At 60.2% G+C, this 57,671-nt stretch carries 58 protein-coding genes, 1 pseudogene and 1 riboswitch (2 of these 60 only partly in view); of the genes and pseudogenes, 55 read left to right on the top strand and 4 right to left on the bottom strand.

Annotated features, from left to right (window positions below):
* The 4 genes in view from KP001_RS19550 to KP001_RS19565 are tightly spaced (at most 37 nt apart) and all read left to right on the top strand, a layout consistent with a single transcriptional unit that may run on beyond the window.
* Positions 1-568: the final stretch of a B12-binding domain-containing radical SAM protein gene (locus KP001_RS19550; RefSeq protein WP_217287196.1), read on the top strand. The gene continues 956 nt to the left of window position 1, outside the view; the window shows 568 of its 1,524 coding nt (coding positions 957-1,524); its start codon lies off the left edge, out of view; the stop codon is at positions 566-568.
* 18 nt (positions 569-586) lie between these two features.
* The gene (locus tag KP001_RS19555) at positions 587-940 is read left to right on the top strand and encodes a hypothetical protein (protein WP_217287197.1); all 354 of its coding nucleotides are present in this window, start codon (positions 587-589) and stop codon (positions 938-940) included.
* Between the two features lie 37 nt (positions 941-977).
* Positions 978-1,655 carry a response regulator gene (locus KP001_RS19560; protein ID WP_217287198.1) on the top strand — a complete coding sequence of 226 codons (678 nt, stop codon included), beginning with the start codon at positions 978-980 and terminating at the stop codon, positions 1,653-1,655.
* Positions 1,648-3,102 (top strand): heavy metal sensor histidine kinase, encoded by a 1,455-nt coding sequence (locus tag KP001_RS19565; protein ID WP_217287199.1) that lies wholly within the window; start codon positions 1,648-1,650, stop codon positions 3,100-3,102. Before KP001_RS19560 ends, KP001_RS19565 begins: the two co-directional genes overlap by 8 nt.
* Positions 3,103-3,623: 521 nt before the next feature.
* Here the strand turns inward: KP001_RS19565 and thiC are convergent.
* Entirely contained in the window at positions 3,624-4,937 is a 1,314-nt protein-coding gene (gene thiC / locus KP001_RS19570; RefSeq protein ID WP_217287200.1) for a phosphomethylpyrimidine synthase ThiC, read from the bottom strand.
* Positions 4,938-5,126: 189 nt separating this feature from the next.
* A complete protein-coding gene (gene thiD, locus KP001_RS19575) occupies positions 5,127-6,581 on the bottom strand; it encodes a bifunctional hydroxymethylpyrimidine kinase/phosphomethylpyrimidine kinase (protein WP_217287201.1) in 1,455 nt (484 codons plus the stop codon).
* Positions 6,582-6,915: 334 nt separating this feature from the next.
* A riboswitch (TPP riboswitch) is annotated at positions 6,916-7,017 on the bottom strand.
* A 151-nt stretch (positions 7,018-7,168) separates the two neighbouring features.
* Here thiD and alr point away from each other — a divergent pair.
* The 38 genes and pseudogenes from alr (at position 7,169) to KP001_RS19765 (ending at position 48,392) form a co-directional block, all read left to right on the top strand.
* The gene (gene alr, locus KP001_RS19580; RefSeq protein ID WP_217287202.1) at positions 7,169-8,308 is read left to right on the top strand and encodes an alanine racemase; all 1,140 of its coding nucleotides are present in this window, start codon (positions 7,169-7,171) and stop codon (positions 8,306-8,308) included.
* Between the two features lie 244 nt (positions 8,309-8,552).
* The gene (selD, locus tag KP001_RS19585; protein ID WP_217287203.1) at positions 8,553-9,584 is read left to right on the top strand and encodes a selenide, water dikinase SelD; all 1,032 of its coding nucleotides are present in this window, start codon (positions 8,553-8,555) and stop codon (positions 9,582-9,584) included.
* Positions 9,571-10,824, top strand: coding sequence for an ASKHA domain-containing protein (locus KP001_RS19590; RefSeq protein ID WP_217287204.1), 1,254 nt, complete (start codon positions 9,571-9,573; stop codon positions 10,822-10,824). The genes selD and KP001_RS19590 overlap by 14 nt, the downstream gene beginning before the upstream one ends.
* Positions 10,825-10,944: 120 nt before the next feature.
* Positions 10,945-12,507, top strand: a complete 1,563-nt coding sequence (gene purH, locus KP001_RS19595; protein WP_217287205.1) for a bifunctional phosphoribosylaminoimidazolecarboxamide formyltransferase/IMP cyclohydrolase — start codon at positions 10,945-10,947, stop codon at positions 12,505-12,507.
* 134 nt (positions 12,508-12,641) lie between these two features.
* Positions 12,642-13,908, top strand: a pseudogene (gene purD / locus KP001_RS19600) (phosphoribosylamine--glycine ligase).
* 249 nt (positions 13,909-14,157) lie between these two features.
* A complete protein-coding gene (gene purE / locus KP001_RS19605; RefSeq protein ID WP_217287206.1) occupies positions 14,158-14,664 on the top strand; it encodes a 5-(carboxyamino)imidazole ribonucleotide mutase in 507 nt (168 codons plus the stop codon).
* Between the two features lie 92 nt (positions 14,665-14,756).
* Complete coding sequence (locus KP001_RS19610) at positions 14,757-15,026, top strand: cytochrome c3 family protein (RefSeq protein ID WP_217287207.1); 270 nt, start codon at positions 14,757-14,759, stop codon at positions 15,024-15,026.
* 167 nt (positions 15,027-15,193) lie between these two features.
* A complete protein-coding gene (resB, locus tag KP001_RS19615) occupies positions 15,194-16,555 on the top strand; it encodes a cytochrome c biogenesis protein ResB (RefSeq protein WP_217287208.1) in 1,362 nt (453 codons plus the stop codon).
* A 69-nt stretch (positions 16,556-16,624) separates the two neighbouring features.
* On the top strand, positions 16,625-17,473 hold the full coding sequence (ccsB, locus tag KP001_RS19620; protein WP_217287209.1) for a c-type cytochrome biogenesis protein CcsB: 849 nt from the start codon (positions 16,625-16,627) through the stop codon (positions 17,471-17,473).
* 52 nt (positions 17,474-17,525) lie between these two features.
* Positions 17,526-18,500, top strand: a complete 975-nt coding sequence (locus KP001_RS19625) for a cytochrome c3 family protein (RefSeq protein WP_224963363.1) — start codon at positions 17,526-17,528, stop codon at positions 18,498-18,500.
* A 63-nt stretch (positions 18,501-18,563) separates the two neighbouring features.
* Positions 18,564-19,547: a glycosyltransferase family 2 protein gene (locus KP001_RS19630; protein ID WP_217287211.1), complete on the top strand. Its 984-nt coding sequence runs from the start codon at positions 18,564-18,566 to the stop codon at positions 19,545-19,547.
* Positions 19,548-19,744: 197 nt separating this feature from the next.
* Positions 19,745-20,689: a glycosyltransferase family 2 protein gene (locus KP001_RS19635; RefSeq protein WP_217287212.1), complete on the top strand. Its 945-nt coding sequence runs from the start codon at positions 19,745-19,747 to the stop codon at positions 20,687-20,689.
* Positions 20,682-21,857, top strand: a complete 1,176-nt coding sequence (locus KP001_RS19640; RefSeq protein WP_217287213.1) for a glycosyltransferase family 4 protein — start codon at positions 20,682-20,684, stop codon at positions 21,855-21,857. Before KP001_RS19635 ends, KP001_RS19640 begins: the two co-directional genes overlap by 8 nt.
* A 460-nt stretch (positions 21,858-22,317) precedes the next feature.
* A complete protein-coding gene (locus KP001_RS19645) occupies positions 22,318-22,686 on the top strand; it encodes a GxxExxY protein (RefSeq protein WP_217287214.1) in 369 nt (122 codons plus the stop codon).
* Positions 22,687-22,793: 107 nt separating this feature from the next.
* Complete coding sequence (locus KP001_RS19650) at positions 22,794-23,399, top strand: winged helix-turn-helix transcriptional regulator (protein ID WP_217287215.1); 606 nt, start codon at positions 22,794-22,796, stop codon at positions 23,397-23,399.
* A 1-nt stretch (position 23,400) separates the two neighbouring features.
* Positions 23,401-24,507: a UDP-2,4-diacetamido-2,4,6-trideoxy-beta-L-altropyranose hydrolase gene (pseG, locus tag KP001_RS19655; RefSeq protein WP_217287216.1), complete on the top strand. Its 1,107-nt coding sequence runs from the start codon at positions 23,401-23,403 to the stop codon at positions 24,505-24,507.
* A 75-nt stretch (positions 24,508-24,582) separates the two neighbouring features.
* Entirely contained in the window at positions 24,583-25,584 is a 1,002-nt protein-coding gene (locus tag KP001_RS19660) for an NAD-dependent 4,6-dehydratase LegB (protein WP_217287217.1), read from the top strand.
* A gap of 8 nt (positions 25,585-25,592) precedes the next feature.
* Positions 25,593-26,765, top strand: a complete 1,173-nt coding sequence (locus KP001_RS19665; protein WP_239027836.1) for a LegC family aminotransferase — start codon at positions 25,593-25,595, stop codon at positions 26,763-26,765.
* Positions 26,752-27,909 carry a UDP-N-acetylglucosamine 2-epimerase gene (gene neuC, locus KP001_RS19670; protein WP_217287219.1) on the top strand — a complete coding sequence of 386 codons (1,158 nt, stop codon included), beginning with the start codon at positions 26,752-26,754 and terminating at the stop codon, positions 27,907-27,909. The genes KP001_RS19665 and neuC overlap by 14 nt, the downstream gene beginning before the upstream one ends.
* Positions 27,906-28,991: an N-acetylneuraminate synthase gene (gene neuB / locus KP001_RS19675; protein ID WP_302466977.1), complete on the top strand. Its 1,086-nt coding sequence runs from the start codon at positions 27,906-27,908 to the stop codon at positions 28,989-28,991. The genes neuC and neuB overlap by 4 nt, the downstream gene beginning before the upstream one ends.
* On the top strand, positions 28,988-29,626 hold the full coding sequence (locus tag KP001_RS19680) for an acetyltransferase (RefSeq protein WP_217287220.1): 639 nt from the start codon (positions 28,988-28,990) through the stop codon (positions 29,624-29,626). Before neuB ends, KP001_RS19680 begins: the two co-directional genes overlap by 4 nt.
* On the top strand, positions 29,623-30,672 hold the full coding sequence (locus tag KP001_RS19685; RefSeq protein WP_217287221.1) for a nucleotidyltransferase family protein: 1,050 nt from the start codon (positions 29,623-29,625) through the stop codon (positions 30,670-30,672). The genes KP001_RS19680 and KP001_RS19685 overlap by 4 nt, the downstream gene beginning before the upstream one ends.
* Positions 30,669-31,580 (top strand): Gfo/Idh/MocA family protein, encoded by a 912-nt coding sequence (locus KP001_RS19690; protein WP_217287222.1) that lies wholly within the window; start codon positions 30,669-30,671, stop codon positions 31,578-31,580. The genes KP001_RS19685 and KP001_RS19690 overlap by 4 nt, the downstream gene beginning before the upstream one ends.
* Positions 31,571-32,278, top strand: a complete 708-nt coding sequence (locus KP001_RS19695) for an acylneuraminate cytidylyltransferase family protein (RefSeq protein WP_217287223.1) — start codon at positions 31,571-31,573, stop codon at positions 32,276-32,278. The genes KP001_RS19690 and KP001_RS19695 overlap by 10 nt, the downstream gene beginning before the upstream one ends.
* A 3-nt stretch (positions 32,279-32,281) precedes the next feature.
* Positions 32,282-32,845, top strand: a complete 564-nt coding sequence (locus tag KP001_RS19700) for an acyltransferase (protein ID WP_217287224.1) — start codon at positions 32,282-32,284, stop codon at positions 32,843-32,845.
* Entirely contained in the window at positions 32,842-33,915 is a 1,074-nt protein-coding gene (locus tag KP001_RS19705) for an acyltransferase family protein (protein ID WP_217287225.1), read from the top strand. The genes KP001_RS19700 and KP001_RS19705 overlap by 4 nt, the downstream gene beginning before the upstream one ends.
* Positions 33,916-33,942: 27 nt before the next feature.
* Positions 33,943-34,719, top strand: a complete 777-nt coding sequence (locus KP001_RS19710) for an oxidoreductase (protein WP_217287226.1) — start codon at positions 33,943-33,945, stop codon at positions 34,717-34,719.
* The gene (locus KP001_RS19715) at positions 34,716-35,855 is read left to right on the top strand and encodes a hypothetical protein (RefSeq protein ID WP_217287227.1); all 1,140 of its coding nucleotides are present in this window, start codon (positions 34,716-34,718) and stop codon (positions 35,853-35,855) included. The genes KP001_RS19710 and KP001_RS19715 overlap by 4 nt, the downstream gene beginning before the upstream one ends.
* 22 nt (positions 35,856-35,877) lie before the next feature.
* The gene (locus KP001_RS19720) at positions 35,878-37,458 is read left to right on the top strand and encodes a lipopolysaccharide biosynthesis protein (protein WP_239027994.1); all 1,581 of its coding nucleotides are present in this window, start codon (positions 35,878-35,880) and stop codon (positions 37,456-37,458) included.
* Between the two features lie 16 nt (positions 37,459-37,474).
* The gene (locus KP001_RS19725; protein WP_217287229.1) at positions 37,475-38,689 is read left to right on the top strand and encodes a glycosyltransferase family 4 protein; all 1,215 of its coding nucleotides are present in this window, start codon (positions 37,475-37,477) and stop codon (positions 38,687-38,689) included.
* On the top strand, positions 38,670-39,614 hold the full coding sequence (locus KP001_RS19730; protein ID WP_217287230.1) for a glycosyltransferase family 2 protein: 945 nt from the start codon (positions 38,670-38,672) through the stop codon (positions 39,612-39,614). Before KP001_RS19725 ends, KP001_RS19730 begins: the two co-directional genes overlap by 20 nt.
* Positions 39,611-40,630, top strand: coding sequence for a polysaccharide deacetylase family protein (locus tag KP001_RS19735; protein ID WP_217287231.1), 1,020 nt, complete (start codon positions 39,611-39,613; stop codon positions 40,628-40,630). Before KP001_RS19730 ends, KP001_RS19735 begins: the two co-directional genes overlap by 4 nt.
* Positions 40,627-41,706 carry a DegT/DnrJ/EryC1/StrS family aminotransferase gene (locus KP001_RS19740; protein WP_217287232.1) on the top strand — a complete coding sequence of 360 codons (1,080 nt, stop codon included), beginning with the start codon at positions 40,627-40,629 and terminating at the stop codon, positions 41,704-41,706. Before KP001_RS19735 ends, KP001_RS19740 begins: the two co-directional genes overlap by 4 nt.
* Positions 41,696-42,781 carry a GNAT family N-acetyltransferase gene (locus KP001_RS19745; protein WP_217287233.1) on the top strand — a complete coding sequence of 362 codons (1,086 nt, stop codon included), beginning with the start codon at positions 41,696-41,698 and terminating at the stop codon, positions 42,779-42,781. Before KP001_RS19740 ends, KP001_RS19745 begins: the two co-directional genes overlap by 11 nt.
* Entirely contained in the window at positions 42,778-43,752 is a 975-nt protein-coding gene (locus tag KP001_RS19750) for a glycosyltransferase family 2 protein (RefSeq protein ID WP_217287234.1), read from the top strand. The genes KP001_RS19745 and KP001_RS19750 overlap by 4 nt, the downstream gene beginning before the upstream one ends.
* A complete protein-coding gene (locus tag KP001_RS19755; RefSeq protein WP_217287235.1) occupies positions 43,749-44,942 on the top strand; it encodes a glycosyltransferase family 4 protein in 1,194 nt (397 codons plus the stop codon). Before KP001_RS19750 ends, KP001_RS19755 begins: the two co-directional genes overlap by 4 nt.
* Positions 44,943-45,067: 125 nt before the next feature.
* Positions 45,068-47,524 carry a YfhO family protein gene (locus KP001_RS19760; RefSeq protein WP_217287236.1) on the top strand — a complete coding sequence of 819 codons (2,457 nt, stop codon included), beginning with the start codon at positions 45,068-45,070 and terminating at the stop codon, positions 47,522-47,524.
* Between the two features lie 109 nt (positions 47,525-47,633).
* Complete coding sequence (locus KP001_RS19765; protein WP_217287237.1) at positions 47,634-48,392, top strand: tRNA1(Val) (adenine(37)-N6)-methyltransferase; 759 nt, start codon at positions 47,634-47,636, stop codon at positions 48,390-48,392.
* A 132-nt stretch (positions 48,393-48,524) separates the two neighbouring features.
* Here KP001_RS19765 and KP001_RS19770 read toward each other — a convergent pair whose 3' ends face one another.
* Positions 48,525-49,001 (bottom strand): DciA family protein, encoded by a 477-nt coding sequence (locus KP001_RS19770; RefSeq protein ID WP_224963343.1) that lies wholly within the window; start codon positions 48,999-49,001, stop codon positions 48,525-48,527.
* Entirely contained in the window at positions 48,988-49,251 is a 264-nt protein-coding gene (locus KP001_RS19775) for a hypothetical protein (protein ID WP_217287238.1), read from the bottom strand. Before KP001_RS19775 ends, KP001_RS19770 begins: the two co-directional genes overlap by 14 nt.
* 90 nt (positions 49,252-49,341) lie before the next feature.
* Between KP001_RS19775 and KP001_RS19780 the strand changes: the two genes are divergently transcribed.
* The 13 genes from KP001_RS19780 to KP001_RS19840 form a co-directional block, all read left to right on the top strand.
* Positions 49,342-49,605: a putative Se/S carrier protein gene (locus KP001_RS19780; protein ID WP_217287239.1), complete on the top strand. Its 264-nt coding sequence runs from the start codon at positions 49,342-49,344 to the stop codon at positions 49,603-49,605.
* Positions 49,602-50,192, top strand: coding sequence for a sulfurtransferase-like selenium metabolism protein YedF (yedF, locus tag KP001_RS19785; protein WP_217287240.1), 591 nt, complete (start codon positions 49,602-49,604; stop codon positions 50,190-50,192). The genes KP001_RS19780 and yedF overlap by 4 nt, the downstream gene beginning before the upstream one ends.
* Positions 50,193-50,482: 290 nt before the next feature.
* On the top strand, positions 50,483-51,844 hold the full coding sequence (gene ffh, locus KP001_RS19790) for a signal recognition particle protein (protein WP_217287241.1): 1,362 nt from the start codon (positions 50,483-50,485) through the stop codon (positions 51,842-51,844).
* 108 nt (positions 51,845-51,952) lie between these two features.
* Entirely contained in the window at positions 51,953-52,219 is a 267-nt protein-coding gene (gene rpsP / locus KP001_RS19795; RefSeq protein WP_135869506.1) for a 30S ribosomal protein S16, read from the top strand.
* A 50-nt stretch (positions 52,220-52,269) separates the two neighbouring features.
* Complete coding sequence (locus KP001_RS19800; RefSeq protein ID WP_129124527.1) at positions 52,270-52,500, top strand: KH domain-containing protein; 231 nt, start codon at positions 52,270-52,272, stop codon at positions 52,498-52,500.
* Between the two features lie 3 nt (positions 52,501-52,503).
* Positions 52,504-53,022: a ribosome maturation factor RimM gene (gene rimM, locus KP001_RS19805; RefSeq protein WP_217287242.1), complete on the top strand. Its 519-nt coding sequence runs from the start codon at positions 52,504-52,506 to the stop codon at positions 53,020-53,022.
* Positions 53,019-53,816, top strand: a complete 798-nt coding sequence (trmD, locus tag KP001_RS19810; protein WP_217287243.1) for a tRNA (guanosine(37)-N1)-methyltransferase TrmD — start codon at positions 53,019-53,021, stop codon at positions 53,814-53,816. The genes rimM and trmD overlap by 4 nt, the downstream gene beginning before the upstream one ends.
* Positions 53,817-53,920: 104 nt before the next feature.
* Positions 53,921-54,466, top strand: a complete 546-nt coding sequence (locus KP001_RS19815; protein ID WP_217289664.1) for an RNA methyltransferase — start codon at positions 53,921-53,923, stop codon at positions 54,464-54,466.
* A gap of 93 nt (positions 54,467-54,559) precedes the next feature.
* Positions 54,560-54,916, top strand: coding sequence for a 50S ribosomal protein L19 (gene rplS, locus KP001_RS19820; RefSeq protein ID WP_129124523.1), 357 nt, complete (start codon positions 54,560-54,562; stop codon positions 54,914-54,916).
* Positions 54,917-55,125: 209 nt separating this feature from the next.
* On the top strand, positions 55,126-55,815 hold the full coding sequence (gene rnhB / locus KP001_RS19825; protein WP_217287244.1) for a ribonuclease HII: 690 nt from the start codon (positions 55,126-55,128) through the stop codon (positions 55,813-55,815).
* A 97-nt stretch (positions 55,816-55,912) separates the two neighbouring features.
* The gene (locus KP001_RS19830) at positions 55,913-56,290 is read left to right on the top strand and encodes a YraN family protein (protein WP_217287245.1); all 378 of its coding nucleotides are present in this window, start codon (positions 55,913-55,915) and stop codon (positions 56,288-56,290) included.
* Between the two features lie 431 nt (positions 56,291-56,721).
* On the top strand, positions 56,722-57,162 hold the full coding sequence (locus tag KP001_RS19835; RefSeq protein WP_217287246.1) for a DUF4149 domain-containing protein: 441 nt from the start codon (positions 56,722-56,724) through the stop codon (positions 57,160-57,162).
* A gap of 144 nt (positions 57,163-57,306) precedes the next feature.
* Positions 57,307-57,671 carry the start of a nitrilase-related carbon-nitrogen hydrolase gene (locus tag KP001_RS19840; RefSeq protein ID WP_217287247.1) on the top strand. 487 nt of this gene lie beyond the right edge of the window, so the window shows 365 of its 852 coding nt (coding positions 1-365); its start codon is at positions 57,307-57,309; its stop codon lies beyond the right edge, outside the window.

Consider the following 57,671-nt stretch of genomic DNA (forward strand, 5'->3'; position numbering starts at 1 on the left):
CAAGAACACCAAGGTGGAGCAGTCCAAGGCCGCCATCGACATCATCAACAACGCGGACATCGTCTCGGAGACCTCGTTCGTCCTGGGGATGCCGGACGACACGCCGGAGAGCATCGCGAGGACCATCGAACTCGCCAAGCACTACAACCCGGACATGGCCTTCTTCCTCGCCATCGCCCCCTGGCCCTACGCCGAGCTCTACCCCGAGCTTGAGCAGTACGTGGCGACCACCGACTACCGCAAGTACAACCTGGTCGAGCCGGTGATCAAGCCCAAGAACATGACGTTGGAGGCGCTGGAGCGCGAGCTGGGCAAGGCAAGCCAGAAGTTCTTCATGCACAAGTTCCAGAACCTGCACCAGCTCTCGCCGTGGAAGCAGGAGTTCATGCTGGCGGTGTTCGACATCCTGATCAACAACTCGTACCTGGCCGGCCAGATGCGGGCGATGATGAAGCAGGGTGGGGAGATGCCGCCCGAGGTGCAGGCGCTGGTCAGGAGCGTGAAGGGGATGCAGCACGGACAGGATGACGCGCAGTCGCACCCTCACACCTTCGCGCCGATCCCCTGACGCGGCCGGAGGAGCTACATGGAGAAAGTTAAAAAGGTCGCCGTGGTATTAAACGGCTTCATCCACGATTTCATGACGGGGTACTGGCTCTCCGCCCTGATCGCCATCCACCTGTTGCACGGCTTCAGGCTAGAGGCGCAGCAACTCGCCGGGACGCTCAACCAGATTGAGCGGTTTTTCTTTTGGAACAGCATCGGGGCGGCGGTGGTCATCTTCGCCACCGGCGGGGTCCGCAGCTTCACCTACGTGGACAACTTCTACGGCGCCGAGACCGAGCGGACCAGGCGCAAGATGCTGGTGATAAAGCACGTGGTCCTCTTCGCGGTCATAGGCGGGGGGAGCTATTGGGGGTACCGCACGGCGTTTAGTTGAGCGCCCGGCCGGTTAACCTCAGGAAAGGGTGTTTTTTATGAATTTCCTGATCGTTGAAGATTCGGAAAAAACCGCGGAACAGCTGCGGAAAGGGCTGGCTGAGGTCAGCATCAACTCCGACGTAGCCGCGGATGGCCTGCGCGGGCTCGCCATGGCCAAGGAGAAGGATTACGACCTGATGATCCTCGACCTCATGCTCCCGGGGATCGACGGGTTTGAGGTTGTTAAGAGGTTGCGCCAAGCGGGCAAGAGCACGCCCGTGATCATGCTCACCGCGCGCGACGAGGTGCACGACCGGATCTGCGGCCTGCAGTCCGGGGCCGACGACTACCTGGTCAAGCCGTTCTCCTTCGGCGAACTCTGTGCCCGGATCCAGGCGCTTTTGCGCCGGGGGCAGGTGCTGCAGCAGGACGAGGTGCAGGTGGCGGACCTGACGGTGAACTTCTTCGCGCGCAAGGCGACCCGTGCCGGGAAGCACCTGGAGCTGACCCCCAAGGAATTCGCGCTCCTCTCCATGCTGAGCCGCCGCGCCGGAGAGGTGCAGACGCGCCTGCGCATCGCGGAAGCGGTCTGGAACCTCGGTTTGGACGCCAACCTGAAGATCGTGGACGTGAAGCTGGCAGGGTTGCGGGCCAAGGTGGACGGTCCCTTCGAGAAGAAGCTGATCCACACGGTGCGCGGGGTCGGTTACGTGCTCGAGGACCGCTATGAGTGACACTCCCTCCTCCCCGGAGGAAACCGCGGGGCGCCGGGTCCGGTCGATTGCCCACAACCTGGCCGTTTTGTACATCGTTTCCATCGTGATCGGCTTCACGATGTGCGCCCTGCTCCTGTACTTCAAGCTGGTCCAGCATATCCACGATTCCGGTGGCGAGCAGTTGCAGGCGGAGATAACCTCGGTCCGCGCGCTGGTTGGAAGCCCTGCAGGTCTCAACGCCCTCAAACAGATGATGGATGCGGAAGAGCGGGGGGAGGATGCCGGCACCAACTGCATCCTGATGCGCATCGTGGACCGGAACGGGAAAGTCGTCGTGGATTGCCCCACCATGAGAGCCGTGCTGCCTGGCTCTATCTTTCCCTCCCCGGGCGACACCAGGGCAAAGAGATACAGTCACAACGGCGGCAACTATCTGCTAAGGAGCGTGAAGCTTACCGATCCCATATCCGAGGCCGGGGGATGGCGTCTGCAGATAGGGATAGACCTGACCGAACATGACCAGCTGATCAGAGTCTACCGGACCTATCTCGTTCTCTTTGGTTTCGGCGCCTTCCTCTTCGCGATCCCCAGTTCCTATGTCGTGGTCAGACGCGGGCTCAAGCCCCTGGATGAGATCAGCGGCTCGATCAAGACCATCACCGGCAGCCGGCTCAACACCAGGCTTGACGCGGCCGGCTTCCCCGTTGAGATGCACCCCGTCATAGAGTCGGTGAACGGCATGATGGCCCGGCTGGAGGATTCCTTCCAGAGGCTTTCGCACTACTCCGGCAACCTCGCCCACGAACTGCGCACCCCGATCAACAACCTGATGCTGTCGGCCGAAATCGCCCTTGCTCATGAGCGGAGCCCGCAGGAGTACCAGGAGATCATCTCCTCCAGCCTCACCGAGTACGAGCGGCTGGCGGCGGTGATCGACAAGCTGCTCTTTCTGGCACGGGCAGACAACGAGAAGAACGACCTGCTGTTCGAGAAACTGGACGCGAGAACCGAGGTCGAGGAGGTGATCGACTACTTCTTGGAAGAAGCGCGTGCAGCGGGGGTTTCCCTTGTACACCGCGTCGACGCCACCTTTTGGGGGGACCGGACCCTGTTCCGTCGCGCCCTCAGCAACCTGATCAGCAACGCCCTCACCTACACCCCGGCCGGAGGGGAGGTTACCATTTCCGCCTCCAGCGGAGGCAACGGGGAGGTCGACATCGCCGTGGCCGACACCGGCTGTGGCATCTACTCCGAGCATCTCCCCTTTCTTTTTGACCGGTTTTACCGCGTGAAGTCGGGCTCGCATCACAGTGGCACCGGCCTTGGCCTCGCCATAGTGAAAGCGATCATGGAGATGCACAACGGCGACGTCTCCGCCTGGAGCCGGCCCGGGCACGGGACCACCATCACCTTGCATTTCCCGCAGCACCCCTCCTTGAAATCCGCGCCCGCGGCGGAAGGGTGATTCGCCTGGCGCCGCGCCGCGACCCTGCCGAAGCCAATCGTCTCAGGTTAGTTTGCGTCAAATTTTTTAGTGCTAAGACATTGCCATTTTGCGTGTAATCGCCGAAAAGCTCCGCCGTTTGACTTGGGTGGCGAAAAGCTTTTTTTAACGCAAAGACGCAAGGCCGCAAAGGAAACCGGAACCATAATGGAAAACCGGAACCATAATGGAAAACCGGAACCAGTAATGGTTTTGTTATCCCCCACTTGTTGTTCTTAACTTTGCGCCTTTGCGGCTTTGCGTTAACAACGGCCTTTAAAGGCAGAGCCGCGAAGCCGCAAAGAACAGCAGGGATTTTGTCCCCCCTGATTCTTTGTGTGTTTCTCTCTCTCTCTCTCTCTCTCTCTCTCTCTTCGCCTTTGCGTTGAAGGTTTTCAAAAACAAAAGCCGCTGTCCCTTTCGAGGGGGCAGCGGCTTTGTCGTGGAATGAGGGGGGCGAATGATTATTCGCCCCTACAGGTGGTTCGACAGTCCTGGCGTTGCTACGCGCAGGCGGAGGCGTTGGCGCGCTCGCGCTCGGTGGCGTCGTCCATGACCTTGTAGGCGCAGAACTCACCACACATGGTGCAGGCGCCGTGATCGGCGACGCCGGACTCGTCGCGCAGGCGACGGGCCTTGACCGGGTCGATGGCCAGGGCGAACTGCCCTTCCCAGTCCAGTTTCTTCCTGCAGCGCGCCATCTGGTTGTCCTTCTCGATGGCCCCCTTCACACCCTTGACGATGTCGGCGGCATGGGCGGCGATGCGCGAGGCCATGACCCCTTCACGGACGTCCTCGACGCTTGGGAGCTTCAGGTGCTCGGAGGGGGTCACGTAGCAGAGGAAGTCGGCGCCGGCGGCGGCGGCAATGGTTCCGCCGATGGCGGAGGTGATGTGGTCGTAGCCCGGGGCGATGTCGGTGACCAGCGGCCCCAGCACGTAGAAGGGAGCGCCATGGCAAAGCCTCTTCTGCAAGAGGATGTTGGCCTCGATCTGGTTCAGCGGCATATGACCGGGACCTTCGATCATCACCTGCACGCCGTACTCCTGCGCGCGCTGGGTGAGCTCGCCCAGGATGATCAACTCGTGGATCTGGGCCCGGTCGGTGGCGTCGGCCAGGCAGCCGGGGCGGAAACCGTCGCCAAGCGACAGGGTCATGTCGTAGGCCTTGGTGATCTCGAGCAGACGGTCGAAGTGCTCATAAAGCGGGTTGTCCGCGTTGTTATGCGCCATCCACTCGATGGTGAAGGCGCCGCCGCGGGATACCACGTCCATGATGCGCCCTTCCTTGCGCATCCGCTCCACGGTGGCACGGGTCACCCCGCAGTGGACCGTGATGAAGTCGACGCCGTCCTCGGCGTGCTTGATCACCCCCTGGAAGATGTCTTCCACGGTCATCTCGACGATCGCCTTATTGTGTTTTCTCACCGCGTCGAGCGCGGCCTGGTACAGCGGCACGGTGCCGATGCAGGCCGGTGTCTCGGCGATCACGGCGCGGCGGATCTCGTCGACCGGACCGCCGGTGGAGAGGTCCATGATGGCGTCGGCGCCGCTGGCGACGGCAACGCGCGCCTTCTCCAGCTCCTTGTCGATGTTGAGGTCGTCGGCGGAGCTGCCGATGTTGGCGTTCACCTTGGTCCTCAACCCCTTCCCCACGGCAAGGGGGGTGCCGTTCACGTGCTTGTTGTTATGGCAGATGATGATGTTCCCGGCGGCGATCCCGGCGCGGATGAACTCGGGGTCGACCCCCTCGGCGAGTGCCGCCGTCTTCATCTTGTCGGTGATGATCCCCTTGCGGGCGTATTCCAGCTGGGTCATGGTTGCTCCTTTTATGGCCGGTTCCTGCGCGATGAAATATTTGAATCGAGGGCAAATGATTATTTGCCCCTACAAACGAACCTACCGTAGGGGCGAATAATCATTCGCCCGCCTTTTTGCTGTGTCTGCCGTGCCTTTCGGAAGAGGGTAGCCCAAGGCCGGGTGGGGGTGGCGCCGGCAGCCGGTTGGCTATTCTCCCTGCTCCCGTGCCGCCAGGAAATGGTTAACCGGGCCGTGCCCCCTCCCCAGCGGCTGGGAAAACTTGATGGCGCGGGTAACGAACAGCTTCGCCCTCAGTATGGCGCTCGGCAGCGGCTCCCCTTGGGCAAGGTAGCTCGCGATGGCGGAGGCCAGGGTGCAGCCGGTGCCGTGGGTGTTGCGGGTGAGGACGCGGGGAGCACTGAAACGGGTGAAGCCGCTGCCGTCGAACAGGATGTCGGTCACCACCCCTTCGGTCAGGTGTCCCCCCTTGACCAGCACGTGCCTTGCGCCCATGAGGTGCAGCGCGCGGGCGGCCAGTTCCATCCCGGCACTGTCGGTGATGGTGAGACCGGTGAGCGCCTCGGCCTCGGGAATGTTGGGGGTGACCAGGTAACTGGACGGCACCAGCCTCTTCTTCAGCACGGAGAGAGCCTCGTCCTCGAGGAGCGCGACGCCCCCCTTGGCGCTCATCACCGGGTCGAGCACGACCATCCTCATCTCGTAAGCGGTCAGCTTGTCCGCCACGATCTCCGCGTTCTCCGGCGAGCAGAGCATTCCGATCTTCACGACGTCAATGGGGATGTCCGACAGTACCGCGTCGATCTGTTCCGCGAGGAAAGCCGGGGGGGATGGGTGGATGCCGGTGACGCCCCGGGTGTTCTGGGCGGTGAGGGCGGTGATCGCCGAGGCCCCGTAGCTTCCGAGGAGGGTGATGGTCTTCAGGTCCGCCTGGATGCCGGCTCCGCCGCCGGAGTCGCTGCCGGCGATGGTCAGCACCGAGCCGCGCGGTTGCATCATGCCGCGGTTGAACAAGAGGGAGAGCTCCGTCGCCGCGAGGCCGGGAGAGCGGGATGAGAGGACGGCGGAAATGACCGCTATGGCGTCCGCGCCGGCGTCGATGACAGGGCAGGCGTTGTCCCTGGTGATGCCCCCGATGGCGACGATGGGAATCTGCACCTTTTCCCTCACAAGGGCCAGCGCCTCAGGGCTCTGGAGGTGTTCGACATTCTTGCTTTCGGTGGGGTAGAGGGAGCCGAAACCGATGTAGTCGGCGCCGGCCTCCTGGGCCGCCAGCGCCTCTTCGAGCGAGTGGGTCGAGATGCCGATCAGCTTCTTGGGGCCAAGTGCGGCGCGGGCCGCCGCGGCGTCCCCGTCCTCCTGCCCGAGGTGCAGCCCGTCGGCGTCAAGGGCGAGCGCGAGTTCCAGGTCGTCGTTGACGATGAACTGGACCTGGAATTCGGCGCAGAGGTGTTTCAGGTCGCTTCCCAGCGCGAGGCGCTCCTCGAAAGTGCGCAGCTTGTCGCGGTACTGCAGCAGGGCGACCCCGCCGCTCCCGAGCGCCTCCCGCACCCTCGGCACCAGGCGTTCGCCCTGGTCCGTGATCAGGTACAGTCCCGCTACGCGCCGCTCTTTCCCGCTATGGTCCACCACGAGTTTCAACACGTCTCACCCCTTTACAGCCAAACCGTAAAAACAAAACCATCAGCCACGGAGAAAATCTGAGAACTTCTGAGAAAACCAGGAAAACTTTTCGGGTACCACAAGCCAAACCGTAACAACAAAACCATTAGCCACGGAGAAAATCTGAGAACTTCTGAGAAAACCAAGAAGACTTTTCAGGGACCACAAGCCAAATCGTTGGGCAAAGGCACGTCTTGTTGTTACATCAAAGATGTGCCGTTCTCAGATTTCCTCAGATTTTCTCCGTGGCTAATGGTTTTTTAGGTTTTAAAAAGTAAAAGCCGCGACGAGAGGTCACGGCTCCTGGATAAAAAGGTCGGAGTACGCGCCGCTTCCCTACGCCGGTACGACCCGGATCAGGTTCAAAGGGTTCAGGATCGACCTGTCTCAGTTCTGGCGAACTCCCCTAGCTGGCTTTTGCTGAGGCCGTAAACATAATGGAATCCTCTTGCAAAGTCAACCGCTTTCGGGTTTTTGCCTTTACACTCCTGGGCTAAAGTGGTAGAAAAATCTGTGGCCGGGACGTCCCGGCCTGATTTCATTCAGATATACCGATACGGGATTTAGAGATGGACAGTCGTCCTACGGTTGTTGAGATAGATCTCGCCGCACTCAGGCACAACTTCGGTCTGGTGAAGAAGACTGTGCCCGAAGGATGCGGCATTCTTGCCGTGGTCAAGGCCGACGCCTACGGCCATGGTTTCCAGTACGTCTCCGAGGAACTGGAGAAGCTCGGGGTGGACGCCTTCGCCGTTGCCTTCCTCGCGGAGGGGGTGCAACTGCGCATGAGCGGCATCTATCGCCCGGTGCTGATCCTGGGGGGCATTTATCCCGGCGAGGAGCGGCGCTGCATCGGCCTCAACATCTCCACTGCGCTCTACTCGCTGGAACAGGCCGCGGCGCTCGACCGGGCCGCCCTGGAGATCAAGTGCTACCGCAAGGCGAAGATCCACCTGAAGGTGGACACCGGCATGGGGCGCCTGGGCGTCACTTGGGACAAGGTGCCCGAATTCCTCGAGCAGTTGAAGCAGTTCAAGAACCTCGAAATGGAAGGGATCTTCTCCCACTTCGCCAGCGCCGACGAACTCGACCCGGACGGCCTCGCCTTCACCAAACTGCAGGCCCAACGCTTCAACGCCGCCGTCACCGAGGCCCGCCGCCAGGGGTTCAATCCCGCCTACGTCCATGTCGCCAACAGCGCCGCCATCCTCGCGGCCGATCTACCCTTTTGCAACCTGGTGCGGCCGGGGATTATCCTCTACGGCGCCGCCCCTTCCCGGGATTTCGCGGACGAGCAGGCTTCTTTGCCCGTCATGAAACTGAAGAGCCGGGTGGCGATGCTCAAGTGGGTGGAACCGGGGACCAGCATCAGCTACGGCAGGCGCTACATCGCCGACAAGCGCGCGCTCATCGCCAGCGTTCCCGTGGGGTATGCCGACGGTTATTGCCGCAGTCTCACCAACAAGGGGGAGGCCTTGATCCGCGGCAAGCGGGCCCGGGTCGCCGGCACCGTCTGCATGGACTGGATCATGCTGGACGTGACCGACATCGAGGGCGTTGCCGTGGGGGACGACGTGACCCTCCTGGGCCCCGACCCCATGGGTGACCGCATCAGCGCCGAGGAGTTGGCCGAGAAAGCCGGCACCATCCCCTACGAGATCATGTGCGGCATCGCCACCCGCCGCGTACGCAGGGTGTACATCGGGTAGAACACGAGCAGCTGAAGCTGAAACCATTGGCCACGGAGAAAATCTGAGAACATCTGAGAAAACCAACAAGCTTTTGGTTTACCCCTAAAGTTTTTGGTTCTCTCTTGAAGTGCAGTTCTCAGATGTCCTCAGATTGTCTCCTTGTGAAAGGCTTTAGTATTTGCACTCGGTTTTGCCTTTCTCAGATTTCCTCAGATTTTCTCCGTGGCTAAAGGGTTTTGAATTTCAGGTTTTAGGGGTCTTTATGTCTGATAAAGTACGGCTCACGACGATGGTGCAGGCGGCGGGTTGAGCTGCCAAGCTGGGCCCGGCGGGCCTGGAGGATGCCATCCGCGACATAACCCGCTCGGACGACCCCAACCTCATCGTGGGTGTTGAGGGCGCCGAGGATGCGGGGATCTACCGCATAGGGGAGAGCCTCGCCCTCGTGGAGACCACCGACATCATCACGCCGCTGGTCGACGACCCGTTCACCTTCGGCCGTATCGCCGCGGCCAACGCCCTCTCCGACGTTTACGCCATGGGCGGAAAACCGGTGACGGCGATGAACCTCGCCTTCTTCCCGGCCTGTTCGCTTCCCACCGCTGTGCTCGCCGCCATCCTCGCCGGCGGTGCCGACGCTTTGAAGGAGGCGGGTGCCTGCCTGGTCGGGGGACACACGGTCGAGGACGACGAGCTGAAGTTCGGCATGGCGGTGACCGGCCTCATCGATCCCTCCCGCATCGTGAGAAACTGCACCGCCCGCCCCGGCGACATCCTTGTTCTTACCAAGCCGCTCGGGACCGGCATCGTCTCGACCGCCATCAAGGCCGAGATGATCGACGACGCCCTGGCGACGGAAGCAACCGGCTGGATGACGACCCTCAACGCCAAAGCCTGCGAGTTGATGGTCGCCTGCGACGCCACTGCCGCCACCGATGTCACCGGCTTTGGTTTCATCGGCCACGCCTGCGAGATGGCGCTTGGCGCCAGGGTCACCTTCCGCATCGAGCTTGCCCGCGTTCCGGTCATGGCCGGCGTCCCCGCGCTCATCCACGACGGCATGGTCCCGGCCGGCTGCTATCGCAACCGCCACCATTACGAATCCCACGTGACCGGCTCCGGCGGCGAGGCCTTGCTGCCGCTCTTCGACCCGCAGACCTCCGGCGGTCTCCTCATCTCTTTCGCCCCCGACAACGCCCGTGAATTCCTTGCCCGCGCCGGTCAGTCCGGCCTCTTCGCCGTAGCGATCGGCGAGGTCGAAGCCGTTGGGGGAAGCGCCCTTGTCTTCGTCTAAGGGGCTCGCGGCCGCTTTCGACCTCGGTACCACCACCATAGCCGCGTCGCTTGTCGAACCGGCCACCGGAACGCGCCTGGCCGTGACCGGCGCCATGAACCCCCAGCGTCGCTGGGGATCCGACGTACTGGCCCGCCTCACCGCCGGGGGGGATCCCGAAACCTTACGCGCCATGCAGGCCGCCCTGTCCGCCGAGATGGAACGCATGACCGGCGAGCTGTTGGACCGGGCAGGGGCGTCGCCGGCGGATCTCGCGCAGGTGGCGATCGCCGGCAACCCGTCCATGGAAACCATCGCCCTGGCCCTGCCGGTCGAGTCGCTGGCCCATCCCCCGTTTCGTCCCCTCTTTTCCGCAGGAAAAGTAACAACCACCCTTGATCTAGGCTGGAGCCGTGCGTATCCTTGCTACCTCTTGCCGCTTCCGGGCGGTTTCGTCGGCGGCGACCTGCTCGCCTTTCTCTTCGGCATGACAGAGACGCCCACAGCCGGGACCCTCTTTCTGGACGTCGGGACCAACGCCGAGATCGCCCTTTTTGACGGCGAGCGTTACCTCGCCACCTCGGCCGCCGCCGGTCCCGCCTTCGAAGGGGGCAACCTTAAGTGCGGCATGGCCGCTCTCCCCGGTGCCGTGAGCGCCGTCCAAATAAAAGGGGACAGGCTACTTTTAACCACCATCGCCGGCGCCCCGCCGCGCGGCATCTGCGGGTCGGGTGTCCTGGAAACGGTGGCCGCCCTCCTGGAAGAAGGGATCGTCGAGCCGACCGGTCGCCTCGTTCCCGCTGTAGAGATCGATTCCAACCTGGGGACCCGGGTGCAGGAGGTGAACGGAGTCCCCGCCTTCGTGCTGCACCGGGACGCGAAAGGCCTCGTCTACCTCGACCAGGAGGACATCCGGGCGCTGCAACTCGCCAAGGGGGCGATGCGCGGTGGCATGGAGATCCTGCTGGAGAAGGCGAACCTCACGCAGGACGATGTTGCACGGGTGGTGCTGACCGGTTCCTTCGGGGCCGTGCTGTCGCCGGATGTGCTAAAAAAGGTTGGAATTTTCAACGAAAAAATGGTAAGAATCACCGGATTTATCAAGGAGGGGGCGTTGGCCGGCGTGGAGCGTGTACTGCTCACCGAGGACGGCCGCGAACAGATGGAGGCCCTGGCCCAACAGGTCCGTGTCATCCCCCTTTCCGGCACACCGCTCTTCGAAAAGCACTTCCTGGCGCATATAGATTTCCCGAAACCCTAACACTTTAGCCACGGAGAAAATCTGAGGACATCTGAGCAAGCCTGAACCGCTTCTGAAGGTTTACTCGGACTTCCTCCGATTTTCTCCGTGGTAATTTTGGTTCTAAAAAAGGAGCGAGCAATGGCAAAGATTGGGCGCGCGCTGGTAAGCGTGTCGGAGAAGACTGGAGTGGTGGAATTTTCGCGGACGTTGGCTGGCTACGGCGTGGAGATCCTCTCCACCGGCGGCACCGCGAAGCTGCTGCGTGAGGCAGGCATCCCGGTGAAGGACGTCTCCGAGTTCACCGGTTTCCCCGAGATGCTGGACGGCAGGGTCAAGACGCTGCACCCGAAGGTGCACGGCGGCATCCTCGGCATGAGGGAGAACCCGGCGCACGTGGCCAAGATGCAGGAGCACGGCATCGAGCCGATCGACATGGTGGTGGTCAACCTCTACCCGTTCGAGGCGACCGTGGCCAAGGAAGACTGCACCATGGAAGACGCCATCGAGAACATCGACATCGGCGGCCCGACCATGCTCCGCTCCGCCGCCAAGAACAACCGCGACGTAACCGTCATCGTCGACCACGTCGACTACCAGCTGGTGCTGGACGAGATGAAGGCCAGCGGCGGCAGCGTCTCCCGTGAGACCAACTTCCGCCTCGCCGTCAAGGTGTACCAGCATACCGCGGCTTACGACGGCGCCATCTCCAACTGGCTGGGCGCCCGCACCGGCGAAGGCGTCGCCAAGTACCCGGACACCCTGACGCTGCAGTACCAGCTGGCCCAGGGGATGCGCTACGGCGAGAACCCGCACCAGTCCGGCGCATTTTACGTCGAGAAGGGGGGCAAGGAGGCATCCATCTCCACCGCCCGCCAGATCCAGGGGAAGGAGCTCTCCTACAACAACATCGGCGACACCGACGCGGCACTCGAGTGCGTGAAGCAGTTCGACCAGCCCGCCTGCGTCATCGTGAAGCACGCCAATCCCTGCGGCGTCGCGGTTGCCGGCAACATCATGGAAGCCTACGACCTCGCCTACAAGACCGACCCCGAGTCCGCCTTCGGGGGGATCATCGCCTTTAACCGCGAGCTCGACGAGTCCACCGCGCGCGCCATCGTTGAGCGCCAGTTCGTCGAGGTGATCATCGCTCCCAAGGTCACCGAGGCCGCCAGCGAGATCGTCGCCGCCAAGAAGAACGTCCGCCTCATGGAGTGCGGCTTCTGGCCCGAGCAGCCCGCGGCGCGCTATGACTTCAAACGCGTGAACGGCGGCATGCTGGTGCAGGACGCCGACCTCGAGCTCTTCAGCGAACTCAAGGTGGTGACCAAACGCGCACCGACCGACCAGGAAATGGAGGACCTCCTCTTCACCTGGCGCGTCGCCAAGTTCGTGAAATCCAACGCCATCGTCTACGGCCGCAGCAACTCCACCGTCGGCGTAGGCGCCGGCCAGATGAGCCGCGTCAACTCGGCCCGCATCGCCGCCATCAAGGCCGAGCACGCCGGGATCCCGGTCCAGGGCGCCGTCATGGCCTCCGACGCCTTCTTCCCGTTCCGTGACGGTCTGGACAACGCCGCCAGCGTCGGCGTCACCGCCGTGATCCAGCCGGGCGGCTCCATGCGCGACGCCGAAGTTATCGCCGCCGCCGACGAACACAACATCGCCATGGTCTTCACCGGGATGAGGCACTTCAGGCACTAAAAAACGAACCGTTAGCCACGGAGAAAATCGGAGCACGTCTGAGAGAACCAAAGCTTTAGGTTTAAAACCAAAAGAAGTGGTTTTCTCAGATTTTCTCAGAAGTTCTCCGTGGCTAATTGTTTAAGGAGATTTGTATGAAGGTATTGGTAGTAGGCAGCGGCGGGCGCGAGCACGCGCTGGTCTGGAAGATCGCCCAGTCCCCGCTGGTCACCAAGGTGTTCTGCGCACCGGGCAACCCGGGTACGGCGGCGCTGGTGAAAACGTGGACCCGTGGACAACCTCCAGGGGCTCCTCGATTTCGCCAGGAAGGAAGGGGTGGAGCTGACCGTGGTCGGCCCGGAACTCCCACTTTCCCTGGGGCTCGTCGACCTCTTCGAGGAGAACGGCCTGAAGGCCTTCGGCGCCCGCAAAAACGCCGCCATCATCGAGGCGTCGAAAGCGTTCTCGAAGGACCTGATGCAGAAGTACAACGTCCCGACTGCGGCGTACGGCGTCTTTACCGAGGTGCCGGCCGCCATCGACTTCATCGATAAGACCGGGATTCCCATCGTGATCAAGGCCGACGGCCTGGCCGCGGGCAAAGGGGTGATCATCGCCCAGACCCGTGACGAGGCGGTGGCCGCCGTCACCGACATGCTTTCCGGCAACGCCTTCGGCGCCGCGGGTTCCCGCGTGGTCATCGAAGAGTTCCTGAAAGGGGAGGAGGCATCCTTCCTCGCCTTCACCGACGGCGAGCGCATCATCCCGCTTGCCTCCGCCCAGGATCACAAGGCCGTGTACGACGGCGACAAGGGCCCCAACACCGGCGGCATGGGTGCCTACTCTCCGGCCCCGGTGGTCACCCCCCCGATCCACGAAAAGGCCATGGCGGAAGTGATGCGCCGCACAGTGGACGGCATGAGGGCGGAAGGGCGCCGGTACCAGGGTGTTCTCTACGCGGGCCTCATGATCGACGGCGATTCCGTGAAGACCCTCGAGTTCAACGCGCGCTTCGGTGATCCGGAATGCCAGCCGCTTTTGATGCGCATGAAGTCCGACATCGTCCCCATCCTCCTGGCGGTCGCCTCCGGCAGCCTGGAAGGGGTCGAGATCCGGAAGCACGACAAGGCCGCGGTCTGCGTGGTGCTTGCGGCGGAGGGGTATCCCGCGGACTACCGCAAGGGCGACGTCATCGAGGGGCTCGCAGAGGCGGGCAAGGTCGAGGACCTGGTGGTGTTCCACGCCGGCACCAAGGCCAGCGGCGACGCCATCGTGACCAACGGCGGCCGTGTCCTCGGGGTCACGGCGCTCGGCGCCACCGTGAAGGAAGCCATCGACCGCGCCTACAGCGGCGTGAAGCTCATCACCTGGCCCGGCATGCACCACAGGAAAGACATCGGCGCCAAGGCGATGAACCGCTAAATCCAAACCCCAAACCATTAGCCACGGAGAAAATCGGAGAACTTCGGAGAAAACCTAAAGCAATTGCCGCCGGGAAAATACAAGCAGGTCCGAGAGACCCAAAGCCTTTGGGTTTAAAACCAAAAGCAGTGGTTGTCTCAGATTTCCTCAGATGTGCACCGTGGCTAATTGGTTCGTTTTTGCCGTTCTCGGATTTCCTCAGATTTTCTCCGTGGCTAATGGTTTTATCTTTTTTTAAGGAGAATTTTCATGTCCAATCCGACCGTTTTGATTCTGATGGGAAGCGACTCCGACCTGACCACCATGGAGGAGACGGCCAGGGTTCTTACCGCTTTCGGTGTCCCCTACGACATGCACGTTTCCTCGGCACACCGCTCGCCCGCCAAGACCTCCAAACTCACCCGCGAGGCTGAAGGGCGGGGCATCCAGGTCATCATCGCAGCAGCCGGCATGGCCGCGCACCTGGCCGGCGTGGTCGCCGCCGAGACGCCGCTGCCGGTCATCGCCGTCCCCATGCCGGGGGGGGCGCTCAACGGCGTAGACGCCCTCTACGCCATGGTGCAGATGCCCGGCGGAATGCCGGTCGCCACCATGGCCATCGGCAAGGCGGGGGCCAAAAACGCCGGGCTCCTCGCGGTGCAGATGCTCTCCCTGGCCAATCCCGACCTGAGGGCGAAGTTCATCGCCTACAAGGCGCAGATGGCTGAAGAGGTGGAGCAAAAGGACGCCGCCCTGCAGGCTGCGAGGCAGGGCTGATGCCGCTTATGCGGTGATTTTGCTTGACAATGAGGCCTGGTTTGTATACCTTCGGCCCGTTTTCAGATCCAAAAATAATGGAGGGAACACTCATGAAGAAGATTTTCGCTGCAGTAGCTCTGACCCTCGCCCTTGCCGTTACCGCAATGGCCGCTGACTCCGTCGTTTACCCGGCTAAGAACGGCAACGTCACCTTCAATCACAAGGCTCACCAGGGCAAGAACGAGTGCAAGGTGTGCCACGGTGACGGCGCTCCGGCCAAGATCGCCATCAACAAGGAAGCAGCCCACGGCAAGGCTTGCAAAGAGTGCCACGCTGCCAAAGGCGGCCCGACCAAATGTGGTGACTGCCACAAGAAGTAATCTCCCATAGGGAATCAAATTGCAGTCTTAGGGGTAACGGGTTCGCCTGTTACCCCTTTTTTTTGTTCCCTTGTGTATTCGTAATTTTTGTTTTGCGCTTATTGACAATTTGTCTATAATGGCAAACCTGCTATGACAGCTGCACATAACCTTACCGGGAGACGGCCTTGACTACGACGAACAAACGAGGATTTGCACAAGAGGTTTGGGATTTTTTCTGTTCCTTGAAACTTTCCATTTTCCTGCTGATCGGCCTGGCGCTGGTATCGATCATCGGCACGGTTATCCAGCAGGGGCCGCAGCGTGAATACCTGGCGACGCTGTCCGAGACCAAGATCCGGCTCTACAGCGCCCTCGGCTTCTTCGACATGTACCACTCCTGGTGGTTCATCCTCCTTCTGTACCTGCTCACCCTGAACCTGATCTGCTGCTCCATCAAGAGGCTGCCGCGCGTCTGGAAGGTGGTTTCCGAGCCGGTGCTGGTGATGGACGACAACTTCGAGAAGTCGCTGGCCACCGTGAAGGACCTGAAGCTCAAGGGTTCCAAGGAGGAGCTCAAGACGCGCATGGAGGCGTTCCTCCGCGCCGAGTTCGCCGCCCCGGTGATCACCGAGAGCAACGGCGAGTACCACCTCTTCGCCCAGAAGAGCCCCTGGTGCCGTCTCGGCGTGTACGTGGTGCACCTCTCCATCATCGTCATCTTTATCGGAGCCCTCATCGGCTCCTTCTTCGGCTACAAGGCCTACACCAACATCCCCGAGGGGGGCGGCGTTTCCCAGGTGCAGACCCAGAGCGGCAAGATGATCCCGCTCGGCTTCGAGGTCCGTTGCGAGAAGTTCTCCGTTGCCTATTACGACACCGGCGCGCCCAAGGAATTCAAGAGCATCCTCACCGTGGTGGAGAACGGCAAGCCGGTGCCGGGCTTCCAGAGCCGCCCGATCATCGTCAACGACCCGCTCACCTACAAGGGGATCACCTTCTACCAGTCCAGCTTCGGACAGTCGGACGAGGGCTCGCTCTACCACCTCACTGTGCGTGACCGCAAAGGCGGCGCTCCGGTCCGTCTGGACGCCCGACAGGGCGAGCGCGTCGCACTGCCCGGTGGCGCCTTCCTCTCCGTCATGGAAGCGACCATGGACGTCCGTCCCTTCATGAGGGGCTTCGACGGCCCGGGCGCGCAGGTCGAGTTCACCCCGGCCGGCGGCAACCCGCAGCCGTTCGTGGTCCTCTCCGGGAAGTACGAGTCCTTCAACGCCCAGCACGGCGGCGACCTTCTGATCACCTTCGACGGTATGGACCAGAAGTTCTACACCGGTCTGCAGGTGGCGCACGACCCGGGCGTCTGGGTGGTATGGTTCGGCTGCTTCCTGATGGTGGTTGGCATCTGCATGGCGTTCTTCATGTCCCACAAGCGGGTGTGGGCGCGCGTTACCGATTCCGGGGTCACCCTGGGCGGTTCCGCAAGCAAGAACCCGGCAGGCTTTGAGATCTGTTTTGACGACCTGGTCGAGAAAATCGGCAAGGCTTAAAGGATAACAACCATAACTGGGGCTAGCCCCATCGCCGCTCTAACTGAACGACCGGAGGGTAATATCGATATGTCCAGTTCCATGCTTTTCAATGTGACCATGGTTCTTTACATGGTCTCCACCTGCATATTCTTCGCATTCCTCGCCTCGCGCAACAAGGCCGTGGGGCTTGCCGGTACCTATGCCGCTTTGTTCGGCTTCCTGGTCCAGACCGCGGCCATCGGCCTGCGCTGGAAAGAGTCCTACGACCAGGGGCACGGCCATGCGCCGCTCTCCAACCTGTTCGAGTCGGTGGTCTTCTTCTCCTGGACCATCGTCATGATCTTCCTCATCATCGACTTCAAGTACAAGTACCGCGCCATCGGTTTCTTCGTCATCCCGTTCGCGCTGTTCGGCATGGCATGGGCGCAGCTTGGCCTGGACAGCGGCATCGAGCCGCTGGTTCCCGCTCTGCAGAGTAACTGGCTCATGTACCACGTCATCACCTGCTTCCTGGGCTATGCCGCCTTCGCGGTCGCCTGCGGCATCTCGATCATGTACCTGATCCGCGAGTCCATGGAGAAGGGGGGCGGCAACGCCCAGGCCGGTGGTCTTCTCTCCATGTTCCCGTCCATCAGGATCCTGGACGACCTGAACTACAAGGCGATCATGATCGGCTTCCCGCTGCTGTCGCTCGGCATCATCACCGGCGCCGCCTGGGCCAACTACGCCTGGGGCACCTACTGGAGCTGGGACCCGAAAGAGACCTGGTCTCTTATCGTCTGGTTCGTCTACGCGGCCTTCCTCCATGCCCGCATCACCCGCGGCTGGGTCGGGCGCAGGGCGGCCATCCTCTCGGTGATCGGCTTCGCGGCCACCATCTTCTGCTACCTGGGGGTAAACCTCTTCCTTTCCGGCCTGCACAGCTACGGGAAGTAGTTTTCCAGGATAGGTAATCCGATCGATGCGACACTCCCACGTGGCATATCTTTTGGCAGTAGCTTTGTATCTGCTCTGCGTCGGCGTCACCCTCACTCCGGGTGACGCCCTCGCGGAGCCGTTCAAGTGCAGCATCTGCCACAAGGATCTGATCCGTGGGAGTGTTCCGCATAAGCCGGTTGCATCCGGCCGGTGCCTGGACTGTCACCAGCAGTTCAACGACAACCATCCGCTGGGCAAGGACAGCATGGGGTTCAAGGTCCCGAAGGACAAACTCTGCGCGACCTGCCACGGGCACCTGGTCCAGAAGCCGGTGCTGCACAAGCCGGTCGGCCTTGGCCAATGCACCAACTGCCACATGGCCCACAGCGCGGAAGTGAAGTCGCTTTTGAAGGATCCCTCCCCCGCGCTCTGTTTCCGCTGCCATCCAAAGGATCATTTCACAGGAGCCTTCACGCACAAGCCGGTAGCCGACGGTGATTGCCTCGCCTGCCACGACGCGCACCAGTCCGAAAGCAAGTCCCTGTTGCGTAAGCCAGGCTCCGAGCTCTGCTTCATGTGCCACGACAGAAAGCTCGCCATGGGCAAGTCCGTGCACCAGCCGGTGCGCAACGGCGACTGCGTCAACTGCCACCAGATCCACGGCGGCCCCTACCGGAAGCTCCTGAAAGACGACTACCCGACCGTCCTGTACAAACCGTTCAGCTACGACGCGTTCCCGATCTGCTTCCGCTGCCATGATCCCAAACTCGCCTCGGCGGAAACGACCGACCGGTTCACCAAGTTCAGAAACGGCGAGCGCAACCTGCACGCGGTGCACGTCAACAAGACCAAGGCGCGCTCCTGCAGGATGTGCCACAACCCTCATGCCGAGCAGCAGGAGCGCCTGATCTATCCGAAGGCGGAAGGGTTCGGAACCTGGGAAATCCCGATCCGTTTCGACGCCACCGCAACCGGCGGCGGCTGTTCCGTCGGGTGCCACAGGACCTTGCGCTACGACAGGGTGAAAGCCATTGAACAGCAGTAGCCACCCCCCGACGCTTCCCCACCCAGGTCACGCCGCCTCCCCTGCAGACGCACAGGTCCCCTGATGCTGCCCAAATTTTCCGTAATAATTCCGGTGAAGCCCGGCGGAGAAGTGCGCGCCCTTGCGGCGATCTCGCAGGCGACCTACCCCGGCGACCTCTTCGAGGTGCTGGTCGCCTACGGCTGCCAGCCGAGCGTGCAGAGGAACACGGCGGCGCGCGAGGCACAAGGCGAAATCCTCTATTTTCTGGATGATGACTCCGGCGTGGCGCCCGACTTTCTGGACAGGGCTGCCGGGCATTACCAGGATCCAAACGTGGCCGCCGCCGGTGGGCCGTCGCTTACCCCCGCGACCGACTCGCCCCTGCAGCGTGCCATAGGGATCGCCTTCGCCTCCGCGGCGGGTGGCGGCGGCGTCCGCAACCGGTACCGGAAGTCCGGTGCGGCACGGCACAGCAGCGACAGCGAGTTGATCCTGTGCAACCTGAGTTTCCGTCGCGAGATCTTCCTGGCGCACGAGGGGCTGGACGAGCGGCTGTACCCTAACGAGGAAAACGAGCTGATGGACCGGCTGCAGCGGGAGGGGCATCTCCTGGTGCACGACCCGGAACTGGCGGTACAGCGAAGCCAGCGCCGCACCTACCGCGCCTATGTTCGCCAGATGTACGGCTACGGGCGCGGGCGCGGCGAGCAGACCCTGATCGCAGGGACCCTTAAACCGGTCACGCTGGCGCCTTCGCTGCTTTTGCTCTACGCGCTGCTGGTGCCATTGTTGGGTGTCCCGCTTTTGAACCTGCCGCTGTGGGCCTATTTCGGCGTCGTGCTGCTGGCGTCGCTGCAAGGGACGCTTGTTGGAAAGGATCTCGCCCTTTTGCCGAGGCTTTTGCTGGTGTACCCGACGCTGCACCTGGTGTACGGTGCCGGTGTCATCCGCGGTCTGATCAGACCCCGCTACCGCGGCGGCAGGAAGGCCCACTGGGAAGTCGAAGTGCGGCGGGTGAAACCTTTTGGTGAAGCGCAGATGAGCTGTAGCGAAAACATGCAATGAATTGACCTTCAGCAGAGTCTCCGCTGGTTCCCTCTCCCCGCGGGAGAGGGTGCCCGAAGGGCGGGTGAGGGAAGGGCGTATCAGCTGGTACCCCTCACCCCGACCCTCTCCCGAAGGGCGAGGGGGGAGACGGATGCGATGTCTGATGGCGTTAACATAGAACGTAGAACATGTTCTCGTTTTTGAGGGAGACGAAAGTGGACCTGAGTATAGTAGTTCCGATATACAACGAGGAAGAAAACATCCCCATCCTGCACGAACGGATCAGCGACGCACTCATAGACTCCGGCCTTGAGTACGAACTGATCCTGGTGGATGACGGTTCCTCTGACAATTCGTACCCCGCGCTGAAGCGCCTGTCCTCGAAGGACGACCGGGTCAAGGTGATCCGCCTGCGCCGCAACTTCGGGCAGACTGCCGCCATGGCTGCAGGCTTTGACTCCGCGAGCGGCCGGGTCGTTGTCCCGATGGATGGCGATATGCAGAACGACCCTCTCGACATACCGCTTCTTTTGAAACGCATCGACGAGGGGTATGACGTCGTGTCCGGCTGGCGCAAGGACCGCAAGGACACCTTCGTTAACCGCAAACTCCCCTCCATCCTGGCCAACTCGATCATCTCCAGGATGACCGGCGTGCACCTGCACGACTACGGCTGCACGCTGAAGGCCTACCGGCGCGAAGTGCTCGACGACGTGAACCTGTACGGCGAGATGCACCGTTTCGTTCCGGCTCTCGCGCACCAGGTCGGCGCCCGGGTCACCGAGATGCCGGTCCGCCACCACGAGCGGCTGCACGGCCAGAGCAAGTACGGCATCTCCCGCACCATGAAGGTGATCCTTGACCTGATGACGGTGAAGTTCCTGCTGAGCTACTCGACCAAGCCGATCCAGCTCTTCGGCCGCTGGGGGATCTACACCCTGTGCGCAGGCATGCTGAGCGGGGCGGCGACGTTGTACATGAAGCTGTTCGAGAACACCAGCATGAACAGGAACCCTCTCTTGATCCTGACCGCGTTCCTGCTTTTCATGGGAGTCCAGTTCATTGTGCTGGGACTTTTGGCGGAGCTGAGCGCCCGGACCTACTACGAGGCGCAAGGGAAGCCGATCTACAACATCAAGGAAAAGATCAACTTTGTCTGAGACTCCGCTGCGCGTACTGGTGCTGGCACCGACCCCGTTCTTCGCCGATCGCGGCTGTCATGTCCGCATCCTTGAAGAAGCGAGGGCGGCCATTGCTTGCGGCGTGGACGTCCGGCTGGTCACCTACCACATCGGGCGCGACGTCCCTGGCGTGCGTACGGAAAGGATTGCCGGCTTCTCCTGGTACAAAAAGCTCGAGGCCGGCCCTTCCTGGGTTAAGCCGCTCCTCGATCTGCAACTCCTCCTCAAGGCCTTCCAGGTCGCGCGCCAGTTCAAGCCGCACGTGATCCATGCTCATCTCCACGAGGGCGCCTTTTTCGGCGCCTTCCTGAAGATGCTGATCCGCGTCCCCATGCTGTTCGACTGCCAGGGAAGCCTTACCGCCGAGATTACCGACCACGGCTTCGTCAAGCCGGGCTCTCTGTTGCAGCGCTTCTTCGCCACGTTGGAGCGCTGGATCAACCGCAGTTCCGACTTCATCGTGACCAGCGCCAGCCCGACCGTCGAACTGCTCCTGAAAGACGGCGTACCGAAGGACCGGGTGCGTGCCCTCATCGACGGCGTGGATACCAATGAGTTCGCACCGCGGCCCAAGGAGGAGATCCGGGCCAGGCTGGGACTCCCCGAGAAACGTCCCATCGTCGCCTATCTCGGCCTGATGAACAGCTACCAGGGGCTTGATCTTCTGCTTGAAGCCGCCGCGTACCTGAAAGGGCAGGGGGCGAAGATCCACTACCTCATCATGGGCTTTCCCGATGTGCCGTACCGCGAGAAAGCAGAGGCGATGGGGATAGCCGACATCATCACCTTCACCGGCAGGATCCCGTACGACGAGGCGCCCTTGTATCTTAGCGCCGGCGATCTTGCCGTCTCCCCCAAAGTTTCCCTCACCGAAGCCAACGGCAAGCTTTTCAACTACATCGCCTGCGGCCTCCCCACTGTCGTTTTCGACACCCCCGTCAACCGGGAAATCCTCGGCGACGCCGCTCTCTATGCGAAGTTCGGCGATGCCGCAGACTTGGCCGGAGCCATCGGCCGACTGGCCGGTGACCGCGAGCTTCGTGAAGATCTCGGAGCCGAAGGGCGCGAGCGGGCGGTCAAACTGCACTCCTGGCAAGCACGCGGGGCAGAACTCGCCGGAATCTATCGGCGACTCGTGGAAACATAAACCGTTAGCCACGGAGAAAATCTGAGGACATCTGAGGAAAGCCCTAATGTAACGCTTACATTGCCTCTTGTAATCGTTACATTGCCCCTTGTAATGGTTACATTGCACCTTGTAATGGTTACATTGCACCTTGTAATGGTTACATGCCCTACTTTCACGGCTGCATTTCCCCCAGCGACGACTGCATAGTCCTTCCCACCACTTTTTTCCTGATTTTTGTCGCTTCATTTCTCGCTGCAACCGTGACCTTACCCCATTAAACCGGAACATTCGGTCCAGCTCAGACATCTTTGCCCGCTAGAACGACGGCTGGAGTGAATGTAACGGTTACATAGCCTCGTGTAAGCGTTACAAGCCTCGGGACAAACCATGAGCCACGGAGAAAATCTGAGAAAACCAGAGAAAACCTTGTGAAGAATTAACGGGGCAGTAAACTTCCCCAGTCCGGGGAGGTACTGCCATGATTTACAAGGGACTTACCGAAAGGATCATCGCATGTGCTATCGAGGTGCACCGGGAGCTTGGGCCCGGTCTTCTGGAGAGCATCTATGAGTCAGCCCTAGCAGTGGAGCTGTTTCAACAAGGGATACGATTCGCACGCCAGAAGCCGCTTCCGGTAACGTACAAAGGCCAGAGCGTAGGCGACTTTCGGATTGATCTGCTGGTAGAGGATCTTATTGTTGTCGAATTGAAGAGCGTTGAACGCAACGACCCTCTCTTTGAAGCACAGCTTTTAAGCTACATGAAGCTTGGAGGGTACAACGTGGGGCTTTTGGTGGATTTTAATTCCATGCTGCTCGCAAAGGGCATCAAACGTTTAGTGTTGTAACCCAAGAAAAGATTTTGTCCTCCTCAGAAGTTCTCAGATTTTCTCCGTGGCTAACGGTTTTGGTTTTGTTCTTGAAAATTGTATGAGTTTATACTACTGTTCAGCTCATGAACGGTGACGACGAAAAGGTTTTAGATACTTATCGCTCTTTTCTCCTTCTCTCGGAGATCTCCGGTGACCAGCAACTCTCGCAGCGCGAGCTGGCGAAACGTCTCGGCATCGCCTTGGGACTGGTCAATTCCTACCTGAAGAACCTGGTAGCCAAAGGCTTCGTCCGGGTCAACAACTTCCCGAAGAACCGCTACGCCTATCTCCTCACCCCCAAAGGTTTCGCCGAAAAAAGCCGCCTTGCCTACCAACACCTGAGCTACTTCTCCGGACTCTACACCGTTGCCCGCCAGGATTACCTGAAGCTGTTCAAGTCCATGTCGGCCCGCGGGGTCAAGCAGGTTGCCTTCTGCGGCATCGACGAGGTCGCAGAGATCGCCTACCTCTCCTTAAAGGAAGCCGGGTTGGAAATGACAGTGGCGATGGATGCCGAGGCGGCAGGGCGGAAGTTCTTCGACAAGTCGGTGGTGACCCCCGCTATCGGTCTGTTGTCCGGCAACCACAACATCGTGATCACCTCCATGAAGCGGGGTGATGCACTGCGTGAGGAATTGCTGCGCATGGGAGTGGAGCCAGAGCGGATCCACCAGGCCGGGGGGGACTGATATGTCCGGGGCGACCAGCAAAAGCATGAAGGTGCTCTTCAGGGCTGACTCCTCGGTGGATCTCGGTGCCGGTCACGTCATGCGCTGCCTGACGCTTGCAGCGGCCTTGCGTGACAAAGGTTGCGCCGTCTCGTTCATCTGTCGCGATCTCCCCGGGAACATCTCCGCCAATGTCGAGGCAGCCGGGTATCAGGTGTTCAGGGTTCCGGTAGAGGTGAATCCCGCCCCGGATAGGCCCTTTGCCCTCGACGTGCCGGCGGACGTGGCCCGGACCGCCGAGATCCTGCGGCAGGAGCAAGGCGTCGACTGGCTGGTCATCGACCATTACGGTGTGGATGACTCCTGGGAAGTGCCCCTGCGCCCGCTGGTCGGGAAAATCATGGTGATAGACGATGTCGCCAATCGCCGTCACGACTGCGACCTGCTCCTCGACCAGAACCTCTACGAGAACATGGAATCCCGCTACGACGGTCTTGTCCCGGAAAACTGCATGAAGTTCCTGGGACCTCGCTATGCATTGCTTCGCGACGAATTCGTGCAGGCGCGGCGCTCTTTGCGGGAGAGGGACGGCTCCGTCAAGCGCGTATTGATCACCTTTGGCGGCGGCGACGCCAGCAACGAAACGGCGAAGGCCCTGGAAGCGTGGCGCATGGTAGGCCGTAACGACATAGCAGTCGAAGTCGTCGTCGGTGGTGCCAGTCCGCACCGGGAGCAGTTGCAGCAGTTATGTGCAGAACTTGCCAACGTCTCGTTTCACTGCAACGTCAACAACATGGCCCAGATGATGTCCGAAGCCGATCTCGCCATCGGCGCCGGCGGCAGCACCACCTGGGAGAGGTGCTTCCTTGGCCTTCCCTCCATCACCCTCATCGTCGCTGACAACCAGGCAGCTACCACCAAAGCGGTGGGTGTGCAGGGCGCGACGCTCAACGTCGGGTGGTACGAGGATGTCGATGAGGCCGGTTTGGCGGCCACAATAAACCGGATGCTAGACGATCCCGCGGCGATGCGGGAGATGACGGCACGTGGCTTCGCGCTCATGGGGGGCGCCACCACCTCGGGGGCTGCTTTGATAACGGATAGGCTATTTGAGATTTCAATAACATGAGAGGTGTGGTGAGAGTGGAAGAGTGAATTTAACTCCCTCTGTACCGAGTAAGCAAACGCAGCAAAGGAGATTGCGGTGACGAAAAAAATCTTAGTGACTGGAGCCGACGGATTTATCGGCTCTCACCTGACAGAAGAGCTGGTGCGCAGGGGATATGATGTAAGAGCTTTCGTTCTCTACAATTCCTTCAACTCGTGGGGATGGCTCGAACAGGCTCCTGCAGATGTGAAGAAAGGCCTCGATGTATTTTCTGGAGATGTGCGGGATCCGCATGGTGTCAAACAGGCGATGAAGGGATGTGATGCGGTGCTGCATCTGGCCGCATTGATCGCCATTCCCTACTCTTACCATTCGCCGGACACTTATGTTGAGACTAATATCAAAGGTACGCTCAACATCTTGCAAGCTGGACGTGAACTCGGTGTAAAGAAGATAGTCCAGACTTCCACGAGTGAAGTGTACGGGACTGCTCGTTTTGTCCCCATTACGGAAGAGCACCCGTTACAGGGGCAGTCTCCCTACTCCGCTTCCAAAATTGGCTCGGACCAGATGGCACTTGCCTTCCAGTCTTCGTTCGATATGCCGGTGGCCGTTATTCGCCCGTTCAACACCTATGGACCACGCCAGTCTGCCAGGGCCATTATTCCCACAATTATCACTCAAATCGCATCGGGAAAACGCCGCATAAAGCTCGGAGCCCTGCACCCCACCCGTGATTTCAACTACGTTTCCGATACGGTCAATGGCTTCATCGCCGAGTTGGATTCAGACCGCGGCATCGGGGAAGTCATCAATATTGGTAGCAACTACGAAATTTCCATCGGGGATACGGTCAAGTTGATAGCCGAAGTGATGGGGGTAGATATTGAGATCGAGACGGAGGAAGCTCGCCTGCGTCCCGACAACAGCGAGGTGGAGCGGCTCTGGGCGGCCAACGCAAAGGCTAAAGAGCTGATAGGTTGGCAGCCAGAATTTGCGGGGAAAGATGGGTTCAAGCGCGGACTCGCCGAAACCGTGGCTTGGTTCCAGAATCCCGAGAATCTCAAAGGGTATAAAAGCGACATCTACAACATATGAGTGGTGTTATGGAGATAGACAAAGTCGTCAGTGCACTTCGGTCAGTGCTCCCGGTGCGTGATTTCATCGGCTTGCACGAGCCCTGCTTCGCCGGGAATGAGTGGTGCTATGTCAAGGAGTGTTTGGATACCGGGTGGGTATCTTCCGTTGGTAAATTCGTAGACCGGTTCGAGGAGCAGCTGGCCGCGTACACGGGTGCCCGAAAAGCCGTCGCGGTGGTGAACGGTACTGCCGCTCTTCACGTATGTCTCTTGCTGGTAGGCGTTGAGCAGGGGGACGAGGTGCTGATGCCGGCGCTCACCTTTATAGCGACGGCAAACGCGGTGAGCTATTGCGGTGCTGTTCCCCATTTTGTCGATAGCGAAGAGACCACGCTGGGCCTTGATCCGATACGTCTGGGCGCCTATCTGGAAGATGCAACGGAAATCCGGTCGGGGCAGTGTTTTAACAAGAGCACCGGGCGCCGCATTAAAGCAGTGGTGCCGATGCATGCCTTTGGCCACCCGGTCGACCTTGATCCACTGCTGGAGGTCTGTCACCGGTTCCATCTGGAGCTTGTCGAAGATGCCGCAGAATCGCTGGGCTCCTTTTACAAAGGGCGCCACACCGGTAACTGGGGGCGCGTTTCTGCGGTCAGTTTCAACGGCAACAAGCTGGTGACGACCGGTGGCGGTGGCGCCATCCTGACCAACGATGAAGAGCTCGGTCGGCTGGCAAAACACCTGACCACAACTGCAAAAATTCCGCACCGCTGGAATTTTTGCCATGACATGATCGGTTTCAACTATCGCATGCCGAACCTAAATGCTGCTCTTGGCTGCGCTCAGTTGGAGCAATTAGATGGATTTCTGGATAAAAAGCGCGCACTCGCGCAGCGCTACAGAGCGGCTTTGGCAGATCTCGAAGGAGTGCGTTTCTTCCAGGAGCAGGCGTATGCTCGCAGCAACTATTGGCTGAACGTCCTGCTGTTGGATGAGGAGCATGCCGACAAGCGGGATGCGCTGCTAGCTCGTACCAACGATCTGGGCATCATGACGCGGCCCGCATGGATGCTGATGCACAAACTCCCCATGTTTCAGCACTGCCCAGGCATGGACCTTTCCGTAGCGGAGAGTTTGGAGCGCAGGATCATCAACATTCCGAGCAGCGCGTTTCTAGGAGACGGTGATGGCAAAGCGTAGAGTATGCGTGGCTACTGGGAGCCGCGCGGAATACGGCCTTCTCTCGACCGTGATGCGAGGGATTCAACAGGACGAAGATCTTGATCTGCAAGTGGTCGCCACAGGTATGCACCTCTCTCCCGAGTTCGGGCTCACTTGGCGCGTCATCGAGAGCGACGGGTTCCGCATTGACGCCAAGGTCGAGATGTTGCTTTCCAGCGATTCTCCGGTCGGCATAGCCAAGTCGATCGGGCTTGGGACCATGGGGTGTGCGGAAGCGTTCGACCGTCTGAAGCCAGACATTCTTCTCTTGCTCGGGGACCGCTTCGAAATTCTGGCAGCGGCACAAGCCGCGCTTGTTGCACGAATCCCCATCGCTCATATTGCAGGCGGGGATACTACTGAAGGTGCCTTCGACGAGGCGATCCGGCACAGCGTCACGAAGATGGCACACCTGCACTTTGTCACGAATGAAGCTGCCGCAAAAAGGGTGCGACAGCTTGGTGAGGACCCTGCACACATCCACATAGTAGGGAGTCCCGGCATTGACCAGATAAAGTCTCTGAGGTTGCTGTCACGTCCAGAGTTGGCACAGGAACTTGGCTTTGATTTCAAGGAGAAGAACCTCTTGGTCACGTTTCACCCGGTAACACTCGAGCAGATTCCTGCGAGACAGCAGTTTCAAGAATTGCTCGATGCGCTCGACCAGCTGGGGAGCGGAACAGGTGTCATCTTCACCAAGCCGAACGCCGATACGGATGGCCGGGACATTATCGCCATGACCGATGCCTATGTCGCCAGCCGCCCCCACACTCGTGCCTACACGTCTCTGGGGCAACTCCGGTACCTGAGCGCCATGGCACAGGTGGATGCGGTGGTAGGCAATTCTTCCAGTGGTCTTTATGAAGCGCCTTCGTTCGGAAAACCTACTGTCAATATCGGAGACCGGCAGAAGGGACGCCTGCAGGCCCCATCGGTAATCAACTGCGATGCCTATGCCGGCGAAATCCTCGCCGCCATAGGCGAAGCTTTCCAACGCGACTGTTCCGGAACCGCGAACCCCTATGGCGACGGGCACAGTGCCGAGCGCATCGTCGCTTACCTTAAGCAGGTGAAAGATCCAAAGGCGCTACTCAAAAAGCACTTCCACGAGGTGACCCCGTGATAGCGAATAGCCACGTTTACGTCATTGCAGAGGCGGGGGTGAATCACAACGGATCGTTGGATATGGCAAAGGAACTCGTCGAGGTGGCAGCGAAGGCCGGCGCCGACGCGGTTAAATTCCAGACCTTCCGTGCCGACCGGTTAGTGAGCGGCAACGCTCCCAAGGCCGATTATCAAAGAAGGTCTTGTGGAGGCGACGAGTCGCAGTATGCCATGCTTAAGAAACTGGAGTTAGGGGAAGAGGCGCACGCTGAACTAATCACTCATTGCAAGTTGCACGGTATCCAGTTTCTTTCGACACCCTTTGATGCAGAGAGTGTAGATCTTCTGGGGGGAACACTTGATCTTCCGACGATAAAGATCCCTTCTGGTGAAATCACCAATGCGCCGCTGCTGCTGAAGATCGCCAGCCTGGGCAAGCCGGTGATCATGTCCACGGGCATGTGCACGCTGGCCGACGTGGAAGCCGCGCTCGGCGTGCTTGCCTTTGGTTTTACCTGCCCAGGCGCCCATCCCGGAGTTGCCGGTTTTGAGGCGGCCTATGCTTCCAGTGAAGGGCAGCAGTCCCTGCGTGAAAAGGTGATCCTGCTGCACTGCACGACGGAGTATCCGGCGCCCTTTGCTGAAGTGAACCTGCGCGCGATGGATACTTTGGCGTCGGCTTTCGGCCTTGCGGTTGGATTCTCTGATCACACGGAGGGGGTCGCCATTCCTGTTGCAGCCGCGGCTCGAGGTGCGGTGGTTGTCGAGAAGCATTTTACTCTCGACCGTTCCCTTCCGGGTCCTGACCACAAGGCATCGCTGGAGCCGGATGAGCTCTGCGAGATGGTGAAGGCGATCCGTCAGGTGGAGATAGCGCTTGGTTCCGGCAGAAAAGTTCCGGCACCATCCGAGATCAAGAACGCCGCTGTCGCAAGAAAGAGTATCGTAGCGGCGCGTGACATCCGGGAAGGTGAAGCATACTGCAGCGACAACCTCTGCATCAAACGGCCGGGGAGCGGTCTATCCCCCTTGCGCTACTGGGATGTGGTGGGGCGACGTGCAGCAAGGAATTATGCCAAGGACGAGGTGATTGAGCTATGAGCGATCCGGTGCTGATCATCGGCGCGGGGGGGCATGCAAAGGTTCTGGTCGAAGCGCTTTTGGCCGAGGGTGCATTGATAGCAGGCATGCTGGATGCGGACCCCGCTCGATTGGGAGACAGCGTGCTCGGGGTGCCCGTCATCGGGGACGACAATACCGCTGAAGATTTCCCCCGTGATGCCGTCCGGCTGGTTAACGGCATCGGTTCCATCGGGCTGCCCGAGATGCGCAGGTCGATCTTTGAGAGGTTCTCGGCACGGGGGTATCGTTTCGCCACGGTGGTTCATCCTTCCGCAGTGGTAGCCTCCGATGTCGAACTCGGCGCGGGTGCGCAGATCATGGCAGGTGCAGTGCTCCAGCCTGGCTGTCGTATCGGGGACAACGTCATCATCAACACCCGCGCCTCGGTGGACCACGACTGCACCATTGGGGATCACACGCATATTGCTCCTGGCGTAACGCTTTCCGGTGGTGTCACGGTGGGATCGGGATGCCATGTGGGAACCGGTGCGACCGTGATCCAAGGTGTGCGAATAGGCGACGGGAGCGTCATCGGGGCTGGAGCGGTTGTTACTAAGGACGTTGCGGCGGGATTGACCGTGGTTGGTGTTCCGGCGAAGGTGGTGGTGCGATGAAAGACTGGAGAAAGACTCTTATAAGTGCAGACACGACCCTGCGGGAAACCATCCGCGTCATCGACAGCGGCGCACTCAGGATCGCCCTCGTGGTCGATGCCAGTCAAAAACTGCTCGGCACCGTAAGTGACGGCGACATTCGACGCGGTATTTTACGGGGGTGCTCGCTGGAAGACAGCGTGCAGCAGGTTCTTAACAGAACACCAACCGTTGCCGCGCAGAACGAGGCAAAGGACCAGATCCTGGCGCTGATGAGGCTTAAACAGGTTCACCAGATACCCGTCATAGATGGTGAAGGGCGGGTCATTGGGCTCGAAATAGTCGAACGGATCCTGGAGACCCCGCAGTACGACAACTGCGTGGTCCTGATGGCGGGAGGTTTGGGGTCTCGCCTCAAGCCCCTCACCGACGATACGCCAAAGCCGCTGCTTAAGGTAGGTGGCAAGCCCATACTCGAGACGATTCTCGAAAATTTCATTCATTACGGGTTCACCAACTTCCGGATATCCGTCAACTACAAAGGGGAGTTGATAGAGGATTACTTCGGGGATGGCTCGCGCTGGGGAGCGCGCATCGAGTACCTCCGCGAGAGCAAGAAGCTCGGCACTGCCGGCGCATTGGGACTTCTGACCGAGCGCCCCCACCTTCCCGTCTTGGTCATGAACGGTGACGTGTTGACCAAGGTGAATTTCCAGCAGTTGTTGGAGTTCCATCGGGAGCACCGGGCGTTGGCGACCATGTGCGTGCGGGAGTACGATTTCCAGGTTCCCTACGGTGTCGTCACCGTAGACAATCACAGGATTCTGAATATCGAGGAGAAGCCGGTGCAACGGTTCTTTGTCAACGCCGGCATCTATGTACTGGAGCCGGAGGCTCTGGATATGATACCCAAGGACACTTTCTTCGACATGCCGACGCTTTTCGAAAAGGTGGTTGGGCAGCAGAAGGAAACAGCGGTATTCCCCATTCGGGAGTACTGGCTGGATATTGGCAGAATGGATGATTTCCAACGCGCGGAAGGTGAATTCGGCAAGGTGTTCGAATGAAGGCGCTGATTATTGGCTATGGGTCGATAGGGAGCAGGCATGCACGCATTCTGGCTGAACTCGGTTGCGACATGGCCGTGGTCAGTTCCCGCCCCATTACCGATTATCGAAGGTTCAGCACGATCGCTGAATCCGTCTCCGTATTCCAGCCAGACTACGTGGTGGTAGCCACTGAGACCGCGAAGCATTATGCCGGACTGTGCGAACTGGCAGAGAGCGGCTTTGCTGGAAGCGTGCTGGTGGAAAAGCCGCTCTTCCACGAACAGAAGCAGATGCCACAACATCAGTTTGAAAACGTGTTCGTTGCGTACAACCTGAGGTTCCACCCGCTGCTACAGGAGTTGCGGCACTTGCTCAAAGCCGAAACGGTCGTTTCGGTCCAAGCCTACGTCGGCCAGTACTTGCCTGGCTGGCGGCCCGGTCGGGACTACAGGGACGGGTACTCTGCCGACGGTGGCGCCGGTGGTGGAGTATTACGTGATTTGAGCCACGAACTGGATTATCTTAACTGGCTGCTGGGCGGATGGCAGCAGTTGACCGCGCTTGGGGGGCACTACAGCGCGTTGGAGATCAGCAGCGATGACGTGTTCGCCGTGATGCTGACTACCGCACGCTGCCCGGTGGTGACTGTGCAACTGAACTACCTGGACCGGCTTACCCGGCGTGAACTGGTCATCAATACGCAGCAGCACACCATTGGCATCAATTTCATAACCGGTGAACTCGTGGTCGATGATGTGCGGCAGCATTTTACTGCGGAGAGGGACCATACCTACCGCGAGATGCACCGCGCTGCCCTTGAAGGGCAAGCCGATTTTCTCTGCACCCTTGAAGAAGGCATTGACGTGGTGCGAATGGTGGCCGCTGCCGAGCGGGCTGTGACTGAAAGGAGATGGATATGGAAGTGAACCGGCTCTGTACGATCTGCGCGCGAGGCGGGTCAAAAGGCGTCAAGAACAAGAACATCCGCGAACTGCTCGGCAAGCCCCTCATAGCGTACAGCCTTCAGCAGGCGATCGAATCCGGTTTGTTCCGCACCATTGCCGTCAGCAGCGACTCCGACGAGATCCTTGATATCGCCGGCAGGTGGGGGGCGCAGCATCTAATCAAGCGGCCCGACGAGCTTGCCACAGACCAGGCGGCAAAGATCCCCGCCATCAGGCACTGCGTGGGGGAGGTGGAGCGGCTCACTGGCGATACCTACACCACGCTGGTTGATCTTGATGCGACTTCTCCCCTGCGTTTCGCGGAGGACATCATAGGGGCGGTAAACCTTCTTGAGACCCGGGGCGTATCGAACGTCATCACGGGGATGAACTCGAGGCGCTCACCCTACTTCAACCTCGTCGAAGCCGATGCAAACGGTTTCGTGCGTCTAGCCAAGAAACTGGAGACTCCGGTGGTGCGCCGTCAGGATGGCCCGAAATGTTACGACATGAACGCCTCAGTCTACGTCTGGCGCCGCGACTGCATGTTTGAGAGCGACTCAGTCTTCAACGCCGACACGCTCCTTTATGAAATGCCCGAGGAGCGCTCCATCGACATCGACTCCGAATTGGATTTTCAGTTTGTTGAATTCCTTATGAGGGCAAGGGGGAAGGAGTAGTTGATGTTTCTTTCTGAGTTGCTGCAACGAATCCGGTTCTGGAAAGCAGCCGACCGCATCGGACCGGACATCCCGTACACCCACTGGCGTCTGCACTTCAAGTCGACAATGCTGCGTCTTTGCAAGGAGAAGTTCCTCTTGTTCGATGACAGTGCCGATTTCAGGCCCGGCGCATATGCCATCTGCTGCTCCAAGATTTCGATTGGGAAGAGGGTGGTGGTGCGTCCAACCACGATGTTCTTTGCCGATCCTCGTGAGGGGGGGGCCGGAATCACAATCGAGGATGATGTCATGATGGGATCTGGCGTTCATCTGTACGTGAACAATCACCGGTTCGACAGCCCCGATATCCCGATCATCGATCAGGGACATTACGTCTCCGAGCCGGTCGTCCTCAAGAAGGGATGCTGGTTGGGAGCGAACGTCATCGTGCTCCCCGGAGTCACCATCGGAGAGAACTCCGTGGTCGGTGCCGGTAGCCTGGTAACAAAGTCTGTCCCGGCAGGCGTTCTTGCTGCCGGCAACCCGGCCAGGATTATCAGAAACATCGGAGACCAGGCGCCATGAGATACACAGCCGCCCTGGATGGCATTCGCGGCATTGCCATCGTCACCGTGTGTCTTGCCCACTACGGAGTTCCCATCCTTCAGCGGGGTGGATTCGGCGTCGATGTTTTCTTTACCTTGAGCGGGTTCTTAATCACCTCTATCCTTCTGGGAGAGTATTCCCGTCGTGGCGATATAGGTTTCCGTAACTTCTATATTCGTCGGTTACTGCGCTTGTTCCCAGCTCTTTTCTGTCTGCTGATCGTGTACGGAACCCTGGTCACCCTCTTCGGGAAAAACCTCAGTCGTCACTTCGGGGATATCGCACTGGTGTTCTTTTATGTAGCGAACTGGGCTGGCGCGGCGGGCCTGAACCGTCCCGGCGAACTTGGGCACACGTGGTCTCTTTCGGTGGAGGAACAGTTTTATTTCCTCTGGCCGGTCATTCTTTATGCCGTGGTAAAGAGGTGGGGCGGAAAAGGGCTTTTGGCTGCAAGCCTAACTCTGACGCTGCTTTCCATGTCAGAGACCTTTTTTATGTCAACATCAGCGCCTTGGTGGCGACTCTATTACGGTTTTGACACTCGCGCCTTCACCCTTCTCTTCGGGTGCTGTCTTGCCATAGCGTTTCACTTCTGGAATGATCGTGTCGTTTTGCCCAAGTCTTTGGAGAAGATTCTCCCCTTGCTGTCGTTCGGGGGCATCGCTTTGTTCATGCTGAGAAGGGATGCTTTTACCGCTGATCCCGGTTTCTTCAGCGGGCCAATATTCATTATCCCGGTTCTTACCTGTGGCCTGATCTACCTTGCTGTCAAGCCGGGATTCAATTTCAGCAAGTCGATCCTTTCGACGAAGCCACTGGTGTACTTCGGGAAAAGGTCATACGGCCTCTATCTTTGGCACTACTGGATACTGAACGTCGTCAACCCTAGAAACATCATTGTCTTACTGACATGTGCAGCCGCTTCACTGGTCGTAACAGAGCTCTCGTTCCGTTTTATCGAGATGCCCTTCTTGTCCTTGAAGCATCGGCTCGCAAAAGATGAAGCCCCTGCGCCGGCTGAGTCATTAACGGAACCGGTTGCAGCCTGATCACGATTTGCAGAGGGGGAGGCAGAATTGAAAGGTGTAGATATCGACAATAAAGTGGTGGTCATCACCGGTGCAGCCGGACGCATAGGCAGCGAGTATGCCCGCGCCGTCGCGGCGGCCGGAGCTGTCGCGGTTATTGCTGACACCTCTGAGGAAAACGGTAGAAAACTCGCCGACGAGATCAGGGCGAACTCAGGTAAGGCCGATTTCGAGCTGCTCGACATAACCTCCAAGGAATCAGTGCAGCGGCTGATATCTGCGCTGACAGAGCGCTATGGCAGATTGGATGCGTTGGTCAACAACGCCTATCCCCGCAATAAGCGCTATGGAGCCCGGTTCGAGGACGTCACTTACGAAGACTTCTGCGACAACGTCGGCACCCACTTGGGCGGTTATTTCCTGACGTCGCAGCAGTTCGGGCTGCACTTTCAAAAGCAGGGCTACGGGAACATCATCAACATGGCGTCGATTTACGGGGTGGTAGCCCCGCGCTTCGAGGTTTATGACGGGACGCGGATGACGATGCCGGTGGAGTACGCGGCTATAAAGTCCGCAGTAATACACCTGACGAAGTATCTTGCCAAGTACTTCAAAGGTTCCAACATCAGGGTCAACTGCATCAGCCCGGGTGGCATTCTCGATGCGCAGCCGGCCGAGTTTCTGGAGAAGTACCGTGCGTTCTCGCTCTCGAAAGGGATGCTGGACCCGCAGGACCTCACCGGAACGCTGCTATACCTGTTGAGCGACATGTCCAGATTCGTGAACGGGCAGAACATCGTGGTCGATGACGGATGGGCACTGTGAAAAAGGTCGTCTACATCTCCTGGATGCCGCTAAGCGAAAAGGTCGAGCGGGACTGGTACATTTCCTATCTTCAGGAGCATGGAGTGCCGGTAGAGTATTGGGATGTCACCTCGCTTTTGTTCAGTGAGGTTAAGTTTCAGCCTTCTTTGAATCGTGATTATCTCGTCGCGGTTACCAGCTATAAGCAGTTGCAATCCCTTCTGATTGGCTGCCAAGGGGGCGGCGCCAACTTTGTAATGATTGTCAATTATGAGAGTAGATTCAACCGGCTCTACCGGATGTTGTCCAGCTACGGCTGTCGGCTCTTTTTCTTCGAATGGGGGAACTTCCCAATCAAAGGCCGCAGCAGGGCAGGAAAATACGCGACGTTGCTCCGTCATCCTTCAAAATTCATTCGAGAAGTCTTGGGAAAATTGTCGGCATTGGTTGGCTCGAAGCTCATGCCAGTGAAGCCGTTCGACGTTGTTTTTGCAGCGGGATACGCTTCATTTGCCATGCACCCCAAGGCTGGAAAGAAGGTCGCAGTAAACCTGTGCGATTTTGATAACTATGTGAGGACAAAGGATGCCGATCAAAGGCTCATTACGGGGCGTTACTGTGTCTTTCTTGATATCAACTTGGCATATCATTCAGATCTAAAGCTTGTCGGATGGGATTTTGTCACTCCGTCCGAGTACGTAGCTTCGCTGGAACGATTTTTCGGGATGGTCGAAGAGCGTTACCACGTGCAGGTAGTGATAGCTGCTCATCCGAACGCGAATTATGGTGACTTGTACTTTGGACGCAAAGCTTTTAAGGGGGTGACGCCTGAACTCGTACGCGATGCGGAGTTTGTGATTTCGCATCATAGCACGGCTATAAGCTATGCCGTGCTCAACAGAAAGTCGCTGCTTTTCATCTACACGACGGAGATGGAGCGAATCTACCGTGACACCATAGTGGGATGGATGGGAGACTTTGCGGAATACCTAAATCAACCGATCTACAACATTGATGAGGTGCAAAGGGCTGAGACCATTGAACTTCGGGAGCCTGACCCAGAGCGGTATGACCTCTACAAATACAACTACCTGACCACTCCGGAGTCAGAGCATAGTTTCACTCGTGATATTTTCCTTGCCGAAATGAAGGCATGATTGAGGATATGTTTTGACTAAGGTGGCTTCTTTACAAAAGCGGTTCGCATTTAAACTCGGAGCCAATGTTTTCGGGATCCTTTTGGGTTTGGTAACCATGTCTTTCGTGCCGCGGGTACTTGGCCCGGAGCAGTTCGGGAAGTTTGAGTTCATCACCAACAACTTCAAACTCATCTTTGATACGCTGGCGCTGCAAGTACCCGTGGCTTACTTCAACTGGGTATCTCGGAAAGGACATAAGGAAGACACTGATCTCGCTACGGGAGCAACTTTTTATTTTTCACTGGCCATAGCCACACTGTTTGCTCTCTTTCTTGCCGTCTCGCACGCGTTCGGACTCCACGCATGGTTGTGGCCCGATGTCGCACCGGAGTATCTGTGGGCAGCTTTGGCTTTCACCATGGTGACCTTTCTGTACCAGTTTTTGGTCTATCTCTCAGATGGGAAATCGCTGACTGTGGGGTTGGAGCAGATACGCCTGGTGCAGAACACTCTAAAGTTCGCTGTGCTGGCATTACTGGCAGGGGGAGGCCTGCTCACTTTGGGGTCGTACTTGTGGGCACAGGTTGCCGTGGTGGCGGCGACGGTGGCACTATCGGTGAGGTGGCTCTACCGCCAAGATGCATGGCGATTGGCCGCAATCAGACCATGGAGATTTCCCAAGGAAGAGATACAGAGCTACGGTGCTTTCGTTTGGGATTACGCGCGTCCGCTTACGCTCCTAATGCTCGGCGGTTTTCTGTTTCTCTATTTCGACCGGTGGTTTCTACAGCTGATCGGTGGTTCCATGCAGCAAGGTTTCTTCGGGCTGTCGGACCGCTTGGGGCAAATTGCTTTTCTTTTTACTAGTGCCATGACGCCGTTGTTGACTCGGGAGTTTGCCCTGGCCCATGAGGAGAAGGACCATGCAAGGCTGCTAATACTCTTTGAGCGAATAAAGCTCTTCCTCTTCATAGCAACAGTTGCGAGTTGCTTCCTGTCTGTCCAAAGTGGCAACATAGTAGCTTTGATCGGTGGAGAAAAGTATAAGGGAGCGATCATACCTATCGCGCTGATGGCACTGTACCCGATTCACCAGACTTTCGGCCAGCTCAGCGGTGCGTTGATGGTTGCCACTGGGCAGACTGCACTGTATGCCAGGCTCGGCATCATCATGATGGTGGTAAGCCTGCCCATCACATATTTCTGCATAGCCCCCGTTTCTTTCGCCGTCCCCGGCCTCGCCCTCGGAGCCACAGGGCTGGCGCTGAAAATGCTGACCTGGCAGTTTGTCGGAACCAACGTCCAGTTGTTCTGCAACACACGGTATCTGCGTACTCCTTTCGCGAAATGGCTAGGCCTCCAGGTCATGATGGTTGCAGTAATCTATGGGATTGCATATACCTCCCATTTGGTTTCCGGCTACTTCAACCTTACGTGGCTGCTCCCGCTGTTGCAGTATCCAGCTGTTAGCGAAAACCTCATCCTGCATTCTTGTCGGCTGATTTCCGCCGGGCTTGTTTACCTCATAGCCATCGCAGGACTGATCTGGATGGTACCTGGCTTCGCGGGGATCACGCGGAAGGACATTATGGTGAATCCTTTGTCATTGCTGAGGAAATAAGACAGGTGACGAGCTTATGAAGATAATGCTGTACACCGAAACCTATAACCGGGGCGGGATCGATACCTTTATCGCCACGCTGATAAACCACTGGCCGGAGGCCGCGGACGAGTTCGTGCTGGTCTGCAACGAGGATTACCCCGGGTTGACGGTGATCCGGCAGAGGCTGCAGCGCCCCTGCAAGGTGGTGACGCACCGGATTCCCACCTACGCGCGCTGGGCGGAGAAGACCCGCGGCAACAAAGCCCTGGATACCTTACGGGTCTGCTCGTCGCCCTTGTCACGCTACCTCTTCATCGCCTCGGCGACGCGCAGGATCAAAGAGATCCTGCTGCGCGAGAACTGCGACCGGCTCATGGTGGTGAACGGAGGCTACCCCGGCGCGGATACCTGCCGGGCTGCGGGGATCGCCTGGGGGTGCTACTCGGGCAAGCCGCAGAGCATTCACAACTTCCATAACCTCGGCACCCCGGCCTCCCGCTGTGCAAAGCTCCAGGAGGACCGGGTCGATGCACTGCTGACCCGCTACACCAAGGCCTTCGTCACGGTGTCACGTGCGGCGGCGGATTCCCTCGCCGTCCGGCCCCAGATTTACGCCGACCGGGACAAGGTGCGCTTCGTCTACAACGGGCTCGACTTCTCCGGGCAGCAGGCGCCCACCACCGACATCCGCCGGGAACTTTCTCTTGCTCCGGACACGCCGCTGTGCCTGATGCTCGGCACCTACGAGGCGAGAAAAGGGCACAGCTTCCTGCTCCGGGCGTTCAAGAAGGCACTGCAGCGGGTGCCTCAGGCGCGGTTCCTCATCTGCGGACACGGCAGCCCGGAGGAAATAGACGCGGTAAGGGAGATGGTGCAGCAACTCGCTATCGGCGGCAACGTCCACGTCCTCGACTTCCGCTCGGACGCCATGCAGATCCTGCAGCAGGCCACCCTGCTCCTGGTGGGATCCCAGGAATTCGAGTCCTTCGGGCTTACCTGCGTGGAGGCGATGGCGCAGCGTGTCCCGGTGCTGGCGACCAGGGTGGGGGGGCTTCCCGAGGTGGTGCAGGATGGCGACGGCGGCTTCACCTTCGCCAGGGACGACGTCGACGGCTACGCCGCGCAGATGGTGCAACTGCTCCTCGACAAGGATCTGCACACCGAGCAGGGGCGCAAGGGATTCGAACGCTACCGCAGACTTTTCACCGCGCAAAGGATGACAGAGGAATATGCAAAACTCATCAGGTAACGACGCGGCGCAGCAGCAGGGGGTTCTCTTCAGCGTCGTCATTCCCGCCTACAATTCCGCGCCCTTCATCGCAAAGGCGCTCGATTCCGTTCGCGCCCAGACCCTGACCGATTACGAAGTGGTGATCACCAACGACGGGTCGAAGGACGAGACGGTGCAGGTGATCGAGGAGTACGCCCGGCGTCACCCGGACTACCCGGTAAAGCTCGCCAGCCAGCAGAACAAGGGGATCGGCGGCGCGCGCAACAACGGCATCTTCCGCTCCACCGGCCGCTTCATCGCCTTTCTCGACGCCGACGACTTCTGGCATCCGACCAAGCTGGAGCGTATGGCCGCGCTGCTGACACAGAAGCCCCTGATCGACGTCGCCTACCATGACGAGATCGAGGTCGCCTCTGACGGGACCAGGCGTCCGCTTTCCTATGACGAGGTTCGGGCGCCGGCCTACCAGGACCTGCTCTTTCGCGGCAACCGGCTTTCCACCTCGGCTACCGTGGTCCGTCGGGAACTGGCGCAAGCCATCGGCGGCTTCTCCGAAAACCTCGAATTCAACAGCGCCGAGGATTACGAGTTCTGGCTGCGGCTGGCCCGCGCCGGAGCCCGCTTCGCCCATCTCCCGGAAGTCCTTGGTGAGTACCATCGGGTGGAAGGAAGCATCACCCAGAAGATTGAGTACCACCACCGCAACATCTTCAACGTGGTGAGCTACCACCTGGAGCTGCTGCGCGCCGACGGCACCTGTCAGCCGGCATTCCTGGACCGCATGTACCGTCGCAAGAAGGCGGAGCACCTCGCGACGCTCGGGCGCGCCTTGGCCGGCGCCGGTGCCAAGGCAGAGGGGCTTCGGGTTCACTGGGAGGCGATGCGGGTGGATCCCCTGTGCCTGAAGATCTATACGAAGCTGGTGAGAACGCTTTTGTCATGACGGCAAACCTGCTGGTCGACATGGTGCACGGCAGCGGCCTGCACCGGCTCTTCGCCCCCTTTTACGGCGGCCATACCTCGGTGCTGCTCCTGCACCGGGTGCTGCCCGGCCCGCAGCGTGGACTCCCGTCGGACAACCTGAAGGTTACGCCGGAGTTTCTCGATGCGTTCGTTTCCGGCAGGCAAAAGGAGGGGTGGCGGTTCATTTCGCTCGACCACCTGGTGCAGGACTTCGATGACTGCGTGGCGCACGGCCGGAACATGGTGCTCACGCTGGATGACGGCTATCGCGACAACTTCGACCATGCCTGGCCGATCTTCTCAAGCCATGGGGTCCCTTTTACCGTCTACGTCGCCAACTCCTTTCCGGCTGGGACGGCTGACTTCTGGTGGTACACCCTGGAGGAGATGCTCCTCGTGCACCGCCGCATCGAACTGGAGTACCGGGAACAGCGCACAACGCTGGATCTTGTCGATCCCAGGAGCGCCTTCATCGCCTTCAAGGCGGTCTATCAACCCCTTCCGGCGCAGGACCAGGCTGAGCTGATGGCGGGGCTGCGAGAGCGTTACCCGCTCCCCGTCGCGCAGGAGAGACTGGCCATGACGTGGGACGAGGTTCGAGCCCTTGCGGCGGACGAACTTTGCAGCATCGGCTGCCACACGCTAAGCCATCGCAGTCTCGCGCCCCTGCCGCGGGACGAGGCCTTCCGTGAGCTGGTCGACTCGCGCGTGGAGCTCGAGCGCGAAACCGGTTGCCCCGTGCGCCATCTCGCCTATCCGTACGGCAAGGCGGTGGACGCCGGACGACGCGAGGAGGAACTGGCGCGGGATGCGGGTTTCCAAAGTGCCGTGACCACACGCATCGGCAATCTCCACGCCGGACATCGGGAGCATCCGCTCATGCTCCCCCGCATCCCGCTCTACGAGGGGGGGAAGAACGGCAAGCTGAGCGAGATCTTCCTCTCCGGCATGTACAGCGCCGTCACCAACGGATTCAGAAAGGTCGTCACCTATTGATCAAGCGGACGCCTGAAATAAAACTGCCGGGACTTGTGCAGCTTTTCCTGAGCGGCACAGCCTGCCAGGGGGACGAGCGGACCGGCTACACGGGGTACGCCCGCTTCGCGCTCTTGAATCTGCTGAAGGTGCTCGGCCTGGGGCGCGGCGACCGCATCCTGCTCCCCGCCTATATCTGCGACGTGGTGCTGCTGCCGCTGGCCGAGTTGGGGATCGAGCCGGTCTACTACGGAGTGACCCAGGATTTTCAGGTGGAGTGGGACAGCGTCGAGGTGAAGCCCGGCAGCCGCGCTTTCATCTCGGTGAACTACTTCGGGGTGAGCCAGGACTTTACCGCCATCGCCGACTACTGTGCCGCCCACAACCTGGTCTGGGTGAACGACAACGCGCACGGTTTCGCCAGCTCGCTTGGAGGCAAAAGCCTCGAGGAGTTCGGCGACTTCTCCTTCACCTCGTTCCGGAAGGTGCTGGGATCCGTCAACGGCGCCCGGGTCAGGATCAACAACGACCGATACCTGCCGCTGAAGGGAGAACTGGACCGGCTGAACGGGGCTGCGCCGCCGGAGTCGCGCCAGCGCTACCTCGCCTCCGCCACGCTGCGCACCGCAGGTATCCGGCTGCGCGCGCTCCCGGACTTCTCCGACCCCCGCGGGTTTTGCGACGATGACGTCAAGGCGCACCAGGCTGATGTTCTGGCATTGAAGCAACTGGCCGCGAGCGACCAGGACCGGATCCGGCAGCGCCGGCGCCAGCTGTACCAAACCCTGGAGCTGTTCCTGCTGGCGAACGGCGGCAAGGAGATGCTGCCGCTCCCCCGGCTTTTGCGGGAAGGAAACTCGCCGCTGGTTTTGCCTGTCGTCACGCAGGACCGCAACAGCTGGCTCGGGCTTATGAGCGCTGCCCGCCGGCACGGCCTCGATCTGCACACCTGGCCCTCGCTCCCGCCGACGGTGCTGGACCACGATGTTTGCGGCGCCGCCACCCTCTGGGGGCGGATGCTCTATCTCCCGCTCCACCAGGATCTGGAGCCGGAAAGTTATCTGCCGCTACTGCAAAAGGTGCTTGATGCAGCTTGAAGTGATCGACAACGAAAAAGGGCTTCTGGACCTGGGGCCGGAGTGGGAGGCGCTGGAGCGGAGATCGCCGGCGCATCTGTTCCAGAACCACCGTCTGCTGGCGAACTGGTACCTTCGCGCCGGCAAGGCGGGTGGTGCGGTCCCGGCCGTCATCGTCGGACGCGAGGACGGCGCCGTTCGCGCCATATTCCCGGGCTGCATCATCGCCAAGGGAGGGGTGCGCATCCTGACCTGGCTGGGCGGGTTCTTCATCGTGGACTACGGCGACGTGCTCATCGACCCGGCCTGCTCAACACCCCTCGACGAGTTCCTGCGCGAGGCGCTGCTCCGGCTCAAGAAGAAAGGCGGCTATCATGTCGGCTACTTCCAAAACATGCGCCACGACGCGCTGGCCTACCCCTATTTCAGCCGTGAGTTCAGGTTCTTCCGGGGTGATGTCGCTCCATTTATCGAACTGCAGGGTGGTTTCGAGCCGTATCTCGATTCGCTGAAGCGCTTCCGCAAGAAACAGAAATCGGACACGCTGCGCCAGATCAAGCGGCTGGAGGAGCTGGGCGAACTTGTTTTCAGCGTGGTGCCGGGCGCGGAGCCCCGGGCGGGCGAGGTGCTGGAGGCTTTCCTGGAGCAGAAGCGCTGGCGTTTCCAGGTTTCGGGCGTGCACGGGGTGCTCTGCAAGCCCGGCTACGAGGAGTTCTACCGCCAAGAGGTGCGCCTGAACCCGAACCTCCACCTCTGCTGCCTGACGCTGAACGGGGAGATCATCGCGACGCACCTCGGTTACCTCTACAAGAACAGGCTCTACTTCGTGATGCCCACCTATGATCATCGCTACGGCAAATATTCGCCGGGGCGTGTGCTGACCTACTACCTGATCCGGCACTGTTTCGAGCAGGGGGTGGAACTCTTCGATTTCTGCATCGGCCCCGAGGAGTACAAGTACGAGTGGACCGACCGCGACGTCCCCATCACCAGCTTCGTGAGCGACGACATCGCCGGCCGGCTGTTCCTCGGGGTCAAGAAGGCGAAGATCAAGGCGGACGAACTGTTGAAGCGCATCAAGGGAGTCAAGGGATGAGCGAGAGGCGAACCGCCGCCACGGTTTCCGTGATCATCGCGGCCTACAACGCGGAAAAGTACATCGCGCACGCGGTCGACAGCGTCCTGGCGCAGAGCTATCCCTGCGTCGAGTGCATCGTGGTCGATGACGGCTCCACCGACGGGACCGCGGAGATCGTCAAGGGGTACGGGAGCCGGGTGCGCTACCTGTACCAGCAAAACGCGGAGCGGTCCGCCGCGCGCAATAACGGCATGAGGGAGGCACGCGGCGAACTCATCTCCTTCCTTGATGCCGACGACCTGCTGGCGCCGGAGAAGTTGGCCGAGCAGGCGGCCTTTCTGGCAGAGCATCCGGAGTACGACGTCGCCTACTCGAGGGTCAGCTATTTCAATGATAAGGACGGCTCCAGCTTCACGCCGCAGCGCAGAACCCCCAGCGGCGACATCGTGGCCGACCTCTTGTACGGCAACTTCATCACCATCCACTCGCCGCTCATCCGCCGCGATGCGGCGCTGCGGGGCGGCGGATTCGACCCCGCCTGCAACCGTTACGAGGACTGGGACTTCCTGCTGCGCCTGGCGCTCGCAGGGGCGAAGTTCGGGTTTCAGGACCGCCTGCACGCCAAGGTGCGGCTCCATCCCGGCAACACCATCGGAGACCAGGTGAAGATGTTCGAGGCGAAGCTGCGGGTCGCGGAACGGATCGCGGAGGTGTACGCTGCCGAGCTGAAGCGGCGCTCGGTCGATGTGCGGGGGCTCGTCGCCTTCCACCAGGCGGATTACGGCCGGATTCTGGTGCTGGCGGGGCGGGGCGCGGAAGGTAGGGCGCTGATCCGCGAGGCGGTGCGCATCCCGTTCCCGAACCGTAAGATATTCGTCGTCTTCGGTCTTGCCGCCGGACTCTTCGGCTCCGGAATCCTGGTGGCGGCGCAACAGCTGTACGACCGGGTGGTCAAGGGCAAGCGGGCCGCCAAGGGAGGGAGCGCGTGAAAGTCGTCTTCATCGCACCGTTCGGCATCCGTCCCAAGGGGACCGTGCTCGCCCGCATGGTGCCGCTGGCCGTGGAACTGCAGCGGCGCGGCCACGAGGCGGTCATCGTCGCGCCCCCATACACCAACCCTGAAAGCTCCGGCACGGTTGAGGTCGTACGCGGCGTGCCGGTCAAGAACATCGTCCTGGGACCGAAGCACAAGGCTGTGGCCGCCCCCTTTCTCGCCTGGCGCCTGTTCCGCGCCGCCCTGGCCGAAAAGCCGGACCTGGTGCACCTTTTTAAGCCCAAAGGGTACGGCGGGCTGACCGCGATGCTCCAGCTTTGCTGCGAACGGCTGGGCATCCGCATGCCGCCGCTCTTTCTCGACACCGATGACTGGGAAGGGAAGGGGGGCATGAACGACCAGCTGCAGTACTCGGCGGCGGAGCGGCAGCTCTACGCTTTCCAGGAGCAGTGGCTGCCGCCGCGCGTGCGGGGGGTGACGGTGGCGAGCCGGATGCTGGAGGAACTGCACCTGCAGATGGGCATCCCACGGGAGCGGCTGCTCTACCTCCCGAACTGTGTCGATGACACCCCCGCCGGGGACGGCGAAAAGATCCGGCGGCGCTTGGGCATCGCGCCGGAGACCCCGGTGCTTTTGCTCTACACGCGCTTCTTCGAGTTCAGCCAGGAGAAGCTGCACCTCATCTTTGCAGAGGCCCGGCGCCGCGTCCCTGGCGTCAGGTTCCTCGTGGTGGGTAAGGGGAGGCATGGGGAGGAGGCGGAGCTGCTCGCGGCCGCCCGCGCGGACGGTTTCGAGGATGCGCTGATAGTGGCGGGGTGGATTGAACCGGCCGAACTCCCTGATTACCTCGCTGTAGCCGATCTTGCCATCTACCCCTTTGCCGACACGCTTTTGAACCGCTGCAAGTGTCCGGCGAAGCTCACCGAGCTCTTGCGCGCCGGCGTCCCCGTGGTGGCCGACGCGGTCGGCCAGATCAACGAGTATATTGTGCATGAGCGTAGCGGAGTGCTGTGCGACGCGGATGACTGGCAGGGGATGGTCGAGCGGACCGTGGAGCTTCTCCACGACCCGGCGCGACGCGAGGCCATCGGCAGGGAGGGGCGGCGCTACCTGCTGGAGCAGTTCAGGTGGAATATGTTTGCCGAGAAACTTGAATTGTTTTATAAATATCCGATTGGCCGCTAGGTCCCGTTGGTTTCCCGCTGCCAAGGCCGCTGTTGGAATCCCCGAAGGTGCCCGCCCATCGGCTTCATTTCACATCGATAAATAAATCACGCTGCAGCCGTGTGGGTTTTTCCCGGAGAGCATGTATGACAGATCGTAAGAAGGAATTGCTGTTTCAGGGCGCACTGCTCGCGCTGCTTATCGTTCTTTTTTCCAAGATCCTTTTCACCGACAAGATCATTCGCGCCCCGGACATCATCAACGAGTTCTACTGGGGGGTGAAAAGCCTCGGTTCGCTGCCGTTTTGGAAGCTCTTCGACATAAACCTCTCCAGCGCCGGCTGGGACATGTACATCAACTCCGGCTTTACCAACGAAGGCGGCGGGGCTGCCGGGCAGTTCCTGTTCACGCAGAAGCTGATATTCTGGCTCTTCCCCCCCCCGGCCAGCGTGGCGTGGTACATCCTCTTCCACCTTTTCGTCGGCGCTGCCGGCACCTATTGGTTTTGCCGTACCATCGGCTGTGGGCAATTGGGATCGTTCCTGGCCGGGCTCGTGTTCGCCATCGCTCCTGAGAATGCCTCGCTGATCAACGCCGGGCACGTCATGAAGATCGCCACCATCTCCATTACCCCCTGGGCCTTCTTCTTCCTGGAGAAAGGGTTCAGGTCGCGGCGGGTGATTTTTTTCCTCAGCGCGGCGTTCATCCTCGCGGTGCAATTTTTCCATGGACACTGGCAGGTCGCCTACTATACCTGCCTTGCCATCGGGGTCTACGGCATCGCCCGCTCCTTGTGCATCGTGTTGGCCGACGAGGGAGGGAAGAAGGAGTTCGGGCGCCTGCTGGCCTTGAACCTGACCTTGCTGGTCTTCTTCCTCACCACCGTCGCCATGTCGCTGGTTCCCCTGGCCAACTGGTCCAAGGAGACCAACCGCGGAGTGAACAGCGGGGCGAATGTCACCGCGTCCGCCGGGCAGAGCGAGGCGAAGGGGGGGCTTGCACGCGAGGAGGCGATGTCGTGGTCGATGCCCCCGGAGGAGACGGCAGCCTTCATCATCCCGGGAATGTTCGGATTCTCGCGCCAGGAGGCCGGGCCGAACCCGAGCAACATCGGCGCCTACTACTGGGGGCGCATGAACTTCACCCAGACGGTGAGCTACATGGGGCTGCTCCCCTGGCTCTTGCTTCCGCTGCCGCTTATCTTCCGGCGGGACCGCTACACCTGGCTCGCTTTCTCGGCGGTCGTGGTGGGAATCTTCTTCTCCATGGGGAAATACACCCCGTTCTACAACCTGCTCTTTGACTACTTCCCGGGGATCAATCGTTTCCGGGTGCCCAAGATGATCATGTTCATCCCGGTCCTGGGACTGGGTGTTCTGTCCGCCCTCGCCATCGACCTTCTGCTCGATCCTGCCGTCCGTGCCAGCCGCGCCTTCAAGGGATACCTCATCGGCGTGGTGGCGCTTCCGGTGCTGCTGCTGGTGCTGGTCGGCGTCGAGGTGACAACCGGCAACTTCTGGGTGAACAAGTTCATCGACATCATCGCCCAGCCGACCCGCTACGAACCGCAAAGCGAGAAGCTCGTGCTGCAGCGCTGGAACAACCTGGTGAACGAGACCTGGATCGCCGCCGGTCTTGCCGCCATCTTCGCAGTTGTCTTCGCCCTGTACCAGCGCGGCAAGTTGACGGCGAAGCTGCTCCCATTCGTGCTCATCGGCCTGTTCCTGGTCGATACCGGCCGGGTGAATTCCAAGTTCCTGTTCCTGGTGGATGAGCCGCACAAGGCGACGGCGGCGCAGTCCCCGGAGATTGCCTTCCTGGCGAAGCAGCCCAAGGAGTTCCGCACGCTTCCCATGGCGGGTGACCCCATGCCCTACGCCGCCGCCGGGATTCCGGTGATGTTCACATCGAACGCGGTGCAGCAGCGGCGCTGGCAGGAGTTCCTGGACAACTTCAACCTCGGCTCCAGCATGCCCGACATCATGAACGTCCGGTACCTCGTGGTTACCCGGGAGCAGTACGAGCAGGACAAGGGGGCCTATTCCACCAAGTACCGCACCGTTTTCGTCTCTCCCAACGGGGCGCTCATGATTCTGGAGAACCAGGCCGTGCTGCCAAAGGCGTGGCTCGCCCCGGTGGCGGTCCAGGTCCCGAACCCGGCCGATGCGCTGGGCGCCCTGCAGAACCCGCAGTTCGACCCCAGGGTGATCGCGCTGGTTGAATCCGCGCCCCCCATTCCGATGGCCGGCCCCGGGGCCGCTCTCCCGCCGGTCGGGCCGGGGCAGGTGCGCATCAACAAGTACGAGGCGGAAAAGATAGATCTCGAAGCCGCGGTGACGATGAATTCGATGCTGGTGATGGGCGAGAAGTACTACAAGGGGTGGAAGGCGACGGTGGACGGCAAGTTGACCGAGATCTATCCGGTGAACCACGTGCTGCGCGGCATCTACCTGACCCCGGGCGTGCACAAGGTCGAGTTCGTCTTCGACCCGACGCCGTTCAAGATCGGCAAGTATCTCACCCTGATCTCCTTCGCCATCTTCGCCCTCTTCCTCGGCCGCGAGTTCTGGCTGGCGCGCCGTGCAAAAGGGGCAGGAGCTTAAAACCAAGTGTCACGCAAAGACGCCAAGACGCAAAGAAAGCCTGAAGCCTTTGACTTTCAGTCTTTGCGCCTTTGCGGCTTTGCGTGAGCAAACAGGTGTGGATTTTTGAATGCCTAACCTCAATTCTGACCTGGAAACCCTGGACGAGTTGTCCGGGTATGACTTGCGCATCATCCAGCCGCGGCACGGGTACCGGTTCTCGGTGGATCCGCTGCTTTTGGCGGACTTCGCCGGGGTGCGGGACGGTGACTCCTGCGCGGACCTTGGCACCGGCTGCGGCGTCATCGCGCTTCTCCTGGCGCGCCTGGCACAAAACTCGTCGGTTACGGCAATCGAGTTCCAGCAGGTCATGGCGGACATCGCTAACCGCAACGTGGCGCTGAACGGCCTCTCGGAGCGGGTCCAAGTCGTCGAGGACGATGTCATCTCGCTGAAGACACGCTTTCCCGTGGACAGCTTCGACCTGGTGGTCTCCAATCCCCCCTACCGCCGCCCCGGTACGGGAAAGATCAGCCCCCGCGCTGGACGCGACGAGGCCCGCCACGAAACAAGCGCGACGCTGGCGGATTTCCTGGCGGCGGCGAAGTACCTGGTGAAACCTTCCGGCCGCATCTGCCTCATCTATCACACCTGCCGGCTGGCGGAGCTGATGGCGCAGGCCGCCCTGCAGAAACTCGCGCCGCTCAGGCTGCGCATGGTGCACGGCAATAGCTCAATGGACGCCCGCATGTTCATGATCGAATTGGCGAAGGGGAGAACGGGAGAGCTGAAGGTGGAGCCGCCATTGCTGGTCAGGGGGGAATGCGGTGGTTACTCGGAGGAAAAACTAAGAATCTACAGAAAGCAGGGGCTAGGGGCTGGGGACTAGGGGCTAGTAAAAAACCGGGAGGCGAGCCATGGACGTTCGCAGCTACCGCGACCTCAAGGTGTGGCAGGTTGGCGTTGAACTGGTTGACAATAGGCTAGGATGCAGGGGGGACTAGCCCCCAGCCCCTAGTCCCTAGCCCCTATGTTCCCGGTCTTTGCGAATCAGGCTCTCGAAGATGGCGCGCAGTTCGGGGTCGGCGGCGGATTCGGCCTGCTCTTTGGCCCAGGCCTGCTCCTCCGCAGTTAGCTCGCGCCTGGCGGGTTTCGTGATCCCCGCGGCGGAGGGCTTTCTGACCTTGCCGCCTTTAAGCTGCAGCTCCTTTACCAGTTCTTCATCCAGGGCCTCGTTCACCTTGGCGATCAGGTCTTTTTTCAGGTAGTTGAGCTGCTGCAACCAGGGGGAACTGTCGACGTGAAGGGTGAGGGTGCCTTCGCGGAAGGTGGCGGGCTGGGCATGGGAGGCGATCTTGTCCCCGACGGCCTCGTCCCAGACTTCCCAGATCCGCCCCTCCTTGAGCCTCAACTCGGCCGGGGTGCCGCGCAAAAGGGCGCTCAGGAGGTCGGTGACCGGCGCCGGCCTTTTCATCTTGGGACGTTTATTCGCCTTCAACCGGGTGTCTCTTGCGGTACATCCTGCCGCCGATGATCTGGCCGACCACGGCGCTGGTGATGCTGAAAGGAATGAATCCCCAGCCCAGGCCCGTCTTGATCCTGAAGTAAACGATGGCCGGAATGGAGATGTGGACGTAGAAATACCAGCCGAAGGAGAACTTCGGATAGGACTGTCTCTGGTACCCCAGGGGTATGTTTACCAGCGTGGCCACTACTATGAGTGCCGCTGCGTAGAGCACGGTTTCCATGTTTACCTCTTGGGTCGGTAATACTATGGGTTTGACCTCTCTTTGTCAATGTGTCTATTGCGTTGTTCTCAACCAGGATAAGGAGTTGCCGTGATAAAAGACGGAGATTTCGTGGCCATCTTCAATTCCATCCACCGCGTGATGGAGGCGGAGCGGCTGCTCAAGGATAAGCAGCTCAAAATACTGCTCATTCCGGCGCCGCGCGCCCTTGCGGCCGATTGCGGGCTTGCGATCAGGTACGCGGAGGATGTAAGGGGCGAGGTGGAGGAGGCGCTCGCCGCCGCCGGGCTGCTGCCGCGCGAGCTGTACAGAAAAAACGGAGATAGCTTCGTGAAAATAGGAGAAGACGAATGAACAAGCTTGACGTGAGGGGGATGGCCTGCCCGCTGCCGGTAGTGCAGGTGAAGAGGGCGCTCGAATCGGCGCAGGGGGAACTGCACGTACTTCTTGACGACGGCGCGCCGCGCGAGAACGTGAAGCGCTTCGCACAGGGGCGGGGCTACCAGGTGCACGAGGAGCAGTTGGAAGACGGCTTTGCCTTCACCATCACCGGCCCCGGCGCCACGGCTGCGCGTGAGGCGACGCCCGCCCCCGCCGTTGCCGCCGGCCCGACCGTGATGCTGATCGGCTCCGACCGGATGGGGGATGGTCCAGAGGAACTCGGGCGCCTTTTGATGAAGAACTTCATCATGACCCTCCTGGACATGAGCGAACTCCCGGACCGGATCTTCTTCGTGAACACCGGCGTCCTGCTTGCCGCCGAAGGGTCCGAGGTCGTGGAAACTCTGAACGAGCTTGGCAACCGCGGCGTCGAGGTCCTTTCCTGCGGCATCTGTCTCGACTTCTTCAAGAAGAAGGAAACGCTCGCGGCGGGCGGGGTGACCAACATGTTCACCATCGCCGAAACGATGCTCGCGGCGCGCTCGGTGGTGCGGCTGTAAAAAACATTGGCCATGGAGCACATCAGAGAAAATCTGAGAGAGGCAAAAGGCTTTAGGGGGTAACCCAGAGGCTCTTCGTTTTTGCATTGGGCTTTCTCCGAAGTCCTCAGATTTTCTCCGTGGCGGGTGGTTTTGGTTTTTCGTTGTTGCTAAAGGTTTTAGCTTGACAATTTGTGACTATATCCACTAAAGTGACTCTCTTGCCGCGGGATACCTGTGCGCTTTTGCCGGCCTGCACGTTTTTTTGTGCAAAAATAAATTCGCCATTTCAATGGCTTATAGGTTTATAGATGTTCGCGACTCTTTCCGACAAACTCGACCTGGTCTTCAAGAAGCTCCGCGGCCAGGGGGTGATGACCGAGGATAACGTCAAGGATGCCTTGCGCGAGGTTCGTCTCGCGCTGCTGGAAGCCGACGTAAACTTCAAGGTCGTCAAGGACTTTGTCGAGAAGGTGCGCAGCCGTGCCGTCGGCACCGAGGTGTTGCAGAGCCTCGCCCCCGGGCAGCAGGTGATCAAGATCGTCCACGACGAGCTGGTGCTCCTCATGGGCGGCAGCGAGGACAACTCGCTCGACCTGGCGGCCAAACCGCCGGTGGCGATCATGCTGGTCGGTCTGCAGGGCGCCGGTAAGACCACCTCGTGCGGCAAGCTGGCCAAGCACCTCAAGGGGCAGAGGAAAAAGCCGCTCCTGGTGCCGGCAGACGTGTACCGCCCGGCCGCTATCGAGCAGTTGAAGGTGCTCGGCCGTCAGCTCGACATCGAGGTCTTCAACTCGCTGGCGACCCAGAAGCCTTTGGATATCTGCCGCGAGGCGCACCGTTACGCGACGCTGAACGGGTTCGACGTCATCATCTTCGATACCGCCGGCCGCCACCAGATCGACGATTACCTGATGGAGGAGCTGGAAGGGATCCGTGACGAGCTCGCACCGCGCGAGATCCTGTTCGTGGCCGACGCCATGACCGGCCAGGAAGCGGTCAACGTGGCCCAGGGGTTCAACGAGCGCCTCGGCATCACCGGCGTCATCCTGACCAAGCTCGACGGCGACGCCAAGGGTGGCGCGGCGCTTTCCATCAAGGCGGTCACCGGGAAGCCCGTTAAATTTGTCGGCTTGGGCGAAAAGCTGGACGCGCTGGACGTGTTCCACGCCGACCGCCTGGTCTCCCGCATCCTCGGCATGGGCGACGTGCTCACCCTGATCGAGAAGGCGCAGGCCACCTTCGACGAGAAGGAAACCGAGCGTCTGCAGCAGAAGATGAAGAAGAGCGGGCAGTTCGATCTCGAGGACTTCAGAAACCAGCTGCAGCAGATCAAGAAGATGGGCTCGCTGGAATCGATCATGAACCTGATCCCCGGCATGGGGAAGGCGATGAAGCAGATGCAGGGCGCCCAGCCTTCCGAGAAGGAACTGAAAAGGATCGAGGCGATCATCGATTCGATGACACCGAAGGAGCGCGCCAACCACACCATCATCAACGGCAGCCGCCGTTTGAGGATCGCCAAGGGTAGCGGCACCAGCATCCAGGAAGTGAACCAGCTTTTGAAGCGTTTCACCGAAGCTCAGAAGGTGGTCAAGCAGCTACAGAAGATGGGGCCGAAAGGGCTTATGAAAGGGATGAAAGGCATGGGTAAAGGGATGCTCCCCTTTTAAAACCGCTTGCCTTTGACTATTGCACCAACTCAGATACAGTTACCAGGATCGTAAACACAATACACGCAATGGCGGATCTCAAGGATCCGAGAATACCAGGAGGAAGAAATGGCAATAAAGATCAGACTTGCACGTGCGGGCGCTAAGAAGAAACCCTTTTACCAGGTAGTGGTTGCTGACTGCCGTAGCCGCAGGGACGGGCGCTTCATCGAGAACGTCGGTACCTACGACCCGAACAAGAACCCGGCGGTGTACAACCTGGAAGAAGGGAAGACTCTGGAGTGGCTCGGCAAAGGCGCTCAGCCGACCGACACGGTCAAGCAGATCCTGAAGAAGACCGGCATCTGGGAGAAGTTCGTCGCCCCTGCCGCTTAATATCTCTTAGTACCGGCCAGCCGGCATCCCACACTACAGAGGATAGCGACATGAAAGAGCTTGTTGAGACCATCGCCAGGGCACTCGTAGACGATCCCACCCAGGTGAAAGCAACCGAGGAGTTGGAAGAAGAGACCAACGTAATCAAGCTGACCGTCGCAAAAGAGGACATGGGGCGTATCATCGGCAAGGAGGGTCGCACGGCAAAAGCGATCCGTACTTTGCTCAACGCTGTCTCAACAAAGGATAACAAGAAAGCCATCCTTAAAATCGTAGAGTGATAGATGTCCGGTAGTAACAAAGTATTGATTGGCAAGATCCAGGGTACACACGGGATCAGGGGACAGTTGCGGGTCATTCCCTTTGCGGGGGATGCTTCGAGTATCTCGCAGTTAAAGTGCGTTTTCATCAAGTCTCCGAAAGGGGCCATGGAGGAATACTCCGTGGTTTCCGCCAAGCCTAACGGCAAAAGGATCATCCTGACCCTGAAGCCGTTTGACAACATCAACCAGGTGCTGCACCTGGTCGGCAGCGAGATCTACGCCGACCGGGTGGCGCTCCCGGAACTCCCCGACGACGAGTTCTACTGGTCCGACCTCCTGGGGCTCCAGGTTGTGACGTCGGATGGGGAAGAGCTGGGAGAGCTGGTAGATATCATCGAAACCGGCAGCAACGACGTCTACGTGGTCAAGTACCACGGGCGCGAGGTGCTCATCCCCGCGCTCGATGACGTCGTATTGTCTGTCGACCTGGCGGCAGGTCGCATGACGGTCTCTCTTCCCGAGGGGCTGCTCGATCTATGAAGTTCGACATCCTGACCCTGTTCCCGGCCATGTTCGAGGGACCGCTGACCGAGAGCATCTTGAAGCGCGCGAGCGACAAGGGGCTGATCGAGATCGGCCTGCACAACATCCGCGACTGGGCCTTCGACAAGCACGCCACGGCCGACGACTCTCCTTACGGCGGGGGCGCCGGGATGGTGATGAAGGTCGAGCCGCTTTCCGGCGCCATCGAGGCGGTCAAGGAGAAGCGGCCGGGCTCGAAGGTGATCCTCACCACACCGGGGGGGCGGCCCTTCACTCACCAGGTAGCGCAGGAGCTTTCCCGCGAGGAAGGGCTCATCATCATCTGCGGCCGCTACGAAGGGGTCGACGAGCGGGTACGCACCCTGTTCGTGGATGACGAGATCTCGCTGGGCGATTTTGTGCTGACCGGCGGGGAAATCGCCGCCATGGTGATCGTCGACGCGGTATCCCGGCTGGTGCCGGGTGTGCTGGGGCATGAAGAGTCTGCCCAGTACGATTCGTTCGCAGATGGGCTTCTGGAGTACCCGCAGTACACCAGGCCTCCCGAATTCAGGGGCGAGAAGGTTCCCGACATCCTTCTTTCCGGCAACCATGCCGAGATCGCCAAGTGGCGCAGGAAGGAGCAGATCAGGAGAACGCTCGCCTCCCGTCCCGAGCTCCTCGACGGCGTCGAGTGGAGCAAGCAGGACAAGAAACTTCTGAAAGAGCTGGGGCTGGATCCCCACCTGAAGGCGAAGCCGGCGAACCTGTCCGCCGAAGCTTTAGCGAAGGCGGAAGGCGGAGCGGCATGACCTCGGCGAATGAAATTTTACAGCCCACGGCCCTGGCCACCGAAGCCTCGGTGAAACCGGCGGCCTTGCCCACCGAAGCCTCGGCGAAGGCGGGCAATTTCAGCATGGCGCTGATCCACTTCCCGGTGTACGACAAGCACAAGGACGTGGTAGCGACCTCGGTCACCAACCTGGACATCCACGACATGGCGCGGTTGACGCGGACCTTCGGTCTGGCCCGCTACTACATCGTGACCCCGGTTGCGGAGCAGATAAAGCTCGTTGAAAAGGTGCGGGAGCACTGGCTCACCGGTTGGGGGTCCACCTACAACCCCAAGCGGAAGATGGCGCTGGAGACGCTGCAGTGCGAAGAGTCGCTGGAGTCGACCATCGCCGACATCGAAAGCCGCACCGGGCGCAGGCCCACGGTCGTGGTGACCGGCGCTTCCGGCAGGCCCAACAGCGTGACTTTTGCCGGGCTTAAGGAACTCATCGAAGCGGACCCCGGGCAGCCCTTCCTGCTGCTTCTGGGAACCGGGTGGGGGCTCATAGAGCAGGTGTTCAACAAGAGCGATCTGGTGCTGGAGCCGATCAGGGGGCGGGGCGATTACAACCACCTCTCGGTGCGGTCCGCGGCATCGATCATGCTGGACAGGCTTTTCGGGCGCTAGGCGCCGGATGGATAGAGAGTAGTCGGGTGATGCAGGTTAACTGTCAGTATTAAGTCTTATGCTAGAGGTTCCAGATAAGGGAGGAAGTACCAAATGAACAAGATTGACATGATTGAAATGGCACAGATGAAGAAGAACATCCCGGTTTTCGTTCCTGGCGACACCATCAAGGTGCAGGTCAAGATCGTCGAGGGTGACAAGAGCCGTATCCAGGCTTTCCAGGGCGTCTGCCTCGGCCGTCAGAACGGCGGTATCCGTGAGTCCTTCACCGTGAGGAAGATCTCCAACGGCGTCGGCGTGGAGAGGGTGTTCCCGCTGCACTCGCCGTCCATCGAGGCGATCGAGGTTGTGACCCGCGGCCAGGTTCGTCGTGCGAAGCTGTACTACCTGCGCAAGCTGCGCGGCAAGGCTTCCAGGATCAAGGAAAGGAAGTACGTCGCCGGTCAGTAAATCGGCACGCAGTTCCAAAAAGCCCCGGTCCGGCGACCGGGGCTTTTTTTGTTAAACCCAAAAGCAAAACCGCTAGCCACGGAGAAAATCTGAGAAAATCTGAGAGAGGCAAAAGACTTGAGGGTAAACCCAAAAAGTCTTTTCTGTTTCCAGGTTTTCTCCGAAGTTCTCAGATTTTCTCCGTGGCCAATGGTTTTCAGGTTTAAATCATGACCGGTCTTTTCCCTGACAACCCGGATGTTCCCATCGACATGCTTGCCCTGGAAGGGCAGGCGCTGCGGCGCGGTTACGCACGCATCGCCGGCGTGGACGAGGCGGGACGCGGCCCGCTGGCCGGACCGGTGGTCGCTGCCGCGGTCATCCTCCCCACGGGGCTGGTCCTCCCAGGGGTGAACGACTCCAAGCAGCTCACCGAGGGGAAACGGGAAGAACTCTTCGACGTCATCCACCGCGAGGCACTGGCGGTGGGCGTAGGCATCGGGGACCACGCCCTCATCGACCGCATCAACATCCTCCAGGCCACGCTCTCCGCGATGAGCGACGCGGTGCGCGGCCTGAGCGTAAATCCGGACTTCCTCCTCATCGACGGCATCTCCAGCGTTCCGATGAACATCCCGCAGCGCACCGTTAAGAAGGGCGATTCCCTCAGCCTCTCCATCGCCGCGGCCTCCATCATCGCCAAGGTGACCCGCGACCGCATGATGGTGGAGTACGATGCCCGGTTCCCCGGCTACGGCTTCGCCAGTCACAAGGGGTACGGCGCGGCGTCGCACCTGGCGGCCATCGCCGAACTCGGCCCCTGCCCGATCCACCGCAGGAGCTTCAGCGGCGTCAAGGAACACTGTCCCGCTGAGCCCGGCGGAGCCTCCGACGCATCCAGCGGCCTTTTCTCCTTCTAGTATCACTCTTTTTCCCATTCTCAGCTATCCGGTCATTGGACTTGCTGTTACACTGTTGTCTTGTTCACGGGACGGCACTATCTCTGCGGGGGCAGCTATGCCAGTCAGTAACAGCAACGGCTCTGTCGGCGGCACCGGCGAATCCATCGCAGCCACCTTTCTTAAAGGGCAGGGCTTCAAGATAGTCGAGTGCAATTTTCGATGTCCTTGCGGCGAGATCGATATCGTCGCCCGGGACGGGCGCACCATCGTCTTTGTCGAGGTGAAGTGCCGCAAGAACGACAACTACGGTCCGCCTCAGCTCGCCGTGACGCCGTTCAAGCAGCGCCAGATCTCGAAGGCCGCGCTGGTGTGGCTCTCCAGGAAGAAGCTCTACGATGCCGAGGCGCGTTTCGACGTGGTCGCCATCATGCTGCACGAGCACGACCTGCCGGACATCGAGCATATTCGCAACGCCTTCGATCTCGCCTACTAGAGCGAGGGCATCCCTTTCCTTCCCTCTCCCTGACCATCCCCTCTCCCCCCGGGAGAGGGTGGCCGGAGGCCGGGTGAGGGGGCGCCACGAAGGGACATTTCGCCTATTGCAGCGCCCTCACCCCGACCCTCTCCCAGAGGGAGAGGGAGAGAACCCCGGCCACTCCCCCTCCCTCTGAGAGAGGGGGGAAGGTCCCTGACCATCCCCTCTCCCCCCGGGAGAGGGTGGCCGGAGGCCGGGTGAGGGGGGCGCCACGAAGGGACATTTCGCTTATTGCAGCGCCCTCACCACGCCCCTCTCCCAGAGGGAGAGGGAGAGAACCCCGGCCACTCCTCCCTCCTCTCGGAGAGGGGGAGAGATGCTCGCACATCTGTAGGGGCGAATAATCATTCGCCCCGCTTTTTAAATGGAACCCCAAGGAGGAAACGTACATGCAGGTTGTCGCAGCCATCTATCGTCTCGCCATCTCCCTCTGGCTCGGAGGCGCCGCCCTCTTCACCTTCGTGCTCACGCCGATCCTGTTCCGCTCGGAAAGTCGCGACGTCGCCGGCCGCATCGTCGGGCTCTTTTTTCCCGGCTACTTCCGCTGGGGCGTGGCCTGCGGCGTCATCGCCATCATCTGCCGCGTGGTCATGGCCGGGAAGGGGACCGTCCCCGCGGCCGTCATCATCGCCGTCATGCTCACACTTTCCTCGATCCAGGCCTTCTACATAGAGCCCAAGGCCGCCGAGATCAAGAAGCAGATCCCTTCATTCGAAACGACCCCGAAGGAAGATCCCATGCGCCGCCAGTTCTCCAAGCTGCACGGCGTCTCCGCGGTCTGCAACCTCTCGGTGATCGCCGGCGGCGTGGTGCTGGTCATACTGCTCTAGCCGCTGTCCTTCCTCGCCGTCACTCCCTCCCCTGGAGGGGGAGGGGCGGGGAGGGGGGAAGGGGCGGCAAGTCTCATGAAGCATTGAGGTTTACAAAGCCTCTTTCGCTGTGCTAGTAATGAGAAAAAAATTGCGGAGAAGCTCATGGATTTTACCGTTGCCCTGGCCCAGATAAAGCCGAAGCTGGGCTGCCTGGACGACAACATGGCGCTAGCCGAGGCCGCCATCGAGAAGGGGATCGCCGCCGGCGCCGACCTCGTGGTTTTTCCAGAGTTGGCCCTCACTGGTTACTTCCTGAAGGACCTGGTGCCTGAAGTCGCGCTGCGCCTGGACTCCCCCCAGATAGAGAAACTGAAGAAACTCTCCGAGCGGATCTCCATCGCCATCGGCTTCGTCGAGGTGTCGGCCGACTTCCGTTTCTTCAACTCCGCGGTCTACCTCGAGGACGGCGAGATCCGCCACGTGCACCGCAAGGTCTATCTGCCGACCTACGGCCTTTTCGACGAGCA

The sequence above is a fragment of the Geomonas subterranea genome, assembly GCF_019063845.1.
Lineage (GTDB): Bacteria > Desulfobacterota > Desulfuromonadia > Geobacterales > Geobacteraceae > Geomonas > Geomonas subterranea.

Bases quoted from the DNA above. Each gene is read 5' to 3' on its own strand.
- KP001_RS19830 (WP_217287245.1), top strand. From the start codon at position 55,913: ATGCCAGTCAGTAACAGCAACGGCTCTGTCGGCGGCACCGGCGAATCC.
- KP001_RS19565 (WP_217287199.1), top strand. From the start codon at position 1,648: ATGAGTGACACTCCCTCCTCCCCGGAGGAAACCGCGGGGCGCCGGGTC.
- KP001_RS19735 (WP_217287231.1), top strand. From the start codon at position 39,611: ATGACGGCAAACCTGCTGGTCGACATGGTGCACGGCAGCGGCCTGCAC.
- KP001_RS19760 (WP_217287236.1), top strand. From the start codon at position 45,068: ATGACAGATCGTAAGAAGGAATTGCTGTTTCAGGGCGCACTGCTCGCG.
- alr (WP_217287202.1), top strand. From the start codon at position 7,169: ATGGACAGTCGTCCTACGGTTGTTGAGATAGATCTCGCCGCACTCAGG.
- KP001_RS19745 (WP_217287233.1), top strand. From the start codon at position 41,696: ATGCAGCTTGAAGTGATCGACAACGAAAAAGGGCTTCTGGACCTGGGG.
- ccsB (WP_217287209.1), top strand. From the start codon at position 16,625: ATGTCCAGTTCCATGCTTTTCAATGTGACCATGGTTCTTTACATGGTC.
- KP001_RS19695 (WP_217287223.1), top strand. From the start codon at position 31,571: ATGGAAGTGAACCGGCTCTGTACGATCTGCGCGCGAGGCGGGTCAAAA.
- pseG (WP_217287216.1), top strand. From the start codon at position 23,401: ATGTCCGGGGCGACCAGCAAAAGCATGAAGGTGCTCTTCAGGGCTGAC.
- KP001_RS19650 (WP_217287215.1), top strand. From the start codon at position 22,794: ATGAACGGTGACGACGAAAAGGTTTTAGATACTTATCGCTCTTTTCTC.
- KP001_RS19645 (WP_217287214.1), top strand. From the start codon at position 22,318: ATGATTTACAAGGGACTTACCGAAAGGATCATCGCATGTGCTATCGAG.
- thiC (WP_217287200.1), bottom strand. From the start codon at position 4,937: ATGACCCAGCTGGAATACGCCCGCAAGGGGATCATCACCGACAAGATG.
- rimM (WP_217287242.1), top strand. From the start codon at position 52,504: ATGTCCGGTAGTAACAAAGTATTGATTGGCAAGATCCAGGGTACACAC.
- KP001_RS19560 (WP_217287198.1), top strand. From the start codon at position 978: ATGAATTTCCTGATCGTTGAAGATTCGGAAAAAACCGCGGAACAGCTG.
- purH (WP_217287205.1), top strand. From the start codon at position 10,945: ATGGCAAAGATTGGGCGCGCGCTGGTAAGCGTGTCGGAGAAGACTGGA.
- rpsP (WP_135869506.1), top strand. From the start codon at position 51,953: ATGGCAATAAAGATCAGACTTGCACGTGCGGGCGCTAAGAAGAAACCC.
- KP001_RS19800 (WP_129124527.1), top strand. From the start codon at position 52,270: ATGAAAGAGCTTGTTGAGACCATCGCCAGGGCACTCGTAGACGATCCC.
- KP001_RS19705 (WP_217287225.1), top strand. From the start codon at position 32,842: ATGAGATACACAGCCGCCCTGGATGGCATTCGCGGCATTGCCATCGTC.
- KP001_RS19555 (WP_217287197.1), top strand. From the start codon at position 587: ATGGAGAAAGTTAAAAAGGTCGCCGTGGTATTAAACGGCTTCATCCAC.
- KP001_RS19765 (WP_217287237.1), top strand. From the start codon at position 47,634: ATGCCTAACCTCAATTCTGACCTGGAAACCCTGGACGAGTTGTCCGGG.
- KP001_RS19730 (WP_217287230.1), top strand. From the start codon at position 38,670: ATGCAAAACTCATCAGGTAACGACGCGGCGCAGCAGCAGGGGGTTCTC.
- KP001_RS19835 (WP_217287246.1), top strand. From the start codon at position 56,722: ATGCAGGTTGTCGCAGCCATCTATCGTCTCGCCATCTCCCTCTGGCTC.
- KP001_RS19685 (WP_217287221.1), top strand. From the start codon at position 29,623: ATGAAAGACTGGAGAAAGACTCTTATAAGTGCAGACACGACCCTGCGG.
- ffh (WP_217287241.1), top strand. From the start codon at position 50,483: ATGTTCGCGACTCTTTCCGACAAACTCGACCTGGTCTTCAAGAAGCTC.
- KP001_RS19610 (WP_217287207.1), top strand. From the start codon at position 14,757: ATGAAGAAGATTTTCGCTGCAGTAGCTCTGACCCTCGCCCTTGCCGTT.
- KP001_RS19725 (WP_217287229.1), top strand. From the start codon at position 37,475: ATGAAGATAATGCTGTACACCGAAACCTATAACCGGGGCGGGATCGAT.
- KP001_RS19680 (WP_217287220.1), top strand. From the start codon at position 28,988: ATGAGCGATCCGGTGCTGATCATCGGCGCGGGGGGGCATGCAAAGGTT.
- trmD (WP_217287243.1), top strand. From the start codon at position 53,019: ATGAAGTTCGACATCCTGACCCTGTTCCCGGCCATGTTCGAGGGACCG.
- rplS (WP_129124523.1), top strand. From the start codon at position 54,560: ATGAACAAGATTGACATGATTGAAATGGCACAGATGAAGAAGAACATC.
- KP001_RS19630 (WP_217287211.1), top strand. From the start codon at position 18,564: ATGCTGCCCAAATTTTCCGTAATAATTCCGGTGAAGCCCGGCGGAGAA.
- KP001_RS19750 (WP_217287234.1), top strand. From the start codon at position 42,778: ATGAGCGAGAGGCGAACCGCCGCCACGGTTTCCGTGATCATCGCGGCC.
- KP001_RS19690 (WP_217287222.1), top strand. From the start codon at position 30,669: ATGAAGGCGCTGATTATTGGCTATGGGTCGATAGGGAGCAGGCATGCA.
- purE (WP_217287206.1), top strand. From the start codon at position 14,158: ATGTCCAATCCGACCGTTTTGATTCTGATGGGAAGCGACTCCGACCTG.
- rnhB (WP_217287244.1), top strand. From the start codon at position 55,126: ATGACCGGTCTTTTCCCTGACAACCCGGATGTTCCCATCGACATGCTT.
- KP001_RS19815 (WP_217289664.1), top strand. From the start codon at position 53,921: ATGGCGCTGATCCACTTCCCGGTGTACGACAAGCACAAGGACGTGGTA.
- KP001_RS19665 (WP_239027836.1), top strand. From the start codon at position 25,593: ATGGAGATAGACAAAGTCGTCAGTGCACTTCGGTCAGTGCTCCCGGTG.
- neuC (WP_217287219.1), top strand. From the start codon at position 26,752: ATGGCAAAGCGTAGAGTATGCGTGGCTACTGGGAGCCGCGCGGAATAC.
- KP001_RS19775 (WP_217287238.1), bottom strand. From the start codon at position 49,251: ATGGAAACCGTGCTCTACGCAGCGGCACTCATAGTAGTGGCCACGCTG.
- yedF (WP_217287240.1), top strand. From the start codon at position 49,602: ATGAACAAGCTTGACGTGAGGGGGATGGCCTGCCCGCTGCCGGTAGTG.
- KP001_RS19700 (WP_217287224.1), top strand. From the start codon at position 32,282: ATGTTTCTTTCTGAGTTGCTGCAACGAATCCGGTTCTGGAAAGCAGCC.